Here is a 57,671-nt window from a genome sequence, read left to right as displayed (position 1 = left end):
ATTGTCCTGATTGCGTCAATTGTCATGATCGTGAACCTCTTGGTTGATTTCATGTATGGTTTGATCAATCCAAGAATTTTGCATCGGAGGTAATCATGAGCCAAGTTCAAAATACGGCTGGTCAGATTGAAGCCGAAAAACAAATAAGCCCTCTTAAACAACAGTTTAAAGAATTCTGGTTTTATTTCTCAGAAAATAAAGGCGCTGTTGCCGGGCTTTTCTTCTTCTTGTTCGTTGTGTTTGTTGCGATTTTTGCTGATATAATCGCTCCTCATTCACCTAATCAACAGTATCGTGAATTCATTCAGTTGCCTCCATTTTGGCAAGATGGTGGTCAATTTCAGTTTTTTTTAGGAACTGACCCTGTTGGACGGGATGTGTTGTCTCGTATCATGCATGGTTCACGTTACTCATTGTTTGCAGGCTGTATTGTTATTGTCATCAGCTTGACCGCGGGTGTTTTATTAGGACTATCTGCGGGGTTCTTCCGAGGATTTTATGAAGTCGTTGTTATGCGGGTAATGGATGTGATCCTTTCCATCCCGAGCCTGTTAATGGCGTTGGTTCTTGTTGCTATGCTTGGGCCAAGTTTGCAAAATGCTATGATAGCTATTTCAATTACTTACCTTCCTCATTACGTTCGTTTAGCTCGTGCTTCCACTGTTGCAGAAGCTGCGCGAGATTATGTGATGGCAAGTAAAGTTGCGGGTGCTGGCAAAATGAGATTGATGCTAGTTGCAATTTTGCCAAACTGTATGGCTCCGTTGATTGTTCAGGCCTCGTTGAGTTTTTCTACAGCTATTTTGGATACGGCTGCTCTGGGGTTTTTGGGGCAAGGAGCTCAAGCACCAACCGCCGAATGGGGAACAATGTTAGCTGATGCAAGAGAATTTATCTTGAGTGCGTGGTGGATTGTTACATTTCCTGGCCTAGCTATTTTGCTGACTGTTTTGGCTATCAACCTGATGGGTGATGGTCTGCGTGATGCCCTTGATCCTAAGATGAAGAGGTCTTGATCCCATGAGTTTATTGGATATTAAAAATCTCTCTGTCGAGTTCCAGACAGCGCATGGATTATTTCGCGCGGTTGATGGTGTTGATCTTGAAATTGATCAAGGAGAAATGGTTGCGATTGTAGGTGAATCCGGATCAGGTAAATCCGTTTCTATGTTGGCCTTGATGGGGTTGCTTCCCTGGACGGCAAACATCACCGCAGATTGCATGCTTTTTGATGGAATTGATTTGTTGTCAATTTCTAAGAAAGAGCGCCGTCAAATCATTGGTAAAGATATATCCATGATTTTTCAGGAGCCAATGACCAGCTTGAACCCATGCTTTACCGTCGGTTATCAGATCATGGAAGTGATCAAAGAGCACTTGGGCGGTACCAAGAAAGAGTTGGAAAAAAGAGCAATTGAGCTTTTGGGCTTGGTTGGTATTCCTGCACCGGAAACCAGATTGCGCGCTTTTCCCCATCAGATGTCTGGTGGTATGAACCAGCGTGTGATGATCGCGATGATGATTGCCTGTAACCCACGCTTGTTGATCGCGGATGAACCGACAACAGCTTTGGATGTAACAATTCAGGCTCAAATTCTTGAGCTTCTGGGTGAGTTGCAAAAAGAAAAAGGCATGGCTTTGGTTCTTATCACCCATGACATGGGTGTTGTTGCCGAGACTGCCGAAGTTGTGAATGTTCAATATGCTGGTCAACAGGTTGAGCGTCAGGATGTTGTTGGTCTCTTTGATAAGCCACAGCATCCTTATACCTACGCCTTGCTGAATGCTTTACCCGAACGTGCGACAAGTAAGCGTTTACCGTCAATTCCTGGGGTAGTTCCCGGGCTACTAGATAGACCAACAGGATGTCTTTTTAATCCACGTTGTCAGTTTGCAACGGACAAGTGCAGAAAAGAAGCACCGGATCACTCGAGTAAGGTTTTGTGCCATTATCCATTGGTTGATGGTAAGCCAACAAACAACCATCCCGGTGTTTCTGCTTCGGATGTCTCTGTTTCAGGGGGAACTGCATAATGGGTTCTGAAACTGTATTAAAAGCCGATAACCTCAAGCGTTATTACGAAGTTAAAGGTGGTATGTTCTCCAAGGGTGGTACTGTTAAGGCACTTGATGGGGCAACTTTTCAGCTGGAAGCTGGTAAAACGTTGGCCGTCGTTGGTGAGTCAGGCTGTGGTAAGTCAACACTGGCACGTTTGGTTACCCTGATTGAAAAACCAACACAGGGTGAACTGCTTCTTGGCGGGATGGATATTGCATCTGCCCACAGCAAAGAAGATATGATTACGCTGCGCCAGATGGTTCAGATTGTTTTTCAGGATCCCTATGGTTCTTTGAATCCGCGCCAGAAAATCAGCGATATTCTGGCCGAGCCTTTGAAAATTAACACAAAGATGTCAGCTTCTGAAAGACGCGAAGAAGTACTTTCTATGATGTCACGTGTTGGTCTTCGTCCAGAACAGGCTGATCGTTACCCGCATATGTTCTCTGGCGGTCAGCGTCAGCGTATTGCTGTTGCTCGTGCCCTGATGTTGCGTCCGAAAATCGTTATCCTGGATGAGCCTGTTTCTGCGTTGGATGTTTCCATTCAGGCACAGGTGCTGAACTTGTTGACTGATCTTCAGGAAGAAATGGATCTTGCTTATCTGTTCATTTCCCATGATCTGTCAGTTGTTAAACACATCGCAGATGATGTTTTGGTGATGTATCTTGGGCAGCCTGTAGAACATGGAACTCGGGACGAAATCTTCAGTAATCCGCAGCATCCTTATACACGCGCGTTGCTGTCAGCAACACCTGTTGCTGATCCGAACAGAAAGAAAGACCGTATCAAGTTGGTCGGGGAGCTTCCGTCTCCATTAAACCCACCATCTGGCTGCTCTTTCCATCCGCGTTGCCCGCTTGCGAATGATCGTTGTAAGGCTGAGCGTCCAGTACTGGCATCAACCAGCAGTGCTCTTGTATCTTGCCACGCTGTGGAAGAGGGGCGAAGCTAGCGTCGCTTAAGCTTTCGTGTAATTGAAAATGCGCTCAACTTTGTTGGGCGCATTTTTTTATGCAGAGCTCTTCTTTATTGTATTTAAAATGACATAATTCTCTTTTTGGTTGAAAGTTATTTATGTAATTTCGTTTAAATGGTGTTCTGTTTATGGTACTTACTTAGCCGTTGAGTTTGGTTGGGGGGAAGTATGTTTGCAGAAGATAGCTGCTGTTCGACAGAATCATTATGGGCGCGCGCCGAAGAAGTTGTTCGGGAAGATTATCTGGAGTTGAATATGCTCATGCAAAAGCTTGGGAGCTCAAAACCGATTCTGACATGGGACCCATGCCCAGAAAATCTTCCGGGGGAACAGCTGGAAGATTTCTTCTTTTGGTGGAACAAGGCACGGGGAAAAGGTTTTGCAGCTTCACCCGATGCTGTCGATCCCCTGAAGTTGCGTTCAATATTGGGGTATCTGGCCGTTTTGGACGTGATAGATGATGGCGAGGATTTTAGATATCGCCTGTATGGATCTGCCATCATGAATGAACCAGGCAAAGATCTTACCGGACTACTGCTTTCTGATATCTGGACACCTCTCAGAACCTTTTTTGCGGTGACCTATCGCGCGGTTGTTCAGCGAAAAGAGCCCCTTTATACGCAACATGTGCCGCATCATTCATTAAAAATGCAAACTTGGGATCGTCTGATATTACCCTTAAGTGATCACGATAAAGTTGAACGTCTGATTGTCGCAATCGTACCTAATTATTCTGATGATGTTTCTACGGCAGGTGATCAGTAAGTCTTTCAATCGCAAGCATTGGTGTCCGCTTAATTTTGCTCTATTCAGGAAAAAAGAGGCTGTAAGCATTAAATTTTTTGGGCTTTTTCTATACTGATTTATGAAACGATTTACTGTGGTGGTGTTTCATATTTTTTGAACTTACGCCCCGCAATTTCCAGAAGCTCTCTGATAACCCAGCTTTGCTTTCTGTCTTCTTTGAAGTAAGCAGAATATTTGTAGGATATAGTAGGTTCAAAGGGTCTGATATTTACACCTGTAGCTGCCCAGATCGGAGCCGAGAAGGGTTCCAGAACGCCGCTGCACAGGCCTTTGTTAACAAGTGAGTAGGCATTGGCAGAATGCTGGGTGCTGAACTGTGTAACAGGGTTTATCCGTTTGTAGAGGTCGGTATGCTGATGAAAGGCCAGAACATCGTCACTGTCCAGTGCTATGAGCTTCTCACCGATTAAATCCTCTTCATGAATAACCTTCTTCTCACATAAGGGATGTTGAGGAGGAAGCGCGCAGATATAGTCAACTTTGGCCAGAATGACCTGTTCAACACCAGGTTGCTCCCCCATCTGATTACCAAAAGCAATGTCGAGATCTTCATCCATAAGCATATTGAAATAGCTTTTAACATCCGTCGTGTTAAGGGTGACGTTTATATCGGGATGATTTGCTGTGAACTCTTCGATGATCTCGGGCACAACGCTGATAGAGATAGCGCCAAGTGAGATAATTCGTATTTCTTGTTGTCTATCCCGTGAAATGTCTTCTGCCGCAGTTTTAAGTTTTGAGAAGGCGTCAAAGACTTCATCAAGTTTACGATAAAAAGCCATTCCTTCGGGGGTTGGCACAACACGGCCCTTGCGGCGATGCAGAAGATTTAATTGGAGCGAATATTCCAAATCAGCTAGGAGCCTGCTGATTGTTGGCTGTGTTGTCTTTAGGCTTTTTGCCGCGGAAGAAATGGTGCCGTTCAAAATTGTTGCCCGGAAAGCTTCTAGTTGTCGCATGCGCATGAGTAAATATCCATTATGCTTTTTTTGTATATCTATATACATCATTATGCATTGATTCAATTCCTGGATCATGGCCTTCTTATTCATCTGCACAGGCAAGTTACGAGATGACATCATGTGTCGACGTTGATGACCCAGTAATTTGTTTGTGCGCACAAGTCATATTGCCCCGGGAAAGAGATGTTGGTCTCAACATAATTGTCGGGAAGAGAAATAGATGTATTTTTTATTTGCGGCTTATTTTTGAATTATTCGAAGAAGCCGTTTAAGGGAGTTGCCTGTGGCTGCATATTACTCGGCAAAAGAAATGTTAACCAAATTGGTTTCGTTCGATACTGTGTCTCGAAACAGTAATATTCCTCTCATAGAATTTGTCGAAGAGTATTTAAGCTCTCACGGTATTACATCGAAGCGTGTTCCAAATAATGATGGCTCCAAAACCAATCTATGGGCGACGATTGGCCCCCAAACAGATGGCGGCGTGATTTTATCCGGGCATACAGATGTTGTGCCTGTCGAAGGGCAACCTTGGGATACCGATCCTTTTGATGTTGTTGAAAAAGATGGTCTTCTCTATGGGCGTGGGACCGCTGATATGAAGGCTTTCTCGGCAATTGCTCTGTCGCTGGTGCCTGATATGATCAAGGCTAAAATGAACCGTCCGATACATCTTGCTCTTTCATATGACGAGGAGGTCGGATGTCTTGGCGCGCCGTCAATGATCGAAGATATAGCGCGAAAGGTAAAGGCGGAAGCTGTAATCGTCGGTGAACCCACAATGATGAAGGTGGTATCGGGGCATAAAGGTGCTTTGGGTTTGATAACTCGGGTTCGGGGATTTGAAGTTCATTCCAGCCTTGTTCATACTGGTGTTTCTGCTGTGCTGGTTGCTGCAAAGCTCGTTGTCTGGCACGAGAAACAAATGTTGGAAAACAAGGCGCGGACAGAAAACCTACCCGAGAATATCTTGTTTGATCCTGCTTACACCACTTTGCACTGTGGTGTAATCGAAGGGGGTACAGCCAGTAATATAACGGCAAAAGATTGTACCTTTACAACGGATATTCGTACTTTGCCACAGGAAGATGCAATGGTTTATCTGGATGCTTATCGTACCTATGCCGAAGAACTGGAAGCAGAGATGAAGCGTGTTGCTCCATCTGCGCGAATTGAAGTTGAAGTAACAGGGAATGTGCCTGGGTGTCGCCGCGAAGCTGATGGATCAGCCGAGAGACTGGTTCGGCAGATAACAGGTGATAATGCTGAACACGTTGTTTCTTACGGAACTGAAGCCGGACAGTTCCAGGATGGTGGGTATTCGACAATTGTCTGTGGCCCAGGGGATATTGCACAGGCGCACGCCGCCAATGAATATCTATCCGTTGAACAGTTAAATGCCGGGGTTGATTTTCAACGACGTTTGATTGAACGTCTAGCAAGTTAAAATTTTGAATCTAAATAGAATAAAATAAATACGTACAGTAGAGATACCCAATTAAGGAATAACAATGCCGATTATAAACAGGTTTGCAGAGCTTCATGATGAAATCACAGGGTGGCGTCGTGAGATCCACTCTAACCCTGAACTTCTGTTTGATGTTGAAGAGACTGCAAGTTTTGTAACTGAAAAACTCAAAGAATTTGGACTGGATGAAGTTGTTACTGGCATTGGCCGTACCGGCGTTGTGGGTATCATCAAGGGAAATCAAACCGGATCTGGTAAGGTTATTGGCTTGCGGGCCGACATGGATGCTTTGCCAATCCATGAAGAAACAGGCGTTGAGTATGCGTCCAAAGTAGATGGCAAAATGCATGCCTGTGGTCATGACGGACACACGGCGATGTTGCTGGGGGCTGCTAAATATCTTTCCGAGACCAGGAATTTTGACGGATCTGTTGCGGTTATCTTTCAGCCTGCCGAAGAAGGTGGCGGTGGTGGTCGTGAAATGGTCGATGATGGCATGATGGACCGTTTTGATATTCAGGAAGTGTATGGCCTACATAACTGGCCGGGCGTTCCTGTTGGAAGCTTTGGAACTCGTCCGGGTGCGCTGATGGCAGCGACAGATATCTTTACTATTGATATTCAAGCTTCTGGTGGACATGCGGCGAAACCTCATGAAACCATCGATCCAATTGTTATTGCCAGCCACATTATTCTGGCTTTGCAGTCGATTGCTTCGCGTAATGTTGATCCGATTGAATCCGTGGTTGTTTCCGTAACAACCTGTAATGCTGGAACGGCCTTTAACGTCATTCCGGATACGGCAAGCCTGAACGGTACTGTCCGTACATTGAGCGAGTCTGTTCGTGATTTGACAGAAAAACGAATTCAGGAAGTTGTTGAGTACACAGCAAAGGCACATGGTGCGACCGCTGTTCTGGACTATAAACGCAATTATCCTGTTGTGATGAACCACGAAAAGGAAACTGCTTTCGCTGTGGATATTGCATCAGGCATTTCAGGTGAAGATAAAGTTGATACGGACGCTAATCCGACCATGGGCGGTGAAGATTTTGCTTTTATGCTCAATGCGCGTCCGGGATCCTTTATTTTCTTGGGAAATGGAGATACAGCCCCAGTCCATCATCCCAAATACAACTTTAACGACGAAATAATTCCCATTGGATGTTCTTATTGGGCTAAACTTGTCGAAACAGCGATGCCAATAAATCGTTAATAAAATATAGAAAAATAAAAAGTTTAAAAAAGTAGTGTAATTAAAACAGGTAAAGTTAGTGATACAGGGAGTATAAGAATGAAGATTAAAATAATGCTCGCAGCAAGTGCATGCGCACTTGCCCTTAGTGCGGGGACCGTAAATGCCGAAACCTTCAAATGGTCTTTCCAAGGCGATGTTCAGTCGCTTGATCCTCATGGATTGAACGAGACCTTTACCCTTGGTTACCTAGGTAATGTTTATGAAGGTTTGACCCACTATAATCGGAATATGGAAATTGAACCTGGTTTGGCTGTTAGCTGGGAAAACACAGATCCCACAACTTGGATCTTCAAGCTTCGAGAGGGTGTTAAGTTCCACGATGGTGGTGACTTTAATGCTGATGACGTTATCTTCTCTTGGAAGCGTACGTTAACTCCGGGTTCTGACATGAAGGGCTACGGTGCGCGTATCAAAGACATCAAGAAGATCGATGACTTTACAATTGAAGTTAAAACTCCAGCTCCAAACCCGATTTTACCTCGCGAGCTCAGTGCTTACTATATGATGGATAAAGAGTGGTCCGAGAAGCATGGTGCAACTGAAGCGACCAGCCCGAAAGCTGCTGATTCAACTGCAACTTATTCTGCTCAAAACGCGAATGGTACCGGACCTTTTATTCTTGTTGAGCGTCAGCCTGATGTTCGTTCTACTTTCAAGCGCTTTGACGGTTACTGGAAAGAGATTCCAACAAACGTTACTGAAGTTAACTTTACTCCAATTTCACAGGGGGCAACTCAAGTTGCTGCGCTGCTCTCTGGTGAGTTGGATTTAGTTTATCCTGTACCAGTTCAGGATTGGAAACGTTTGGAAGATGCGGAAGGTGTTCGTCCTCTGACAGGTCCAGAAGCGCGTACTATTTTCCTAGGGATGGATCAATGGCGTGATGAGTTGCTCTATTCCAATATCAAGGGCAAAAACCCGCTAAAGGACAAGCGTGTTCGTGCTGCGTTGGCCCATGCTATTGACTTGAATGCAATTGACAAAAAGATTATGCGTGATGCGGCTATTCCGGCTGGTTTGTTGATTGCGCCACAAATTAACGGTTTTAATGCTGACCTCAATACGCCGTTTTCATATGATCCTGAAAAATCCAAACAGCTTTTGAGTGAGGCAGGTTATCCAGATGGTTTTGAACTTGGTATGGATTGCCCGAACGATCGCTATGTAAATGATGAAAAAATCTGTCAGGCTGTTGTTGGTCTTCTTGCACGCGTTGGCATCAAGGTTGATCTGAATGCTCAACCAAAGTCCAAGTACTTTGCTAAAGTGAGTCCTCAGAATGGTAATGACACTTCTTTTTACCTCCTTGGTTGGACACCAAGCTCAATGGACGTTCACAACGTCCTCTTCAACTTGATGTCTTCTTACAATACCGAGAAGAATACAGGCCAGTTCAACTATGGTCATTATTCAAACCCACGTATCGACGAGATTGCGGGCATGGTTGAAAAAGAGACAGATCAAGCCAAGCGTCAGAAGATGGTTGACGAAGCTTTCTCTCTTTTGAAAGAAGATGTTGGTTATTTGCCACTTCACCAGCAGCCACTCACTTGGGGCGTTCGTGATGGTATTGAGCTTTCACAACGTGCGGATAACGTTCTCGATCTTCGCTATGTTGTGATCGGCAAATAACCCTAGGGGTTGATTGTATAAGGGGGCCTCGGTTTAAGAGGCCCCCGTTTTTACTGGTTCGATTATTCTGAACCAAGTTAAGCAGGGGACGTTATGTTCAAGTTTGTATCGATGCGACTTCTTCAGTCGATTGTCGTGATGTTGGTCGTTGGCTTGATTGCCTTCGCACTATTCCGCTTTGTCGGTGATCCCATTAATAATATGGTTGGTCAGGATACAACGCTCGAAGAGCGGGAAGCCTTGACTGAGTCATTGGGGTTGAATGACCCGTTCATTGTTCAGTATGGACGTTTTGTCTCAAACGCTGTTCAGGGCGATTTTGGTATGTCATATCGTCTGCGTCAGCCAGTGAGCGGACTGATTGCGGAACGTTTTCCTGCTACCTTGGAACTCTCACTGGTTTCTGCTGTTTTGGCCTTGGTGTTGGGAGTCCCCATGGGGATCTATACAGCATTGAAGCCTAAATCGTTATTTAGTCGAAGTTTTATGACGATATCCCTGATGGGGGTATCTTTGCCGACTTTTCTTATAGGTATTTTGTTAATTCTATTCTTTGGTGTGACCTTGCGGTGGCTGCCGACCTTTGGGCGTGGCGAAGTTGTCGAGCTGGGTTGGTGGAGCACAGGTTTCCTGACGGCCAGCGGTCTGAAGTCGATCATCCTGCCAGCCATTACACTAGCGGTTTTCCAGATGACTTTGATTGTGCGTTTGGTTCGTGCCGAAATGCTTGAGGTCTTGCGTACTGATTATATCAAGTTTGCTCACGCTCGTGGCCTAAGCCCGAGACTGATCAACTTCTCTATTGCCTTGCGTAATACCCTTGTACCCGTGATTACGATTATTGGTTTGCAAGTGGGGTCTATTATTGCCTTTGCGATTATTACCGAGAGCGTGTTCCAGTGGCCGGGCATGGGGCTGTTGTTTATTCAGGCTGTATCCGAAGTGGATATTCCGGTTATGGCGGCATACCTGTTATTGATTGCCTTTGTTTTTGTTGTGATCAACTTGATCGTCGACATTCTCTATTTTGTTGTTGATCCCCGTTTGCGAGTACAGAACTAATGAGTGATATTTCAAGCGAAGCACCATCATTTATCACGCGCTTCCGTGAAAGTGATCTCTGGTACAATTTCAAGAGATCACCGGGCGCAATGATTGCCGCCTTTCTGACTTTTGTGATTGTCTTTGGCGCTGTTTTTGCCAATTTTGTTGCCCCGCATAACCCTTTTGATCTCGCAACGGTTGACCTTTTCGACGGCTTGTTACCACCAGCATGGGAAGCTGATGGCAAAGCCACTTATCTTTTGGGGACGGATGATCAGGGGCGGGATGTTTTCTCGACCATTCTTTACGGCTCACGAATTTCCCTTATCGTGGGTTTTGCCTCGGTTGGTTTCGCGGCAGTTCTTGGGATCACGGTTGGGTTGATTTCTGGTTACGCGGGCGGGATGGTTGATTCATTCCTGATGCGTGTTGCCGATGTTCAACTGTCATTTCCTGCCATTTTGATTGCTCTTCTCATCGATGGTATTGCCCGTGGTATTATGCCACGTGATGTTCATGATGAACTCGCGGTTTATGTTTTGGTCGTCGCGATTGGCCTGAGCTTCTGGGTGCAGTATGCCCGTACCGTTCGTAGCTCTGTTATGGTTGAGCGCAACAAAGAATATGTTCAAGCAGGACAAGTTATCGGCTTACCAGACTGGATTATTCTTATTCGTCACATTCTGCCGAATGTTATGGGACCTGTTCTGGTTATTGCGACCATTCAGTTGGCGCTTGCGGTTATTACCGAGGCAACGCTTTCCTTCCTGGGTGTTGGTGTTCCGCCGACGTCTCCGTCTTTGGGAACGCTTATTCGTATCGGGAATGACTATCTTTTCTCTGGTGAATGGTGGATAACCATCTTCCCAGGCGTTGCCTTGGTGGTTCTCGTTCTTTCCGTTAACATTCTGGGTGACTGGCTTCGTGATGCCCTGAACCCTAAACTGCGCTGATAGGGAGTGATGTCATGAGTAAAGAATTACTGGATATCAAAGATCTCGTTGTTGAGTTCCCCTCTCGCCATGGTGATGTTACTGCGGCTAAGGATGTAAATCTGAGCGTTTCTGCAGGAGAAATTCTTGGTGTTGTCGGCGAGTCCGGCGCGGGTAAATCGACCATTGGTAATGCTGTGGTTGGGTTGTTGGAACGTCCCGGACGTGTTGGCGGCGGGGAAGTGTTCCTCGAAGGGGAACAGATCATTGGAAAATCCCAGGCGGAAATGCGGAAGATAAGGGGTAAAAGGGTTGGCATGATCTTTCAAGATCCATTGACGTCCCTGAACCCGCTTGAAACCATTGCATCTCAGTTGATGGGAACGATCCAGACACATCTGGATTTATCCGATGCCGAGGCACGTGAACGAGCAATCGACCTTTTGGATCAGGTCGGTATTCCGGATCCATCTGCGCGGGTTGATCACTATCCGCATCAGTTCTCTGGCGGTATGCGTCAACGTGTTGTTATTGCTTTGGCCCTGTGTGCTGAGCCGGATGTTATTCTGGCGGATGAACCAACAACCGCGCTTGATGTATCCATTCAGGCCCAGATCCTTGATTTGCTTAAAAAGCTGGTTCGGGAAAAAGGCGTTGGTATGATCATCATTACCCACGATATGGGGGTGATTGCCGAGGTCGCAGATCGTGTTGCTGTGATGTACCGTGGTGTGGTCGTGGAAACGGGGCCGACAGCTAAAATTCTTGGCAACCCGGATCATCCCTATTCCCGGAGTTTGATTTCTGCTGTTCCGCGTCCGGATGTACGGCTGCACCGCTTCCCTGTTGTGGAAAGTATTGAAGCTGCAGGTGAGTGTAAAGAGCTTGATCTGAACACTCACTGGCTGGGCAAAGCCCGTGACTTTGGCAAAAGCGATGGCCCTTTGCTCAAGGTCGATAATCTTGAGATGATCTTTAAGTCGGGCGGCATGTTTGGTGGCGGCAAAAGTGAAGTCCGTGCTGTTGATAACGTCAGCTTTGATATCCGCGATGGTGAATGCTTTGGAATTGTCGGGGAATCAGGATCAGGAAAATCGACGATCGCGCGTTTGGTGACGTCTATTTATAAGGTTGCTGGTGGATCAATCAATTTCGCGGGCACTGATCTGACCAAAATCAAAAAACGTCGTGAGCTTAATGTGCACCGTCGTCAGATGCAGATGATTTTCCAGGATCCTTTTTCATCCGTGAATTCGCGGATGAAGGTCCGGGATATTATTGCAGAGCCTATTCGTTTCCATAAGTTGACAAGTTCTGACACAGAAACCCGTCAGATTGTTGATGATCTTCTTGATCATGTTGGTCTAGGTGCCAAAGCGGCGGTTAAGTTCCCGCACGAATTCTCTGGTGGCCAACGTCAACGAATTTCCATCGCCCGTGCATTGGCAACGCGCCCGCGCTTCCTGATTTGTGACGAGCCGACATCCGCTTTGGATGTGTCTATTCAGGCCCAGATCCTCAATCTGCTAAAAGACTTACAGGAAGAACTCGGTCTGACCATGATGTTCATCAGCCACGATCTTCCGGTGATCCGCCAGATGTGTGATCGGGTTGGTGTCATGTCCAAAGGCAAGATGGTTGAGATTGCCGATACGGAAGAGTTGTTCAAAGCGCCGCAGCACGAATACAGCAAGCATCTGATCAGTCTGATGCCAAGTTATTCCGGCCTTATGGACCGTGATGCAGGACAAGCCGAAGCAAGTTAAAGCTTATTGACAAAAGATATAAAAAAAGGGCTTTGGATGTTTCCAAAGCCCTTTTTCTTTTTGGGAGCAGGTTAAGCCAAAACGAGGGGCTAAGCGTAAACTGCCTGAGAAACAGATCCGTGGATATGTGAAACAAGTTCCGGCTCCAATTTCAGGCGTGCAGAGAGCATACTCAAATATCCCTGTTCGGCGGGATCATCCACTTCGATTGCCATCAGGGACGCCACATAAAGCTCCACGGCCTGTTCCTTGTTCTGGGCCAGAGCAACCAGACTGTCGATATCCAGTGGTCTGCGCAGCTGATCCATAAGGAAGGCTTTTTCATCATTTGAGAGGCCAAGTTCATCGATCTTGGCAAAGATAGCATCCTGTTCCGCGCTATCAATCTGACCATCGGCTTTTGCCGCTGCAATCATGGCAGAGACCAGTGCGGCGCCAAAGCTGTTTGCTGTTTCTGTTTCAGCTTCTACAGCAAAGGCTGAATCCTTGGGGACGGGCGGTACAATAGCGGCCTGTTGTGGTGCCTGATGCGCTGTGTATTGTTGTGGGGGCGTATGTGTGCTGTGGCCCTGGGCATGACCTTGTGCATGTCCCTGTGTATGTCCAGGCACTTGTCCTTGGCCCATTCCTTGTTGAGGGGCAGCATTCTTGTTGCCTTGCCAATCGCTGTAAGCTTTGTATGCGAGACCGGCAACAAGAGCGAGACCACCATACTGGACGGTTTTCTTTGCCATCTTGCGACCCTTCTTGGACCCCATCATATAGCCCGCGAGACCACCCGCGACCGCACCACCAGCCAGACCACCCGCATTGTTGGAAAGGTATTCCTTGCCCTTTTGCATGGCAGAACCACCGCCTGTTCCCCCAGTGTTACCTCCAGCGGCGCCAAGTACTTCGTTGATTAGTTTCGATGCGTTAAACATGCTGTCCCATCATAGAAATTAGAGTTTTTAGTAAACCACGTACTTTCTTTTCCTATCTCATATGGGAGATCTTTTACGGGTTTCAATTCCCCTAATAGAAACAGTCCAGATTCAAAGTATTGTTTATAATCAAAGCCAGAGACCAAAGGTTGCGGGAGAAGGCGCTGCTTCAGCTATTAGCGTTATTTTCCCTGAACATGATCCCTTAGGCTCTTGGTCATTTTGCTGGAATCACCCCATGTTGATAACCAGATGACAGCATCAGTTGCGAGGGTAATTGAACATGTCAACAATCGCGCCCATGATGAATTGACCGTGATGTTGTCTTCGGCGTGCTGTAGATGAGAGAGCTCTTCTGCCTGAATATCTTTTATCAAAGAATAGAGCGCCGGATCTTTGTCCTTTAAAAAGAACAGTTGATCCTCCAGATGGTGGTGGACTGCTTTTTCGACCGCTGCTGTGCATATCCAAATACCCTGACGTCCGAAGAGTGATGTGACAAAATCGAGAACCAAGCCACCATTCCCCCAAAGTCCCATAATGCGACAAGGACGAGAATTGCGTTCAGGCATCGCGGATCTAAAAAGCGCACAGTGATTGATTTCGTGTTCGAGTGTTTCCATTAGAAAGGCCACAATTTCAGGGTAAAGCAATCGCGCAACCCATATTTGTGCACGATAGATCCTGATTGCTCCATATTCCCCTGCGTGGTTAACCTTCACAATGCGAGAGATTGTAACTTTATCAGCTTGATTCATATTTTTGAGGGATATGGTTTATAAATGAGCTTTTCATTCAAGCACAGCTTTGGCGCGAAGAAAACACAATATAATAGTTGTTGAGGTCCTTCGTCGGTTTCAAACCTTTCGTCTAAAGGAAGGGTGGCTAATTGTTCGGGAGAATGTTTTCTAAATTACGCGCTTGGGTTGATCTGTCATGAACCTGTTGCACTTTTGTGGTACGTTGCGGATGTCAATGGCGTGATCGGGGAGAAAAACAATGGGTGTTCGTGTTGGAAATGTAGAGTTTTATGTGGGGCCGGAAGGTTTAGGCGCACCAGATGAGCTAGAGACTGTGATTGTCGGTTTTATCGACGGCGCACAAAAGCGTCTGGATATCGCGGTGCAGGAACTAGAAAACGAGACCATTGCCAAAGCGATTATTCGCGCCCGGCAACGCAAGGTCCGGATCAGAATGGTCATCGAACAAAGCTATCTCAAAGCCGCGACGGCGCGGGTTGATCCCTGGGCTATGGGCGGCAAGCATGAAGTAAACAGACAGGTACACGATGCAATTCTGCGGGCCAAGATTGATGTGAAGGTTGATTACAACTCGAAGATTTTTCATCAAAAATTCATTGTGCGAGACGGCGGTTCTGTTTTGACCGGCTCGACCAATTTCACGCCGACAGGTACCCACAACAACCTGAATCATTTGATTATTATCCACGATAAGAAGATCGCCAAGATCTACAGTCGGGAGTTTGCGGAAATACAGCGCGGGCATTTTGGCAAACGGAACGAAGGTCACGATCAGGCGCCAATGGACACTGTTGTTTCCGATGTACCTATCCGGGTTCTTTTTGCACCGGACCACAGCCCGGAAATGGAAATTATGAAACAGATGCTCAAGGCGCGCGAGCGTATTGATTTTGCGATCTTTACCTTTTCAAAGTCATCGGGAATTGATGATACCATGTTGCGACTGCTTGATCTCGATATGCCGATACAGGGTGTTTTTGACGGTGGGCAGGGCAGTCAGGATTGGGCGCCCGTAGATGATCTCAAGGCCAAGGGGGCTGATCTGTTCTTTGTGCACAAAAGCGGGCAGCTTGGCAAATTACATCACAAGTTGATGGTACTGGATAGACAGGTGGTGATCGGCGGGTCCTTTAACTACACGGGGCCAGCCAATAATCTGAATGATGAAAACATTATGATATTGGGGGATCTGGAAACCACGTCACCAACCCAGAAAGAGGCGCAAAAGAAAATCGCCAGCTTTGCCCTCGCGGAGATTGAACGCATTATCCGAGATCATGGGCGGCCTGTAAGTTAGGGCCTGTTGTTTAAGCCCTGAAATCCAACCTTGTTTTCGAAAGTTTGTTTTCAGAACACATTGCCCAAAGAGAAAAGGGAGCTTTCGCTCCCTCTCACATCCTTCCTCGTATCGGCTACAGCAGGCATCGCTTAAAACATTCGCTTGAGCGTACCTTTTTTGTCGATGAACTGGTGTTTTATAGCGGCTCCAGCGTGAAGCAGGGCTACGACGATCAGGCCATAAGCAGTGTAGTAATGCAGGCTGATGGCAAGGTCTCGGGTTGCATCGGTAATTGCCGTTAGCGACGGAATGTCGAAAAGCCCGAAGAAGGTAAAGCCGCTTCCCGATGACGTCGAAATGGCATAGCCGGTCAGGGGAATGACAAACATGGAAAGCAGCAAGATGATGTGCACCACCTTTGCGCCGACCTTTTCCATCGGCTTAAGCGATTTCTGAAGTCCGGGCGAGGGGGAAATCATTTTCCAGATCGCAAAGACAGAGGCAAGAACCAGTACACAGATGCCAATGGCACGGTGCAGTTCCAGACCCGCATGATACCAGGCATCATAATAGCTGAGCCCGACCATCCACCAGCCAAGACCGATCAGGCCGATAATGGAAAAAGCTATGAGCGAGTGCAGCAACTTGCTGACCAGCCCATAGCTATCTGTTGAATTGCGTATCATCACTGATAAGCGCTTTGGTTATTTCTTTTTGATGGCTTCAACAAAAAGATCGATCTGAACCTCTTCTGCCGCAGGGCCGAGGTTAAAGTCCATGCCGAAATCTTTGCGTTTCAGGGTATAGCTGCCTTCGAAACCGGCGCGATAACCACCCCATGGGTCATCACCTTCACCGATTTTGGTAACGTCAAAAGAAATGTTTTTGGTCACACCGTGCAGGGTCAGGTCACCGGAAAGCTTACCGCCGTTGGCATCGCCACTGTATCCTGTGCTGACAAAGGTTGCCGTCGGGTATTTTTCCACATCAAAGAAGTCCGGGCTGCGCAGGTGTTTGTCGCGCTCGGCATGGTTGGTATCCAGACTTGTTGTGTCGATGGTCAGGTTAACTTTCTGATCTGCACCGCCAGCGGCATCAAAATCGACGGTGCCGGAAATTTTGTTGAAGGTACCGGATAGCCAGCTAAAACCAAGATGCTTGGTTTTGAAATTGATAAAAGAGTGTGTCGGGTCAATATCGTATTTGGCAGCATTTGCCATTGAAACAGACAGCGACATCGCCAAAGCCGCAAGGCCGACTGGAAGAGCTTTAATAGACAGCTTGAAAGACATGTAAGATTCCCCGTGAAAAGATGCTCTGTAATTAAAGGTAAAGTGAATTCTATCATTCAATCTACAAATTGGGATGTAACTATTGTGTGAGCAAACTTCAAGACGGGCACAAAGAAGATCGCATCTTTGGCGGCATAAGATTGATTTTTTAAGGAAAATAAGGGCCTGTTACTTCGCCGGGGTAAAGGTCACACCGTATTTTGCGCTCAGTTCTTCATAAACCCCATGTGTGTGCATCCACCTGATTTGCTCATCAAAACGGTCACGAATTTCTGTCAGATCTTTTTTCTTGGTAAAGGCGATATGGGCTTCGACAGAATCAATGATGTAGGGAATTTGCTCTACCTTGTCTTCCAGTCCGAATTTCTTGATGTTGCCCTCTGTATAGGATTGAAAGCCAACCAAGAGATCAAAGCGCCGGGCAACCAGCTTTTTCAGGTTGTGTTCTACATTCGATGACTCATCTGTCTTCAAGCCCCAGTTTGCCCGCAACTTATCAAATATACGACCATAGCTGTAGCCCTGAATAACGCCAAAACTACAGTGCGCAATCTCGTGCCAGTTGCCATCAAATGTTATCGGGCTATCTGTACGCTTATAGAGAACAATGGTTTCGTGCAGCAGGACTTCGCGAGAAAAGTCCATATGTTTGTGCCGTTCCGGGTTCCAGAAAGGTTTGAGCAGGGCATCATATTCCCCGGCATAGGTGCCGTTAATCGCCCGCTTCCACGGCAATAGCCGAAATTCGACCTCGACACCCATCCGGTCCATACCCCGTTGCACAAGGTCAAGCACCATCCCCGTCGATTGCCCATCGGCCCCGAAATAGGAATTCACTTCCTGCTCGACCGATGCAATCACCAACCGTTCCGTCGCGCTAACCGTTCCAAAGGCACAAACTTGCGCCGCCAGAACCAGCGGGATCATAAACTTCAAAGCTCTGTTCATCAGGATCTGTCTTCCCCAAGATATCCATGAAATGACATGCTGTTAGAAAGACGATTGTGACGGAGAAATCTTAATATTTGGTGATTGATCCACTAACAATTAGCCAAAGAGGGGCATATGCCACAGTTCAAAATTCATTCGCACTCACGCGGCTTGATCTGTGAATTGTAGAATGGGCCCCTGCCATAGCACGAAACTGGCTGTCAAAAAGGACTCTTTAGCCTTTTAGTGTTCTGTATGACCCGTAGCAGGCAAAATATCAGTGGTGTCGATAGCAAAAAGGCTATTGTTTGGTCAGTTAAGTTAAGTACGTTTGCTTCGTACAGAAACTCAGGTGGCGGCATGAGTCAAGTTATCCGTTTGTAAGTCAAAGAAGTACCTATCGGTGGTCTAATTAATCTTTGATCAGCGAGCTAAGGAAAAAGCATCCGATGTGCCCGATTATCTGTTTTTCCGTGGGACAGAATAGGTGTTATTTTGTTGATATTTATAGATATTTTTGTGTGAATTGGATCCGGGACCAGGATTCGAACCTGGACTGAAGGAGTCAGAGTCCTTAGTTCTACCGTTAAACTATCCCGGATCAGGGTTCAGCGCTTAAAAGTTCTGGCAGATCGTATTGATCCCTGAGCGTTTGCTCTAAGCCAGATGTGCTGATAACGGTGACTTGCGGGGCTTCATATAGTCCCTTGGTACAGATCTTACAACACATTTTTACGTCCTGTGATGTTTTTTTGCTTTTGGGGCATTTTTCGGGCTTTAATGGTGAATAGATGGTTGATCTTTGCCCCTTTGAATTCGTAAGAAGGGGATATCGGATTGTTGTCCGGTTGGATCAGGAGCAGAATTTTTGACGGTTACTTCGCAGGCCCGTAAAAAAAACCTTTATAAAAAGGCGACAAAACGGACGGATAATAATGTTTACGCCGCAATAGATTTGGGGACCAATAACTGTCGCCTGTTGGTTGCGCGTTCCAGCCGTAAAAACTTTCGCGTTCTTGATACCTTTTCTCGCATTGTCCGTTTGGGCGAAGGGTTGAGTCAGACAGGAAATCTGTCGGAAGAGGCCATGCGCCGTACGCTTTCCGCGCTCAAGATCTGTACCAGTAAACTCAAACGCCGTGGTGTGACAAAACTGCGTTGTGTCGCGACCGAGGCCTGTCGCCGCGCGGCAAACGGAGATGATTTCATCAAACGGGTGAAGAAGGAAACCGGGCTAGATCTGGAAATTATCGATAACTCGGAAGAGGCATCGCTGGCCATTATGGGGTGTGCGCCTCTGCTTGATCCAGATCTTCCCGAGGCCCTGATCTTTGATATCGGTGGTGGTAGTACAGAGGTAAGCTGGATTCGTCAGGATAGCAAAGAGTCTTCGTCCGATACGACACCAGAGACGGCGTCTAAATCGGGTATGCCCAAACCAATTGTGCCCAATCCCATTATGGAAGACTGGTATTCCGTTTCCAAAGGCGTTGTGACGCTGGCTGAAAAATACGGCGGGCGTGATATTTCATCGGAAACCTATGAACAGATGGTTCAGGAAATCTATGATGACTTCCTGATCTTTGAGCAAAAGCACGGTTTTGCTCAACGAGTTCGGGATGGCAAGTTACAGTTGCTGGGTACATCCGGTACGGTAACGACGCTGGTGGGGGTCTATAAGAAGCTGCCGCGCTATGACCGCAACCGGGTTGATGGCACTTTGATCAACTGTGATACTGCCATTGGTCTCTGTCATAAGATCGCGGGCATGACCTATGCACAACGAGTGGCAAACCCTTGTATTGGGAGCCAGCGCGCTGACCTTGTGGTCGCTGGTTGTGCCATCTTCGAAGCCTTAGCCAAGCTATGGCCCGTCGCGCAACTGCGCGTCGCCGATAGAGGCTTGCGCGAAGGTATTCTCTACAAGTTGATCAACGAAGATTAAATCGGGTTCTAACCGCCTGTTTCACAATATATCGCGTTTCCCTGATCTTTTGATCACAGAAAGATCACAGATTGTTCAATGGTTTATTGAAGTAATCGTGATTAGCCAACCTATATAGTTGTTTGCTTAGTGCATTCGTATAGGGGTGGTGTCGTCGTTGTCTAAGCAATGTTACGTCAAAGTAACAATCTAAAATTGATGATCAATAGCAGGGATATAATAATGAAAACCACACTTTTATTCTTATCCGCATCGGCGGTTCTTTTCCCGGTACTTGCCAATGCAGCAGGCTCGTCCTCTGGTGATGTCAGTCATGTAGCCGATAGCGTGATTGTTGAGCAAAGAGAAACCTTGGCTGCGAGTACATCCGGTAAGGGGTTTGGGCCTCAATCTCCACGGGATATCGATGCGATGGCCGGTAATAATCCTCGAATTTTTGCCACGGCGCCCGCATCATCAGAAATGAATTTGTGTAATATTCATTTTCATAAAAATGCTGAACACAAAGGTGGCGAGTTTACCACGTATGCAGGCAACGGTGATGGTCATGGATATCAAAGTGGGTATAGATATTCCGGACAGTTAAGCGATGCTGAACTGGCATCGTATGACAAGGACGTTGGCGAAGGGGAACATGGTGGACTGTTTGTTGGGGATACGATAGAGGTTCACTATGTTTATTCAACGGCCCAAGTGGAGCCCGGTGCTACTCTTGGCGCATGTTTGAGTGATGCAATCGGTAATCCTCAACTTCGTGTCGAAGCACAAGTGATGGTGCTTGTTAATGACAGGAATGCGCTGAACTTTGTGGAGCTGGCAAAACACGGGGTTAAAAATGGTACACAGCAAGCCCTTAACATTCCCTCAAATACCGGCACACCAGTCTTGTATGCAGGATCGACAACAGGACCGAGCTATAATGAAAAAGGATCCCCGTTTCAGGTAACCTGGAATGTCCGCCCAAAAGTAACCAAGGTTGACATTCAATCAGTTGATGAATGGCTTCAGGACAATGTTTATAAAGAAGATCATGCACATGGTGTTAGAAACCTTATTATTAATCCGGATCTTCTGTCTCCGATTGGTAATTGATGATCGATTACAGATTGTAAAATTTTAGAGTCTAGCTCTAGAATCAATGATATTTATCAAGCCAGCTGTATTGTTCAGCTGGCTTATTTATTTGTCTCTGGGGATTTTCTGTCTGTCGGTACCTATAGTTTGAAATTTAATGTCAGGTGTAAAATTTCTGGCGAACCTCAAGCTGTATCACTAGACTGGAATCAAAGAGATTTGAGATTTTATCAATCCTGATGTATAGCCCTGCTATGGAACTCTATGCCAATAAAGTTTGGTGTATATTATACTATGTCTTTTGACCCCTAGGTCACGTGTCAGAAAGTGACTGTCAGAAAGTGCCAGTTAGAAAGAGAAAGAATGAGCTCTTCAGGTAAATCCAAAAAAGGCGGCTCTCGCCCCAGCAGCAATCCTTCGGGACGCGGCCTCAAGGTACGTGTGAAAACTGCGGCTCGGCGCTCGAACTCTTCTGCGCGCTGGCTGAACCGTCAACTCAATGATCCCTATGTCCAGGAAGCCAAAAAGCGCGGTTATCGGGGACGGGCAGCCTTTAAGATTGCTCAGATCGACGACAAATTTAAAATTTTCAAAAAAAATTCCCGCATTGTCGATTTGGGATGTGCTCCAGGGGGCTGGTGTCAGATCGCTGTTGAACGCTGTGGACCCGGAGCGCATATCGTGGGCATGGATCTTCAGGAGGTCGAACCGATTGCCGGGGTTGTTCTGCTGCAGGGCGACTTTATGGATGATGATGCGCCTGCGCGTCTTAAAGCTGAACTGAACGGGCCTGCCGATATTGTTCTGTCGGATATGGCGGCGGCGGCGACGGGCCACCCTCAGACGGATCACCTGCGGATTATGGGCTTGATGGAAACCGCCCTAATGTTTGCTGAGGAAGTTCTGGTTCCCGGCGGAAGTTTTATCGGCAAGGTCTTGCAGGGCGGGGCGCAGGCCGAGTTGTTGAAGTTAGTGAAAACCAAATTTAAAAGCGTGCGCCATTTCAAACCAGATTCCAGTCGCAAGGATTCTTCTGAAATGTTCCTTGTTGCGACAGGCTTTAAAGAAAATTAAGGCCATTATCGCGGCATAACGAAAGCACATAAAAGTCCTGAATAATTGAAAATTCAGGGCTTTTTGTCGTTCTGTTTTATGAGTAACAAGACCTACATATAAATTAAATGAAACAGTCATCTTTTAATCACTTGGCATTAAGTCGCTTCTGTGTAGAATGCGGCGTCAATCGGATTTAGCCACTATGGTGTGGCACCCATACGGGAAACCAGGTTTCCCCGCGTCCAAGGGATAGATTGACATGCACATCCGCGAAGCTCTCACATTTGATGACGTTCTGCTCCAGCCTGCAGAATCCTCTGTTCTTCCCGCACAGGCAGATACGCGCACAATGCTGACTGCCTCTCTCGAACTGAATATCCCGTTGCTTTCTTCCGCGATGGATACGGTGACCGAAAGCCGTCTGGCGATTGCTATGGCCCAGTTCGGTGGTATCGGGGTTATTCACAAGAACCTTTCTATCGAAGAACAGGCTAGTGAAGTTCGCAAGGTCAAAAAGTTTGAATCAGGTATGGTTGCTGATCCGCTGACATTCCCGCCCAGTGCGACCTTGGCTGATATTCTTCGTCTTCAGGAAAGCGTTAGCTTTTCCTGCTTCCCGGTTGTCGAAGATAAAACGGGCAAGCTTGTGGGCATTATCACCAACCGTGACATGCGCTTTGCCCAGGATCCGAACCAACCGATTTCTGAACTGATGACCAGCGAAAACCTTATTACGGTTAAAGAGGGCATTACAGGCGACGAAGCAAAACGTCTGTTGCACCAACACCGTATCGAGAAACTGTTGGTGGTTGATGATAACTATCGCTGTATCGGCCTGATCACTGTTAAGGATATTGATAAAGCGGCCAAACACCCGATTGCCTGTAAAGATGAACATGGTCGCTTGCGCGCAGCGGCGGCAACAGGCGTTGGCGAAGAAGGCTTTTCCCGTGCAGAAGCATTGATTGATGCGGGTGTTGATCTTTTGGTTATTGATACGGCCCACGGTCATTCTCGCGGGGTTATTAATGCGGTTGAGCTGATCAAGAAAACCTATCCGACAACACAGATCGTGGCAGGTAACGTTGCCACAGCCGAAGCAACACGCGCCCTGATCGGGGCTGGCGCTGATGCAGTGAAGGTCGGGATTGGACCGGGGTCTATCTGTACAACCCGTATTGTTGCCGGTGTTGGTGTGCCTCAGCTAACGGCGATCATGGATGCGGTCGAAGTTGCGAACAAAAGCAATGTCGGCATTATTGCTGACGGTGGTATCAAGAATTCTGGCGATATTGCCAAGGCAATTGCTGCTGGTGCACGCGCTGTTATGGTTGGCTCGCTTCTTGGCGGCACAGATGAAAGCCCGGGGGAAGTTTTCCTTTATCAGGGGCGTTCTTATAAATCCTATCGCGGTATGGGATCTGTCGGTGCCATGGCGCGCGGATCTGCGGATCGTTACTTCCAGGATGATGTGAAAGACAATCTGAAACTGGTTCCCGAAGGCATCGAAGGCCGCGTACCATACAAAGGTCAGGCAAGTGCTATCGTTCACCAACTTGTAGGTGGCTTGAAAGCATCTATGGGATATACTGGATCTCCAACCATTGATCACATGCGTGAAAATTGCGTTTTCTGTAAAATTACAAACGCTGGCCTGCGCGAAAGCCACGTTCACGATGTGACGATTACCCGCGAAGCCCCGAATTATCGCAGCGGCGGTTAAGAATTCAAAGGATTAGATCGCAGTAATCAAGGTTTGGTTTCTGCTTCCTAATCGACTATTTTAAAGGGCGGCCTCCTGTACCGGGTGTCGCCCTTTTTATTCCCAGCTATAAACGCGAGACCTGTTGTGAGACCTTCTGGACGTATTCAAACTTCAATCGAACTTCTGACCGAAGTTATGGACTCATCCCTGCCCATGGATCGGGTGGTCAACAACTATCTACGGGCGCGACGCTTTATTGGCTCCAAAGATCGCAAGGATATCTCTGCACGGGTCTATGGGGTAATCAGATCCAAATGTCGGCTTGATTGGTGGACAATCAAATCAGGTCTTGGGGATGGGTGCCGATCACTGGTTCTATCCTACGCGACATTGGTCGAAGGTCTTAAAGCTTCTGAACTGGATGAAATCTGCAACGGCGGGGAGTATAGCCCCCGGGCCCTCAGCGAATTTGAAAACGAAGCTTTGGCAACGCTACAGGGACAAGAACTGAACCATCCGGATATGCCCGCAGCGGTTCAGGGGGAACTACCGGACTGGCTCTACGCTTTGTTTGAGAAACAGTTTGGTATCGAAAGTGCCAAGACAGAAGCTGCTGGTTTGCAACATCAGGCGAGCCTTGATCTGCGCGCGAACTTGCTAAAGGGCGAACGGGATCAGGCAATTGCGCTACTGGGTAAAGATAATGTCGAAGGGGTGGTGACAGAATTTTCACCTTGGGGCATTCGGGTTCAGGGGCGCACAGCCCTTGGAAATTGCAAGGCCTTTCGCGATGGTCTGGTCGAAGTTCAGGACGAAGGATCACAGCTGATCGCCTTATTGTGTGATGTGACGCCGGGACAGTCTGTGCTTGATCTCTGCGCAGGTGCCGGGGGGAAGTCTCTTGCCTTGGGCGCCCTGCTGAAAAACGATGGCGAGTTGGTGGCCATGGATATCGATCCCCGCCGACTTCAGCGGGCAGAGCCTCGGGTTGAAAAGGCCGGGATTGAAAACATCCGCTATGCGACACTGAACAAAGATAATCTGAAGAAGATGTCTGCTAAAGGCGCAAGTGATAAAGGTTTTGATCGTGTCTTGGTTGATGCGCCCTGTTCGGGAAGCGGCACATGGCGGCGGCAACCAGACGCACGTTTGCGGATCACGTCAGACAAGTTCGCAAACTACAAGGAAATGCAAACCAAAGTACTGGAGCAGGGGGCTTCCTGTGTCAAAGTTGGTGGCCGATTGATCTACGCGACTTGCTCTCTTCTGGATGAGGAAAACACAGATCAGATTGATAGCTTCCTTGCAAAGCATCCGAACTATCAACGCGTGCCTGTCAGCAAAATCTGGGAAGCGCAAGGCATGGTACCCTGTGCCTTTATCGACGAAACGATGAAGGTGTCCCCCGCGCAACACAGTCTGGACGGCTTCTTCTGCGCGGTGTTGGAAAGACAGAGCTAAGGTTCTTAAGGTCTTTAAATATCTATGCAGTTGATATTAAATTCCTGAAGCAGAGTGGATAGTTAGTACACGGCGCGTCTACATGATAGACCAGTCATGTAACAATAAAAATCAAGATGATCTCATTAATATTTCAGTGGTTTTTCTTTTGCCTAACCGAACACTTTTTTGTTGCCTTCAACCTTTAGATGATTGAACTTGCTTATCTAATACGTCAATACACAAGGCATTGTCATGACATTGGATATTCGAGGTAGTTTAAAGAACACCAAAGTTAGTCACTCTCCATTTGTGGTGATTGATGAACTTCTGTCCAATGCTATTGACTCGTACCTTATTCTCAATAATGCAAGTGTGAATCCACCAGATTTTCAAGCATCATTCGAAATAGAATTCAAGAGTGTGGGGGGGACGGATGATGCGTTCGATCTGAAAATTCTTTGTTGTGACAATGGCTCGGGTTTTGGTGACGATGAAAAAAAAGCCTTCATTACCAAAGACACATCATACAAAGATGATCTAGATATCCAAGGGATAGGACAATGCAAAGGTTCTGGACGTATTCAATATCTTCATTTTTTTGAGAATATGAATATTGATAGCGTGTTTGCGTCAGAAGACGGATTACAGGCACGTACATTGACAGTAAATGCAGATACGAAAGAAATCGGCCATGATACCTTTGAAACACAAAGCACAACGAGAACTCATACGGGGACCACTGTCACACTTGATGTATTAAAAGATAGAGTCTTTCAAACTCATTTCCTGAATAGCGATATACGTGAAGTCTTTAGTGCAATGTCACTGAAAAACCACGTTATCGTAAGCTTTTTGCAGCGATTGATAAGCCTGCAAACTTTCCTTGGTGATTTCTCTATCAAGTTCCGTTCAACGCATGATGACCAGTCGTTTGACTCTGAGATTATACGTGCTGATTTGCCTGACGTGACTGAAAAAGTTCCTGTCGTGGTCAGCTACGGCGAACCTTTTGATGGTGGTGGGGAACAGAGGCAAATGTTCACTATCAATCACTATAAGCTCGAACAGAATAAGTTCAACATCGGCAAGAATACCATCGCGTTATGTGCTAAAAACTCCATCGTCAAGGATATTACGCCTGAGTACTTGAAGACCAAGACATACGAGAATCGCGCACAGGATGGTTACTTTCACATCATTTTGATAGATAGCGAATTCCTTGATGAAACAGTAAACGAACAACGTGATGATTTCGATATTAGCCCAAAATCTGACAAGGATACCCTATTCTATGCCCACGCAATCTCTTATGAGGAAATCGTTGAGGGGTTGAGTGATAGTATTGCGAAGATGATCACTCCTCCGACATGGGATAAAGACGAGTTACGTCAGGATATAAATGAGAAATTTGGCATCACGTCAGGTATGATTGTAAATGCTAATGTAAAAATTCAGTACGGTGACACAGACGAGAAAGTCGTCAATCGTGTTCTATCGTCATATCAAAAGAAGGTCGTACAGGACACTGCTGATCTCATTGATATGAAGGAAGCAATTCAGAATGCTGACCCTGGTAAAGATGATTTCAGAGAGATGGTTCAAGAAATCTCTTGGAAATATGCTTCTACATTGAAGAATATGGATGTTCTAAATTTATCCCAGCTGGTAGTTCGTCGTTCTGCGATCGTGGAAGTCCTTCGACTTGCCGTTAAAAAAGAACTTCTCATTCAGGATGTTCCTGAGGGGCAACGTAGAAGAGATGAAAGCATTATTCATAACATCTTCTTTCCAATGCAAAAAGATAGTATAGAAGTTACTGACCATGATGTATGGGTACTAAGCGAAGAATATCAATACTTCGATTATATCGCTTCAGACAAACAACTATCTCAATATCGTTGGAAGGATGATGAATATCTTTTTGATGAAGATATCGACGAAGAAATCCAAGCTTTGATGAACAAAATATCTTCAGATAATGAAGCCAAAAGGCCTGACATCGCTATCTTCAGTCATGAAGGGGTAGCCGTGATTATCGAACTCAAAGCTCCAGACGTAAGCATGGACAATCATGTCGGTGATTTGATGGAATACGCCCAGATCATCCTTGCTAAGTCTAAGGGTAACATCAAAAAAATATATGGTTATCTTATCGGTGGGACGGTTAACCCAATCCGTCTTCAGAACTACACTGCCTTTGCAAACGGAAAAGGCTGGTTCAACTCAGCCCCAATTACTGAACACACCACCCAAACACATTTAGGCGAACTTTATTCTGAAATCTTATTCTACGAAGACGTTGTTGATCGCGCGGAAAAACGTTTAGAAGCCTTTAAAGAGCGGCTGAATTTAGATTTCTAAAATTATGGGTTTAACATGCATTGTTAGGATAAAAGGACCAGTTTTCGAGGATTGTCAGTGAGATCTAAAAATCTTCATTGTCATCTGGAAAAAATTGAAGGTGTTCAATAATTCTACTGCGTTGCTTGTAAAAGCTTGTTAGGACTAGATCCTGTTTTCCCGATTTTGTTTTTCGGCTTCCTTCTTCCAACAAGGTCACCAGAATGGATTTCTTTTCTCCCGAGCTTCTTGCTCTGATGTTTGCTGCGGGTCTTTTTGCGGGCTTTGTTGATGCCATTGCCGGGGGCGGGGGCTTGATTACACTGCCGGTCCTTTTGACCGTCGGGTTGTCACCGGTTCAGGCAATTGCGACAAACAAGCTACAGGGATCGTTCGGAACTTTTTCTGCAACGCTTAATTTTATCCGCAAAGGTCATCTGGATATCAAGGCGTGGATACTGCCGATTGTCCTGACCTTTATCGGGGCGGCATCCGGTGTGCTTGTCCTACGATCGGTTGATAGCAGCTTTCTGGTCAATGCCATTCCCTTTTTGCTGATTGCAATCGCCATCTATTTCTTGTTTCAGCGCAAGCTGGGGGATGAAGATCGGCATCAGAGGATCAGCCGTAATGTCTTTGCTTTCTTCTTTGGCACGGGCATTGGCTTCTATGACGGCTTTTTTGGTCCTGGAACGGGATCGTTCTTCACCTTGGCAATCGTGACTTTGCTTGGCTACAACATCCTGAAAGCCACAGCACACGCGAAGCTGTTGAACTTCACCAGTAACTTTGCCTCGCTGTTGTTCTTTATTCTGGGTGACAGTTTGGTGTGGTCTGTTGGTTTGATCATGGCCTGTGGATCTGTGATTGGTGGATATCTTGGCGCACAGATGACTATGAAGCACGGTGCGCGGATTATTCGCCCGCTTTTGGTCGTGACGTCGATTCTCATGACCGTAAAGCTGATCCACTCAAACCCTGATCACATTCTTGGGCGCTGGATAGTTTCGTTTTTGGATGTTTTTCTTTCGTAGCTCAAAAAATGACGGTGAAAAGAGAAACGCCTTCTTTATGACTTGCTATAAAAAGAGCGCAAAACAGGCAAAAGAGCCGTTTCTACCTTTGACATTTGTCGCGCTTTACGGCAGGTAAGGGGCGTGAAACTGAACGCGCCCTGGATACCTTTGATTGGATTTGCCAATAATGGTGTCGGGCTTATAGCGGAGCATGAGTTCCATCCATGACTGATCGTATTCTCATTATTGATTTCGGGTCTCAGGTTACCCAGCTGATTGCACGTCGTGTACGTGAAAGCGGTGTCTATTCCGAAATTCATCCCTTTAACGCCGTTGATGATGCGCTTTTGGAAAGTTATGCACCAAAAGGAATTATTCTTTCTGGCGGTCCAGCCTCTGTAACCTGGGACGATGCCCCATCTGCACCGAACAAGGTGTTTGAAATGGGTATTCCTGTTCTGGGCATCTGCTATGGACAGCAGACCATGATGGAACAGCTCGGCGGTAAAGTTGAAACATCAGACCATCAGGAATTTGGTCGCGCCATCGTCGATATCAAAGAAGACTGTGCCTTGTTCCACGGTGTTTGGAATGTCGGAACACAAGAACAGGTCTGGATGAGCCACGGCGACCGTGTTGGCAAGCTGGCACCGGGTTTCCGTGTAGTCGCAACGTCCGAAGGTGCGCCTTATGCGGCTGTCGCAAACGACGAAAAGCGTTTCTATGCTGTTCAATTCCACCCGGAAGTGGTGCACACACCGCATGGTGCGCAGCTGTTAAAGAATTTCACCCATGGCGTTGCCGGTTGTTCTGGTGACTGGACCATGGCCGCCTTTAAGGATCAGGAAATTGCCAAAATCCGTGAACAGGTTGGAGACGGCAAAGTAATCTGTGGTCTTTCCGGTGGTGTTGATAGCTCTGTTGTTGCTGTTCTGCTGCACGAAGCGATTGGCGAGCAACTGACCTGTGTGTTTGTTGATACCGGCTTTATGCGTATGGGCGAAGCTGAACAGGTCGTTACTTTGTTCCGTGATCATTACAACATCGAACTGATCCATGTTGATGCTTCAGATAAGTTTTTTGCGGCTCTCGGGGATGAATTTGATCCTGAGAAAAAACGTAAAACTATCGGCGGTCTCTTTATCGATATCTTCGAAGAAGAAGCCAACAAGATTGGCGGTGCTGACTTCCTTGCACAGGGAACGCTATACCCGGACGTGATTGAATCCGTTTCCTTTACCGGTGGCCCGAGTGTAACGATTAAATCGCACCACAATGTGGGCGGTTTGCCCGCGCGTATGAACATGAAGCTCGTTGAACCGTTAAGAGAACTGTTCAAGGATGAGGTACGTAACCTTGGACGTGAACTCGGGTTACCTGATACTTTTGTTGATCGTCATCCCTTCCCAGGACCTGGTCTCGCGATCCGTATTCCCGGACAGCCGCTCACGCCAGAGAAATGCGATATTCTCCGCAAAGCGGATGCGATTTATCTTGATGAAATCCGCAAAGCTGGCCTTTACGATGAAATTTGGCAGGCTTTTGCTGTTTTGCTTCCGGTCAGAACCGTTGGCGTTATGGGTGATGCAAGAACCTACGATTTTGTCTGCGCCCTGCGTGCCGTTACCTCGACTGACGGTATGACCGCTGACTATTATCACTTTGATCACGAGTTTCTTGGACGTGTTTCCAACCGGATCATCAATGAAGTTCGTGGGATCAATCGGGTGGTCTATGACTGCACGTCAAAACCACCAGGGACTATCGAGTGGGAATAATCCTATAGGATTAATCTCGTGATGCGAGTTTATGTTAAGGGCGAAACCAAGTGTTTCGCCTTTTTCATATTTAGCCGGTTTCATATTAAGGATGTGTATCAGCGAAGTCTGAGTTTAAACACTTTCGGGGGAGCTACAGGAACAGCCACAACCTTTTTGTCCTTCTTCTTTTGCAATCTCATCGGCTTTGCAACAGGCCTTAGTATTATGAACAGGCGTTCCGCCGCAGCATTGCTGATTTTCTGGTGTTGTTACTTTTGATGTTTCTGTTTTTCTTTCCATTGAATGTTCTCCGAATATTTTAAGGAACAGATATCGTGTTAAGAGGCCCTGAGCCGCAGAAATCGTGTCACAGATAGAATGTTAGGAGTTCCTGTTAATTCTTAACTGCACGTCAACGAAGTATTGATTTCGCAGTCCGCATTACCCTGTGATGAGTCGATGCAACACTCACAAACCAGATAATCGATCAATTGTTTTACAGAGGCATAGTTAGCCCGACAGATTAGCGTGGTGGCCTGTCTTTCCTGTGTGATCAGGTCTGCAATCATTAGGGTCTTAAGGTGGTGCGACAGGGTTGATCCCGGTATTGCCATTTTCTCCTGTAGCGCGCCGACAGATAACCCTTCTTTACCGGCACGAATGAGTGCCCGATATATATCCAACCTTTTTGGTTTGCCCAAAGCTTCCATTTGTGACGCGGCGGTTTCTACATTCATCGTGAACCTCTTTAGATTAAGTTTTTTCACATTAAACTATATTTCTAGAATTATCAAAATATATATTCATATACTATTTGCACCTAGATGTTCAAAACCGTTACAAACGCGAGACGATGTTTTCGCTCTGCGGGTTACTAAATGAAAGAAAATAAAATGGAAGAGTTAAGCGAACGTATCAATGTTCTCGAAGGTTATATCGCGGAACAGGATAAAACCATTCAGGAGCTTAGTGATGTTATGGCAGAACAGTGGCACGTAATTGAAAGGCTTTCCAAGCGGCTTGAACGTTCAGAGCGGGTTATTGAGCAAATCGCCAATGGTCAAGGTGATAACCCTGGAACAGTTGGTCTTATTCCTTGATGATGATTTTTAGTGTAAGGAATAATCAAGAACTTGGCTTATCCTGAAAAATTTTCTGTCAAATGTGGGTGCGTATAGTAGTTATCCCATTCCTCTGAATGAGTAAGTTTAAAACCATGTTTTTTGTAAAAATTGTTTGCTCTACTTTCCTTTAAGGCACAGAGCTTTACAGGTAATTTTTGTTCAGAGGCTCTATCAATTATTTGCTCTATAATTGCTGATCCCACACCGTTATTTTGTATCGCGGGGTTTATATAGAAATGGTCAAGCCAATAATGATCGTCTTTGGCTAAAAGAACGTAAAATCCAATAACTTCTGCATCTTTTAAAACAAGTGTTGTTTGCTCCGGTATGAATTTTTTGGTGAAGCGTTCTCGGGCGCGTATAGGATCGAAACGCCCGACATTTTCCAAACTCTCTTTCATTGCAGCGATACGAATTGAAATGAGTTTTTCCAAGTCTGTTAAGACAGCGGTTTTGAAAGAGAGTGTCATTAGAAGGTCTTACTACTGAGTGATTAGGTATGGTGAGTTTTAGGAAATTTCCTGTATCACACGGTTACGTCCCTGATCTTTTGCTCTGTAGAGTGCTTCATCCGCACGCTGGATAAGACCTTCGAGTGATTCACCTTTAACATATTTCGAAACACCGATTGAAAGGGTAATTCGTCCAAACTCTTGTCCGGTCTTTTTATTACGCAAAACTTGTTTAGCAATTTTTTCCCGGATCTGGTTTGCAAGACTAGTTGCATCGTGAAGGCTGGTATTGGGCAGGATGCAGGTGAATTCTTCCCCTCCATATCGAGCGGGTGTGTCCTGTCCTTTAACTGCTCTTTTCAATTGCCCTGCGACAACCCTGAGAACTTCATCACCAACTCTGTGACCATAGGTGTCGTTAAACTTTTTAAAATGATCAATGTCCATCAAAAGCAAACAAAGGTCTGTTTTATCTTCTTCTGACTTTTCTGCTTCCTTGATCAGACTTGTGTCAAAGAGTTTTCGGTTTCCAATTTGGGTGAGAGCATCTGTTAAAGATTCTGTTCTGACTTTTTCAAGGTTTTCTTGTAGCGTATCAATTTCACTGGATGATTTTTGTAACTGACTTTGAAGGACTTTGTTTTTTTCTGTGATGGCGGTGGTTTCCCGCACGATTTCTTTCACAAAGTGCTGTAAAGACGAGGCGTTATCTTCCCCGGCCATATCATCAGCAATACTGGTAATTTTCTCGCCATAGTTGGCATTGTCACTACCAGCTTCACTGATCTGTAGAATGACTTGTTGCAAAGTTTCCTGAATTTTTGCGCCTGCTTCTTGCAAATGATCACCATGGGTAGCACCAGTTAAATAAAACTGTTTGTACAATTCATTACAGATTTCAATTGTGAAAGGCTCGTCTTCTTGAATAATTTTGTCGATGGCAATTTTAAGATCAGAATTTTTTCCACTGACGTAATCGTACCAGATGGTGTAGTTCGGCGGTGTAGAGGGAATTCCTCTCTGCCCCATGATAGTGATAGCTTGCTCTGCGTAAGCCTGAGCATTTGTGAAACTATCGGCAATCAACATTTGCAGTGTTTCCTTAAAACTTAACATATTGATTAAATATAATTTATAGGCTTGGCATATAACCAACCCAGCTTATTTAAATTTACCTGACACGTCTTGGTTACAAAATTATTTTTATGTCTTGTAGTATTTATAGAAGCTCAGGCGTTAATCAGTGGCTAACAGGATGAAGAATATTATTATTAAAAACATCTAAGGCTTCGGATAGATTACGGGTTCGTTTGAGTTTCTTATGACCGTTGAAAACCGTGTATTCTTCATAGCGGTTTTTATGGCCCATTGATTTGACGACGGCAAACAGCGGTGTTTCGTGGGCGTGTCGGAAAATGGAGAAAATTGCACAGTCGCCCAGCATATCTATCGCATAGTCCCGCCACTCTCCTTTGGCGACGCGTTGACTGTAAACGGATAGCAATTGTCCGAGTTCATGTTTGTTGAATGTTATTTGGTGAGAGGTTTTCTTCCCCTTATTTAGGTAATAAACAGCGGTCATTCAGCACCTGTACGCAATGAATATCCATGCTTAAATGGTGGCCTATTTTTTTATAAAGATCCACTTATTATTGAATTTTTTTTAGAAATATTTGGCATAAGTCGAGGTTCTTAGGGATTAATTTTCTGAAGCTACGTTCGATGGCGGAAACTGAGTACTGTGATAAACAGTGGTTTGTGAGCTGGCTTCTTCATAGGGACTTTCATAACAGGTTACGCCGCCGATATTACGATAGCAGTAGAGGTTTTCATACCCAGAATTGGCAAGCCCATTTTCCAATTGTTCATCTCTGCAATAGGCTTCGCCCTTTGATGTGTATACAATGGAACAGTCTTTAGCCATTGCCCAGCTAAAGAAATGATCTGTAATCGTTTTATCTGTATGAACAAGCGTTCCCACACTGGCTGCTGCTGTTACAGGGTCCGTTAAGCTACATCCACCCAATGATGTTACGGCGGTAAAACTTATCAGTAGTGCACTCAAAAAACGCTTCATAATTCTGCCTAGATTAAAACCGATTATCGGGTCGGTGAGGTGTTTCTATATAAAGCTTAAGGTATTTTAGTAAATAAATTATTAGTAAGTTTTACAGTGATCTTATAAGCGAACCCTATTATTTGATGATTGACGATTGTTGTCAGGGTAAAGTTTCTATATAAAGTTCAACGAATTTCGAGTGATGCCCGTTTGATAACAAGCTTTAGGAGCTTTTTACATTTCAAATGGTGTTTCACCAAAACGAGGGATACCTAATTCGTGGCTGATATTTTTCAGGAAGTTGAAGAAGATCTGAAACGTGAACGCGTTGAAGTTCTTTGGAAAAAATATGGTAAGTGGGCAATTGGTGCTGCTGTTCTTGTCGTTGCTGCAACTGCTGGCTTTCAAGGGTGGGAAAGTTATAAAAGCACTGTCCAGGCCGAGAAATCAGCAACCTTTGCGTCGGCTTTGGAATTAACCCAGGTTGGCAAGGTTGATGAAGCAACGGCAAGATTAACGTCATTGGCAGAAGATGATGATGGATATGGTACACTTGCTCGCTTTGAACGGGCACGTCTGCTTGTTGAATCTGGGGATACAGCTGCTGCGGTTCAGATTTGGGACGAAGTTGCGGCAAGTAATCCGCCGTTGACACCTTTGAAAGATGTTGCTGCTTTATTGGCTGCGATGCATCTTGTCGAGAGCGGTGATATTGCTGATGTAAAACAACGTCTGGCAAGCTTGGCTGTCGCGAACGGAGCGTTTCGCTATAGTGCTATTGAGTTGCAGGCAATCGTTGCTTTGCGCGAAGGCGATAATTCGGCGGCTAAGACACTTTTTCAGCAACTCGTGGATGAAGCTGATACACCGAATGGGATCAAAAGCCGGTCTAGTCAAATACTAGAAAGCTTGGCGGAGTAAGATATATGGGGATGGGGATGCGTAAAGGCCTGTTGATACTTGGGCTCGGCTTTGTTCTTACCGGCTGTAGTTTGGCTGATAAATGGTTTGGAGAGGATGAAGCTCCTCCTTTGCCTGGCGCGCGTATTTCCATTCAATCTGTTGATAAAGGGCTTCAAGCGGATCCATCAATAAGTGATCAGCGCATCGTTTTGCCGCAGCCTTTTAAGAATACCTATTGGACACATAATGGCGGAAACCCAGCCCATGCAATGTTTCACCTTTCTTTAGGAGATATCCCAAGAGAGAGCTGGAGTGATGATATTGGTGAAGAAAGCGATGGAGATGAGTTAATCCTCGCTCAGCCGATTGTTGTTGAATCTGTTCTTTTTACGATGGATTCTCGTTCTACCGTCAAAGCATATGATCGCTTGACTGGCCGTGTTTATTGGGAAAAAGATCTGGATCCCAATGATGAAGATGATGGTTTTTTCGGAGGCGGTATCGCTTATGGAGATGGTCGGATTTTCGTATCAACAGGGTTCGCACGAGTTTTTGCATTAGATGTTCGTTCTGGTGATGTGATCTGGTCCCAAAATGCTCCTGCCCCAATCAGGGCGGCCCCAACAGTCAATGGCGGACGTGTCTTTATCGTAACACTAGATAATCAGACTCTTGCCCTTGCCGCTGATGATGGGCGTCGTTTATGGAGCCATGTGGGGCTACAATCTGAAACAAGTCTTCTTGGTGGTGCTAGTCCTGCAATTGCGGGACGTAAGCTGATTGTTCCTTATTCTTCTGGCGAGATTGTTGCCATTGATGTTATCGAAGGTGAAGAAGATTGGAATTTGAACCTATCTTCTGTCAAAAAGACCGACCCTTTGACCGACCTTGCGCATATCAAAGCCATGCCTGTTATCGACAGGGATCGGGTAATTGCCATTAGCCATTCTGGCCGAATGGTTGCGATTGATCTCAAGGAAGGTGTTCGCCTCTGGGATACAGATATCGGCGGGGTCCAGATGCCCTGGGTTGCGGGTGAATTTATATATGTATTGACCAATGACTCACAGATCGCCGCTGTTAGAAGGCAGGATGGGCGTATTCGCTGGATACAATCTTTGCCTCGTTTTACAGATCCTGAAGATCGTAAAGGATTGGTCGCCTGGCAAGGTCCTGTGTTGGCAAGTGATCGTTTGATCGTTGCTGGATCGCATGGTGAAGCAATTTCCTTGTCCCCTTATACTGGCGATATTCTGGGATATCTTGAACTTCCGGATGGGGCGGCAATGCCGCCAGTCGTTGTAGGGAATAGTTTATATTTCCTGACGGCCGAAGCCGAAATTATCGCGATGCAATAAAGCCTTTTGAGGCTATGCCGCGAGTAGAAAGACAAAAAAATGACTTTTACAGTCGCTATAGTAGGTCGTCCGAATGTTGGTAAATCTACGCTTTTTAACCGACTTGTTGGAAAGCGTCTTGCCCTTGTTGACGACCAGCCTGGAGTAACACGTGACCGGAGAGAGGGTGATGCCTACCTTTTCGATTGCAGGTTTAAAATTATTGATACGGCAGGGTTGGAAGAAGCCTTTGATGGTAGTTTGGAAGCACGTATGCGCAGACAAACTGAACGTGCTGTCGAAGAAGCTGATCTTGTTATTATGGTTATTGATGCCCGTGTAGGTGTTATGCCAATTGATGAGCACTTTGCGAAATATCTGCGCAGAGGAAAAACTCCCATCGCATTGATGGCAAACAAGTGTGAAGGAAAAGTTGGTGAAGTGGGGCTTTTAGAAGCTTATTCTTTGGGACTTGGCGAGCCTATTCCGTTTTCAGCAGAGCATGGTTTGGGCAGCAGTGATCTGTATGATGTCATCAAAGAACATATGACACGGGCTGTGGAAGCAAGTGCATCATCGGAAATATTTGAGACGTCAGAAGCTAACCATGAGAATGAAGTTGAACTCGACGATCAAGGTGATTTCGATGACGTTGACCTTTCAGAAGATGATTTTGAAGATGATGAAGACAATCGTGGACCGCTTCAGCTTGCCATTGTTGGTCGTCCGAATGTTGGTAAATCAACGCTGATCAATAAGCTGATTGATGAAGATAGATTGCTGACGGGGCCAGAAGCTGGGATCACACGAGATGCGATCTCTATTGAATGGGAATACCGGGGAAAACATCTTAAGCTTGTTGATACAGCAGGGCTGCGTCGTCGATCAAAAATTGAAGACAAAGTAGAGAAGCTTTCTGCTTCAGATACTATTCGTGCGCTGAAGTATGCCCAGGTTGTTGCGTTGGTTCTGGATGCTGATGGTGTTCTTGAAAAGCAAGATCTTACAATTGCAAGAACTGTGATTGACGAAGGTCGTGCCCTCGTTATCGTTGTGAATAAATGGGATACCTGCAAAGACAAAGACGCAGTTATGCAACGCGTGAAAGACCGCCTGCAAACTTCTTTGCCACAAGTCAAAGGTATTCCTGTTGTGACAATATCTGCTCTTAAAGGGCATAAGCTTAACAAAATGCTGGATACTGTCTTTGATATTTACGATGTTTGGAATATTCGTCTACCAACAGCTGGGTTAAACAGGTGGCTTGCTGAGTTGATTGAACGGCATCCTCCGCCTGCCCCGGGTGGACGTCGCATTAAATTGAAATACATTACACAAGCCAGAACAAGACCACCTACTTTTGCGATCTCTTGCTCCTTACCAGAAGATCTGCCTGCATCATATACAAGGTTCCTGGAGAACAATCTCCGTGAGACCTTTGACATGCCTGGGGTTCCCCTTCGTATGCATATGAAGAAGGGTGATAATCCTTATGCGGGTAAGAAAAAGAAGAACTAACGTTGACAGTACGTAGTTTCGATCAATAAAAAAGGCTCCGTATTGGAGCCTTTTTTATTAGGGAAATTTTTATATTTAAGCACTACCGATGGATTGATTTAGAAGAGTATCACCTTCTACACGGGGGACTACTCTGGATGCTGGAAAAGTGATTGTTGCAACTGTGCCCTTGTTGATTTCACTGTCTAATCCGAGTTGGCCGTCGTGTTGTTCCATTAGTGACTTAACAAGTGGTAATCCCAAACCTGTTCCTTCGAAAGCACGTGTCATTGGTGTATCCGCGCGAATAAAAGGCTCTAAAATTCTTTCCAGCTCGTGTTTAGGAATACCGATCCCGGTATCTTTAATGAGAATACTTAGACTATTGTCATTATTTTCCAGCGCCTTGAGCGTAACTTCTCCACCCTGTGGAGTGAACTTTACGGCGTTTGATAACAGGTTAAGAAGGATCTGCTTTATTGCTCTTAAATCGGCGCGAACAAAAGGCAGGTTATCCGGAATATCCAGCGTAACAGGCACAAATTCAGAGGAGCTTTGTCCGACAACCAGTTTGTGGGCTGCGCGGGCTGTTTGCGTTATATCAACCGTTTCATCCTGTAACTCAAATGCACCGGCCTCAATTTTTGAAAGATCGAGAATATCATTGATCAAATCGAGCAGGTGGGTTCCCGATGAATGGATATCTTGGCAATAGGATTTGTAGTGCGTGGAACCTAGAGGTCCCATCAATTCGCCCTTCATAATTTCCGAAAACCCGAGAATAGCATTCAGCGGTGTTCTGAGTTCGTGGCTCATGTTTGCCAGGAATTGAGATTTTGCTGTATTTGCCTGGTCTGCAATTTCTTTAGCACGACGGATCTCTCGCTCTTGATTTTTCAAAGGCGTAATATCTGTGGCAAGAACAACAATTTCCCGTGCGGGTGTTCGACGGTGATTAAATTGAAGCCAAGTACCGTTACTTAAATGTAAAATCATACGCTCTTGCAAGGATTCATGACTTGCACAGGTCGCTTTGATGAACTCTTCTTCTCTACCTTCTGTGCCTACAAAATCACCAGCATAAACAAGTTCACGTACCTGATCTTCGAAACGGGAGCCAAGTGTTATGATTCTTGCGCGCTTTGCTGAAATGTTTCGGTAATTACTGTTACAAAGTACCAGTTTATCTTCTTGATCATAAAGAGCAAAGCCTTCTGACATCGTCTCAATCGCCTGTGTCAGTTGAGCTTCAGATCGCTTGGCGCGAAGTTCTGATGCCTTTACTGCAGCTTCGTAAGCCGATTGTTTTTGTAATAGATCATTATAGGCAGTCACGACGGCACCAAGCTCGTCATTTGAAGTCCAGTTAACCGCAACTCGATTCTTATGCTGTTTCTCGGTTTGGATTGATTCCAGTAAGAGTTTAAGTGGGACGCCAATATAAGAATTCGCACCTAGAAAAGTCAGGGCAGATAAAACGAGTATGGTAACAACCATAACCAATCCATCAAAGATCAATCGCTCTTTGATCTCTGCAGAAATCAATGCATCGTGGAACAAGACTTTTACAGTTCCAATTGTTTCCAGACGATCAAAAGAATTATGTTTGATTTCTGTTTCTCTTGAAAGCGCGGCATCAACAATCTGAGCATCTTCACTTGTTAGTTCAGCAAGGATGAGACCATCGGTGTCATAGACCTGGGCAGAGTGGAATTCTGGGTTTCTCGATAGAGCAAGCAAAATAGCTTGTATAGAGTCCAGATCGTAATTCCACACAGGGGTCGATAAGGCGGTTCCCTGAATGTCGACCATTTTATCCAGACGCGTTCCAAGCTCGGAATTCAGTTTGTGAATATTCCGACTTTCAAGGACCGTGAAAAGGAGCAGTAAGCTGATGCTGATCAACGGAATATAGATCGATAGCAGCTTCCCGCAAATGGAGTTGCGTATATTTAAATTCAAACGGCGCTCCACACCCAAACGTATCAATACTTTACTAATAATTTTGCCAACTAGTTTAATGTAACTCAACCAGCTTTTCTTTAGCAAAGACCTTCCCGTAACCTAGCACTATCCTCTTAAGCAAAAATGAATGGATACTGCTTCATGATAGTCACTTATACAGAACAAAAGATTGTTACGGGAGTTTTTTCAACCAATAGAGACAATTTGTCATTAATTATCTCGTATTCCAAGTTTTTGTTTTCATATGCCGCTTTTTGTTTCTGGTAATGATGGAAAATTCAATAGTTGCTATTTAGTACAGAGAAATATGTTGTTGAGTTAAATATTTTTCTAAAAAAATGTTATTTTTAAAGTCTGGTTAATCTCACGTTAATAGCGATTTGTTATCAGTGTGGCTTAAGTCTAACGGGAGCACGAGTTAAATGAATCCAAACAAGGGCGCTATTGAGCAAAGTATAGATAAGATTTTTGATGAAATCGCTCAACTTAGTATTGAAATTGAAAATGTAGGACAGGTTGCCCAACAAATTGACGCTATTGCCCGTCAGACAAACCTTTTGGCTTTGAACGCTACGATTGAGGCCGCTCGTGCTGGTGATGCAGGGAAAGGTTTTGCCGTAGTAGCAGGGGAAGTGAAGCAACTGGCAGGACAAACCAGTCAGGCTACAACTGAAATTGGTGGTATTGTTCAATCACTTTCTTCTCATGTTGAGCAACTGAAAACCATAAGCACGAAAGCGCGAGATGGATTGCCATCGAATGAAATCTCTTCGGATATGGGAATGGGAGCTTAGAGTTAAGTAACACCTTAGCTTGATGCCGAAATAGATGAAGTGCTGCTATAATCAGATAGCGATTGCCTTTATCTTAATTTCTTGAAACATTGGGGGTGAATTAAAACTCCCAATGGAACCTTTTTATGCTGTCAGATAAGCCACAGCTCCATCAATACATACTTCTTGTTATGCTCGGAGCGATATGGGGGAGCTCTTTTTTCCTAATTAAGGTTACTCTGGAAAGTATTTCCCCGGTTACACTTACAGCTTTTCGTCTTTTCTTTGCGTTTCTTGTTTTGACGAGCTTGATGTTCGTTTTGGGGAAACGTTTCCCCAAGGATGCCAAAACTTGGCGATATTATATTCTGATAGGTATTACGGGTAATATTCTACCATTCGTTCTTATTTCTTGGGGGGAACTGCATATTGATTCTGGCCTGGCTGCCATTTTAATGGCTGTTATTCCTCTGACTGCTTTATTGATCGCCCATCTTTGGACTGAAGATGAAAAAATGTCTCTCCCAAAATTTATGGGCACAGTTATTGGGTTTGGCGGTGTTATTCTTCTTATGGGACCAGAAGCTTTGAATGGTTTGGGAGATTCTGTTTTGGGGCAGCTTGCAGTTGCCTTCGCCAGCTTTTGTTACGGAGCAAGCTCTGTTTTTGCCCGAAAGGTTGGGCTTGTTAAACTGGATCCGATTGTGAATGGATCAGCAATATTGCTTTGTGCATCTGTAATGGCTTTACCAATGGCCTTTATTGTTGAAGACCCGATGTCTCTTGAGCCGACCATGGTAAGTATTGGGGCTCTTTTTATGCTTTCCATACTATCAACTGCGGTAGCTTATATTATCTTATATTATCTTTTAGGTGCTGTTGGGGCGAGCTTTACGGCTTTGAATAATTATCTGGTGCCAGTTTTTGGAATGATTTGGGGATACTTGTTTTTGTCCGAAAGCTATGAACAGGAAGCATTTATTGCTTTGGCTGTAATTTTGCTGGGGATCATTATTACGCAGGTAAAAGGAAAATCGGCCAAGAGGTTAATGAATAGATTTGCCGTAAGTAAAAAAGCGGGAGAAGAAGTTTGAAAATTATAAAATTCAGTTGGCATTGGGCCTTGATACTGTCTGCCGTTGGTTCACTTGTCGGATGCGCAAATGAACCTATTAAAGTTGAAGCCTCTCGGCCTGTGGTTAAAGCTGTTTCCAAGGGGGCGCAAATTTACGGGAAGAACAAATATACTCCTTGGGGATTTGGGGTTTGTTACGGTCAAAGCCTCAACGATCCGGCACAGGTTCTTGCTTTTGCGAAAGAAACATGCGGTGATGGGCGTATAGAGCTTAGAGGGGAAGATCTTCTTTGGAATGGGTGCCCGATGTTTCAAGGCGCACGGGCTTCTTTTGTTTGCTATCCTCGAGGTCCAAGGCCCAGCCCTGTTGGCGGATAGATTTTTTAACATGTTTGCCAATTGATAATGAATGATTAATCCGGGGAGTGAGCTTTATTGCCACTCGTCCAAGACATTGACGTCAGGTTCATCGTTTTTATGTTCAAGCTTTAAATCTTCGAACTCTTGCTTGTCGAGTAGACGCCTCATCGCCCAAACTGCCATCGCCCTTACATAGGGTGATGTATCTTTCAAAAGCGGCATGATGCGTTTTGCGATAGATTTGTCACCAGAGTTGCCGATACCGATCAGGACGTTCCTTATGAATCGATCTCGTCCGATACGTTTCACTGGGGAGCCAGAGAAAACCTGACGAAAAGTTGCATCATCAAGCTCGGCAAGATCAGCCAATCGTGGTGCGGTTAACTCAATCCTTGGAAAAACATGTTCTTCGCTGGTTACTTCTGCGAACTTGTTCCAGGGACAAATAGCTATACAGTCATCACATCCATAAATGCGATTGCCCATTGGGGCGCGAAACTCTTCGGCGATATGTCCGTGATATTCAATTGTTAGATAAGAAATACAGCGTTTTGCATCCAGAACGTAGGGGGAGGGAAAGGCGTCTGTTGGGCAGATAGATAAGCATTTGTTACAGCTACCGCAGTGATCTTCCTCGTGACGATCTGTTTTTAGGTCCAGATCTGTGTAAATTTCCCCCAGGAAGAGCCAAGATCCGTATTCTCTGGAAACCAGATGAGTATTTTTGCCTTGCCAGCCAATACCGGATTGGGCCGCGGCAACTTTTTCAAGTACGGGGGCAGTATCGACGAAAACTTTGACCTGACATTCCAAGTTTTCAACCATCCATCTAGCCAGAGCTTTCAGGCGTTTTTTTATAAAATCGTGATAATCTTTGTTCCTTGCATAGACAGAAATATTACCACGATCATCAAACTGGAGATTTGCAAGGGCGGGCTCTGCCGGGCCATAATTGACTCCCAGAACAATAATGCTTTTGGCATCTTCCCACATTGCAGTTGGATCTTCGCGCCACTCTATTCTGTTTTCCATCCATTCCATGTCGCCATGGTATCCCAGATCTAGAAAGGTGCGGAGGTTTTGTTGGTTTTTCTCGTTAATTTTAGCAGGCGAAAATCCAACAGTATCAAATTTGAGCTCAAGAGCTTTTTGACGAATTGCTAAAGCAGGGTCGAGCAGGGAAGTCGAGCTTTTATTTGATTTTTTGCTCATCTTCTTCCTTCCCTTCTCCTGTATGTCCCGATCTGATTAAAATAGTATACAGCAGTTGCTAATTTAATCTAATGCTGGGATATCACCGCCATCCTGCTGCTTGTGAAATTCTTCCTGAAAAGCCTCAAAAGTTCCTGCTGCGATGGCGTCTCTCATGCCAGCCATAAGTTCTTGGTAATAAGCAAGGTTGTGAATGGTCAGCAGAATGGGGCCGAGCATTTCTTTTGCTACGAAGAGATGACGGAGGTAAGCACGGCTAAATTGGGTACAGCATGCACATTTACACTGGTCGTCAACTGGGCGATGGTCATCCTGGTGTCGCTTATTCCGCATATTCAATGCGCCGCGACGAGTAAAGGCCTGTGCATTGCGACCAGAACGGGTTGGCAGCACACAGTCAAACATATCAATGCCCCGGGCAACTGCACCAACCAGATCTGCTGGTTTTCCTACCCCCATCAGGTATCGCGGCTTGTCTTCAGGCAGATGGGGCATTGTATGATCGAGAACTTCGAACATGACTTTTTGACCTTCACCAACGGCAAGCCCGCCGACAGCATAACCTTCAAACCCGATATCTATGAGCGCTTCTGTTGATTCCTTGCGCAAATCTTCATAGGTTGACCCTTGCACAATACCAAAGAGGCCATACCCATCCCTGTCAATAAAAGCTTTGCGACAGCGTTCTGCCCAACGCATGGAACGACGCATGGAAAGAGCCGCTTCTTCGTGTGTCGCAGGATAGGGCGTACATTCGTCCAGAACCATTGTGATGTTGGAATCCAACAGATGTTGAATCTCCATCGATCTTTCTGGTGTCAGATTGTGTTTACTGCCGTCAATGTGAGACTGAAATTTAACGCCTTCTTCTGTGATCTTTCGAAGGCCGGAAAGTGACATAACCTGATAACCACCTGAATCAGTAAGGATCGGATGCGGCCAATTCATGAATTTGTGTAGTCCGCCATGACGATCAACCAGCTCGGCTGTCGGGCGCAGCATAAGATGATAGGTGTTGCCAAGAACAACTTCTGCGCCAGTAGTGCGCAACTGATCCGGGGTCAGGCCTTTAACTGTTCCTGCTGTTCCGACAGTCATAAATGCCGGGGTTTGAAAGGTACCGTGGGCAGTCGTCACTTCACCCCTGCGTGCTAGACCGTCTTTTGCCTGCAGTTCGTATCCAAATTTTGTATCGGATTTTGGCGTATTACTCATAGGTGGTCCTCACGCTGTAGAAGACTACAGTCTCCGTAGGAATAAAAACGATAGCCATTATCTATGGCGTATTGATAGGCATTGCGCATACGGTCAAGGCCTGCAAAGGCTGAAACCAGCATGAAAAGTGTCGATCTCGGTAAATGAAAGTTTGTGAGCAATAGATCAACAATTTTAAATTTATAGCCGGGTGTAATGAAAATATCTGTCTCTCCATCAAAGGGATGCAGTATCCCATTTTGATCAGCGGCACTTTCCAGCAATCTTAGGGCTGTTGTTCCGACGGCAATAATGCGCCCACCGTTTTCGCGTATTTTGTTAATATGATCGGTGGTTTTTTGGTTCAGATAACCGATTTCACTGTGCATCTTGTGATCGCGAAGATCATCAACCTTCACTGGAAGGAAAGTACCAGCACCCACGTGGAGAGTAAGCGTAATATGTTCAATGCCTTTGGCATCGAGAGCAGACATTAATCGGTCTGTATAGTGCAAACTTGCTGTGGGTGCCGCAACGGCACCACGATATTTGGCAAAACGAGTCTGATAATCCTCGGCATCCTGTTTGTCTGATCCTTTTTCCCGTTGAATATAGGGGGGGAGAGGCATTTTACCATGTTCTTCCAAGTGAGGATATAATTCTTCGGGCGTAAGATCAAAGCACAGCAGGACTTCACCGCCATCCAATTTGTTTTCTACTTTTGCGGTGAAACCATCAGCAAAACGAACAACATCATCCGGTTTTAGTTTTTTCGCAGGCTTGGCGAATGTCCACCACCGCGCACCACCATCTGTTGAAGGAGGCTCTTGTTTATGAAGTGTAACTTCAATACCAGCTTCACCACGTTTGCCTTTCAGGCGGGCAGGAATGACTTTGGTGTCATTAAAAACGAGTAGATCGCCGGGTTGTATAAGGTCAGGTAGATCAAGCATTCTATGATCTGTCAGATTGTTCCCAACAGAGAGAAGCTTCGCCATATCACGAGGATTTTCCGGGCGTTGAGCAATCACGTTACGAGGTAATTCAAAGTCAAAGAGATCAGTTTTCATTTATCTATTCCTGTGGCCCTTTGAGTATTTTTAACAATACCAGAGCAAATCGAGCCGATAGGTAGCAGAAGAAAACCAAATACGCAAAGGGATGAGCATCGATAACAGCTATGATTTAAAGGAATATGTAACAAGAAAAGAGTAAGAACGAGCCGTCCTTACCTGGTTTTTTCAACGGGCTCTTTTACGTTATATCTAAGGCCGTATCCAACACGTTCTTTGGAAACACCTTCAACGTAGTGGTAAGGGCGTTTTTCAATACCAGAAAAATTTCGTCCGCGCATCAGAATCATCACACCGGGTTCTGCTGTATAACGACGGGCGTTATTTTTCTCTCGATCGTCACAGATATAAAAGCCTGCTTCTCCTGATAATGTTAAAATGGCAATCACAGCTTCGAAACAAAGAAGATCTCGATGTGGCGTGATGCCTTTCGATCCTTCTTTGTAAATAAGCGCAGCCTTATCGTTAAAGGAAAAGGGAAGGGCGTACGGAGCTGGCTGAAACAGAGCAAAAGCTTGATTTATTTGCTCTTCCAAAGCCGTTTGGTAATCATCGAGAATGCTAGGTTGATCAAAATTCATTGCAATTTGAAAATCTTGCTCAACTTCTTTCCCTTTAGGGCCGACGACAGGCGTACAGGCCCGGAAAGGCAACTCAGTAACTGCGTTGAGCATCTTTTGGCAGCCTTCATGATCAACTAAAGGAAAGGCTGCCACACCTTCTTTGGGGAGAAGCTTCATTGCCTGAGCAAGTGAATGAGGAGAGGTTAAGAAGTGTTGTGTAAAATCAGACATAGGAATGCTCTGTAATCAAAAATGAATTTGAATACACTATAGTATGATTTTATTTTGGTGGATGCGACAGATTGCGGCACTTCTCTGTGTAATATCAAGGTTAGTGCTGGATCTTGATGACTGTACAGTCAAAGAAAAGCTGTCTATAGATAGTGCTCGTTTTTCCGCCTGTTAAAAGAAATGTTAAATGTATGAATAGTCACCTATTACGACTGTTTTTTTTCGCTGTCCCCATCGTCAGTGTTTTTAGTTCTAATGCTCTGGTACCGTTGGTTGTTCTTGTCGGTGTCTTAACAGCAATTTTTAGTTATTTAGAAAACAATATATTTCCTTCATTTACAGGAAAACAAATTTGTTTGTTTAGTGCGTTTTTTGGTTGGATTTCTATTGCATCTCTATGGTCGATTAATCCGATTGAAGCATTAAAGCTTGATTTACGCTTAGTGGGAGTGACTATCGCAGGCCTGTTGTTACTAAACGCTGTTGAGGCACAGGGTCAGGAAACAAAACGCCGCATTGCCAAAGCACTCCTGGTCGGCGTCATTCTTGCGTGCATATTCTTGCTTGTTGAGTCTCTTTTGAATGCGCCGATTACCAAAACGATAAAAGGAAAAGAGCTTGATGCGACGATGAACCTATCACGATTTAACAGGGGAGCATCATTCCTTGGTATATCTTTATGGCTCGTCTTTGTAATTTATTCAAAGAAATTCTCTTTTATATGGAAGCTATTATTTCCTATTTTGCCGCTTGCCCTGCTTTATTTTGCGCCGAGCGAAAGTTCGCTTCTGGCTGTTGTACTAGCTGCGGTATGGTATTTAGCCTTCTGTACGTTTCCCAAGGTCGGCTTTAGAGTGCTTCCGGTAGTTCTGATTATATCTGTGCTTTCTATGCCCTTGGTAACACGTTATGTGGAACCGCTTTATGATGCTCAATCATCACAATCTATTCCTTTTTCAGCGAAGCATCGGTTTTTTATTTGGGATTTTGTGAGCAGTCAGATATTGGAAAATCCGATTAGAGGGTGGGGGTTTGATTCTGCCAGGGATTATCCAAACAATGGTGTAGAGAACTATGTGCATGTTAATGCAAAAGGGGATCAGCGTGCTTTAGAAGGGCGAATTATCTCGCTTCATCCGCATAATTTCGCGCTGCAAGTATGGTTAGAGCTTGGGCTTATTGGTGCAATTTTGGTCTCTATAATCATCTGGATGGTATTTGGATACCTAAAATCACGACAGCTTGCTGAGAGAATAGAAATTCAGGCAATGCTTGTTTCGACCTTTATTGTTGCCTTGCTGGGGTATGGCATCTGGCAAAATCGCTGGTTTGTTATGTTCTTTATCTTTGCTGCGATGCTCCCGTTGATTCAGAAAAAAGAAGATAAGGAGATAATAGGTGAGGTTGATGAATATGGGGCCTAATTCGGTAAGATTTTTTATTGCCTATGCTGCTCTATGGGGCGCGATTTGTGTGGCTGTAAGTGCTTATAGCGCTCATGGTTTCGATGGAGATGAAACGCGTATGTTGTGGGCAGAGACTGGCAGCTTCTATGGTTTGGTTCATACTATTGGAGTTCTTGTTCTTGTTGGATTTAGCCTATTACAGCAAAATCATTCAAAGCTTCCTGTGATCGCTTGTTCTTGTTTCTCTCTTGGACTTCTGTTTTTTACGGGGGGGCTTTATATTAAGGCTCTTGCTGATATTTCTCTTGGTGGCCCCTTTATTCCTGTCGGCGGCAGTTTATATATTTTGGGATGGCTTATAACTGCGCTTTATGGCGTGAAATTTGTGGGAAGAGAAAATGTCTGATCACTTTCTTGATGCAACAGGATTAAAATGCCCTATCCCGGTGTTACGTGCGCGCAAGGCAATGAAACCGTTGGCTATCAACGATGTGCTGGAAATTCATGCAACGGATCCCAGTGCCGAACTTGATTTCAAGAGTTTTTGTGAGACAACCGGGTACGAACTGATTTCTTTTCAAGAGCAGGGTGATGTACTGGTTATGCAGATCAGGAAACAATAATGTTCTCTGTCCTAAGTATGTTGTTTTACTCAGGACAGAGAATTAAAACTATTCTTCTCTAAGATCTATAAATTGGCCGTTCACAGTACAATCGACTGAGGCCAAATCGACAAAAGTGTCGGTGATTTCTTCTGGTGTTCTTAGCGTCATTGGATCTTCGCCAGGAAAAGCTTTTTCCCGCATTGTTGTTCTGATCGGCCCAGGTGAAATCAGGTTGGCTTTGACGTTGGTTTTCTCAATCTCACAGGCATAAGATTGCACTAATGTATTCAGTGCAGCCTTAGAGGCTTTATAAAGGCCCCAATATGCTTTCGCTGTTGATCCTGTGGTGACAAAAATCGCACGGCCAGCCTCTGACTTTTTCAACAAGGGATCAAGGCTTCTGATCAGGCGGTAATTTGCGGTCACATTGATATCGAATGTTTCCTGCCAAATCTTTGGTTTAATATGCCCGACCGGGGACAAAGGGCCAAGCGATCCTGCATTTCCAACAAGAATATCAAGCTTGCCATAGCGATCATAGAGAGATGCTCCAAGTTGATCGAGACCATCCATGTTTTTCAGGTCATGAGGAATAAGAACGGGATTTTTACCACCTTCCGAGCGAATTTCGTCATCTACTTCTTCAAGAGCACCAACCGTTCTTGCCATAAGGAGGAGCTGAGCCCCTTCCTTTGCATAGCGTTTGGCGACTGCACGCCCAATACCGCGGGAAGCGCCAGTAATAAGCGCAAGGCGGCCCTCAAGCCGTCCATTAGTTACTTCACTCATAAAAAGGTCCTACCCGGCTTTCTTTGGTTTCATAAAACGCGGTACATCGACAACATGATCTTCGTAGTCATCAATTTGTGTTGGGTAGTGTCCGGTAAAGGGAGCATCGCAGTATTGAGGAGCATCCGGATTACGGCCTTCTTGCCCCATTGCCTTGTACATACCGTCAATTGACAGGAAGGCAAGGCTATCAACACCGATGTGAGCAGCCATTTCATCCAGATCCATCTGGGCTGCCAGCAGCTCTTTGGACTGAGAAATATCAATGCCGTAGAAGTAAGGATAGCCGATTGGGGGTGAGGCTATACGCATATGTACTTCTTTTGCGCCTGCAGCTTTGACCATCTCGACAATCTTGATAGAGGTTGTGCCGCGAACCAATGAATCATCGACCAGAATAACCCGTTTACCTTCAAGAACCGCTTTGTTGGCATTGTGCTTAAGCTTTACCCCAAGATTTCGGATTTGTTGTCCTGGCTCAATAAAGGTACGCCCGACATAGTGATTGCGAATGATGCCCAGCTCAAAGGGAACGCCGGATTCTTGCGAGTAACCTATTGCGGCTGGAACACCTGAATCAGGTACTGGAACTACGACATCTGATTCGACATGACTTTCCAGTGCCAGTTCTTTGCCGATGTTTTTACGAGCTTCATAAACACTGACACCATCAATGAATGAGTCTGGACGCGCAAAATATATATATTCAAAAATACAGGTCTGCTGACGGGTTGGCGGAAAGGGGCGTAAGGATTGAATGCCGTCATCAGTAATGACAATCATCTCTCCGGGATCAACGTCCCTGATAAAGTCGGCACCGATAATGTCCAAGGCGCAGGTCTCGGATGCGACGACATAACCGCCGTCGAGTTCACCAAGAACCAGTGGTCTGATCCCGTGGGGATCTCGCACGGCGATAACACCTTCCTTTGTCATACAAAGAAGCGCGTATGCACCTTCAATACGCTGTATGGCATCTGTGACTTTACCAACAATGGTGTCCTGAATAGAGGTCGCGACGAGGTGCAAAATAACCTCGGTATCCATTGTTGATTGGAAGATTGATCCGCGCATGACCAGTTGATCACGAATTTTTTGTGAATTGGTCAGATTGCCATTATGACAAAGTGCAAAGCCACCATCGTGTAGTTCAGCGAAAAGAGGCTGTACATTTCTCAGGGCTGTTTCGCCTGTGGTGGAATAGCGCGTGTGACCGATGGATACGTGCCCTTTCAGGCGCTCGATAACTTCCTGTGATGAAAAGTTATCCCCAACCAAGCCCAGGGCACGGTGATTATAAAATTCATTACCGTCGTAGCTGATGATACCAGCAGCTTCCTGCCCACGATGTTGCAAGGCGTGCAAACCAAGGGTAACCAGAGCAGCAGCTCCTTCATGCCCGTGAACAGCATAAACGCCGCATTCTTCGTGGAGTTTATCATCATCATGAAAATCTTCGAGTGTCATGGCTTTCGCTTTCCTGAACTCAGTAATAAATCCGTTATTCGCTGCCACTTACGGCATCGATGGTTTTTTGCATTTGAGAGCGCATCTCGTCGTTATAGCCTGATGAATCTTCGCTATCTGACGAAGATTGTGATTCCGGGCTAATTAAACGCTGATAAGTCTGTGTCGCGTTATAAGTCTGTCGTGCCGCTTCAGCTTGTTTTAATACCTGTTTGATCGTCTCATTATGAAATTTTTCAGGTAAAGCTTTTACTAATATAGCTGAAGCCTGTTGAATTGAGGCGCGGGTTTTCGCACGTTCAACGTCTTCGGGCCAACCTTCTTTTTCAGGCATGAGGAATACAAAAAGCGCAATCCAGGTGATGCTGACTATAATACCGCCACGTACTAGGCCGAATAAAAATCCGAGAGATCTGTCCAAAGGACCAAAAGTGCTTTCCCTTACATGGCGGCAAATAGCCCTGATCATCACCATGAAAAGTCCAAGTGTAATCACGAAAAGAGCAAAGCCGGTAACGATTTCAGCAACAAAAGGGATGTTTATAAATTGTTGCACATAGGGGAGCAGAGGATGGAAAGTCCACAGTGTGACAAAGCCTGCCCCAATCCATGATGCGACCGATAGGACTTCGTGCACGAATCCTCGAAACAGAGCAAAAAGACCTGAGACGACAATGATGCCTATAACAGCGACATCGAAGAGCGAGATGGGTAAGTTTTCCATCAATACCTAACAATTTTGCCGGTTAGCCACCTGCAGCCTTCTTAACTGATTTAGCTGCAAACAGCGCAACCAGATCCTGCAGATGTTCAATCTGCCTTGTATCTAACCCCGAAGCAGCTTTATTACAATTCTTCTTTGCACGGATTGGCGGAATTATTGCATTTTTAAAACCAAGCTTTGTCGCTTCTTTCAATCTGCCTTCAGATTGATTGACGGCTCTGATTTCACCCGACAGTCCAATTTCCCCAAATACTACAGTATCTTCCGGAACTGGAATGTCCATTGCCGCCGATATTAATGCTGCAGCTACAGCCATATCTGCGGCTGGTTCACCGATACGTAATCCACCTGCAACATTCAGGTAAACTTCATTTCCTGCCAAGACGAGACCACATCTCGCTTCAAGGACGGCCAAAATCATTGCCAGACGACCAGAGTCCCAGCCTACGACTGCGCGTCTTGGGTTCGCTTGTTGCGATGGCGAGACGAGGGCCTGTATTTCCACAAGAACAGGGCGTGTGCCCTCTAGCCCAGCAAAGACCGCTGCACCGGTAACATTCCCGCGCCGTTCTGCAAGAAAAAGGGCCGAGGGGTTGGAAACTTGTTCCAATCCCTGTTCTGACATTTCAAAGACGCCGATTTCATCGGTTGGACCGAAGCGGTTTTTTACAGCACGTAAGATCCTGAAATGATGTCCGCGTTCTCCTTCGAAGGTCAGAACGGTATCAACCATGTGCTCCAGAACTTTCGGTCCGGCAATCACGCCTTCTTTTGTAACATGCCCAACCAGTAAAACACTGAAGCCTCTGGCTTTGGCAAGTTGGATCAACTCCTGAGCTGAAGCGCGAACTTGTGACACTGTACCGGGGGCAGAATCCAGACTGTCGACAAACATCGTTTGGATGGAATCGATGACAACGACTTGCGGGGCATCGTGTTCATCAAGTGTGGTCGCGATATCGCGGACAGAAGTAGCCGAGGCAAGTAAGAAATCATCGCCCTTTAAGCCGAGACGTCGGGCGCGCAACCGAACTTGATCGATGGCCTCCTCGCCAGAAATATAGACACATTTAACACCGGCATTCGTTGTCAGTGCCGCCAATATCTGGGTCAGGAGCGTGGATTTACCGATTCCCGGATCTCCGCCAATTAAAACAGCAGAACCGGGGACTAATCCCCCGCCGCAAACTCGATCAAATTCCTGATTTTTGCTCACCATTCTGGGGACAGGTTTACTTGTTCCTTCAAGGCTCACAAATTCAATCTGTTTGCCTTTACGAACGTTTTTTTTACCAAGTCCACCAGGAACTGGGGAAGAGGATCCGGCTTCTTCTGTGATGGAGTTCCATTCGCCGCACGAATCACATTTCCCTGACCACTTGGCGTAGTCAGCGCCGCAGGATTGACAGACATAGCGAATTACAGGGCGGGCCAAAATAATCTCCTGAATTTAGAGTGTCGCCTAAATAGTCTTATTCAGTCCAGATAGACCTGAAACAATATCAACCTGCAGCACGATCACTATTAGTAAAACTGATTTTTATCGGACCATCCAATAGTCCGTTAATAAATTGATGAACGTAAGGGTTATCTGTTTTTTCCAGCTCATCCGTGGGGCCGACCCAGGTGATTTTGCCGTCATAAAGCATGGCAATCCGGTCTGAAATCCGCTTGGCTGAGTCCATGTCGTGGGTAATTGTTAAGCCTGTTGCGCCAAGCTCTTTTACTGATTTGACGATCAGTTGGTCAATTACATCCCCCATAACGGGATCAAGGCCTGTTGTGGGCTCATCAAAGAAAAGAGTTTCGGGTGTTGTGGCAATCGCGCGGGCCAAGCCGACTCTCTTTTTCATGCCACTTGATAGCTCGGCTGGAAATTTTGCGGCAAAGCGTTCACCCAGTCCGACAGCGGAAAGTTTTTCAAGTGCGATCTGGTGCGCTTCCTTTTTGGGAACGCCATGAGCTTGTGTTAAGCCAAAAGCAACGTTGTCCAAAATGGAAAGAGAATCAAACAGCGCTGCGTATTGGAATAGCATACCAAATTTGCGGCGTACCTGTTCCATGTCATCACTACCAAGGCCAACAATCTCTTGCTCGTTAATTTCGATACTGCCAGCGTCAGGCCGTAAGAGACCGAGCATGCATTTCAATAAAACAGATTTTCCTGTTCCTGAACCGCCGATAACAACAAGGGATTCGCCGGCATAAACATCCAGGTCCAAATTGTTCAGAATGACCTTGGGACCAAAGGCTTTGGTCAAACCTCTAATTTTTATTCTGATGTCTTTGCCAGTTGTATTTGGGTCGATTGTATCTGTTTTGTTGTTCATATTGAGAAAAACAACTCAGTGATGATGTAATTGAAGACAAGAATCAGAATTGAGGCGGATACAACGGCATTTGTTGTCGCAGCCCCGACTCCTTGTGCGCCTCCTCTTGAATGAAAGCCGTGGTAACAACCCATCAAGGTAATCAGAAATCCAAAAACAGCAGCCTTGACCAACCCAGAAATCACATCAAGGTTTTCCATGAAATCGATGGTGTTCTTGATATAGGTAGCAGGGTTAAATCCAAGTTTATGGACGGAAACCAGATATCCCCCGAAAACACCGATTGTATCAGCTACAAGCACGAGGAGAGGGAGTGTTAAAACCCCTGCAATCACACGAGGAACGATAAGGTATTTAAAGGGGTTTGTTGCCAAGGTGTAGAGGGCGTCAATTTGTTCTGTAACCCGCATTGTACCGATTTCGGCAGCCATGGCGGCGCCAACACGACCCGCAACCATTAAGCCAGCCAATACGGGGCCAAGCTCACGGGTGATCGAGACAATAACAACGTTAGGAATGGCGCTTTCAGCCGAGAAACGCGCGAAGCCCGTATAGCTTTGTAATGCGAGCACCATGCCAGTAAAAATTGCGGTCAAGCCTACAACAGGCAAAGAGTAATATCCAACCTCAATCATCTGTTTGAGAATGAGTTTGGGATAAAAGGGAGGGCGAAAACAATGTGATATCGCTGTCCCGGCAAAAATGGAAAGGCGCCCAACAATCTCAAAAAAACGTAGAGTAAGATTACCAAGAGGTTGTAAAATAGGCATGCAGTTTACCGTTTGTAGGTGTTGTTTTAGAGAGTGATCGATTGAGATGTAATGAAAAACAGTGCATTTGGGCATTGATGCCCAGTACGAATTTTCCTTCCCCCTTAAGGATCTGTCCATTTATGTTGGTGAGATAGCGTTACTCCGATGCTTTATGATTGAAAAGTATAGAACACGCATCACCATTGGGTAGGCACAATACCCAAGGCGATCTTTTGCGTCAATCAAGGTCGCGGCAAAGCCTTGGGTTATTTACTTTAATTTGTGTGGTTAGTAACTTTCCGGTAACTGATCTTCCTCTGCCAAGTCAGAGAATTTTGTAAACTCACCGTTAAAGTGGAGCTCGACAGAGCCGATTGGACCGTGCCGTTGTTTCCCGACAATCATCTCTGCCTTGTTGCGAGCCGCATCTAGGCGAGCTTCATGATTGGCGAGTTTTTCGTGGAACTTATCGGTTGAATCATCCGCACCTTGTCCTGGCTTTTCACGGGCAATGTAATATTCGTCGCGATAAAGGAAAACCACGACATCTGCATCCTGCTCAATTGAACCGGATTCGCGTAGATCTGATAATTGCGGGCGTTTGTCTTCACGTTGTTCTGTTTGACGGGATAGCTGGGAAAGAGCGATGACAGGTACGTTCATCTCTTTTGCAATCCCTTTTAGTCCACGGGAAATTTCTGAAACCTCTTGAACACGACTGTCGCTTTTTCCGCCGGGGGCGCCGGACATCAACTGAAGGTAATCGACGATAATAATATCCAGTCCATGTTGTCTTTTAAGACGTCTTACCCTGTTGCGAAGGCCTGGAATCGTTAGGTTCGGAGTGTCATCAATAAAGAGTTTGTAGTTCGAAAGGGCTCGACTGACTTGAAATACGTGCTCGAACTGATCTTCGGTTAGCTCTCCTTTACGCATCAGATGTGATGGCGTTTCCGCCGCAGAGGACAAGATCCTGCTGGCCAACTGATCAGCTGACATCTCGAGAGAAAAGAAAGCAACAGACATCGGAATGTCAACTTCATCACCTTCGGCATTGTGACCAGGTTTTGTCGCTTGTGCGATATTAAAAGCGATGTTTGTCACAAAGGCTGTTTTACCCATGGATGGACGAGCGGCAAGAATAATCAAATCAGAATGATGGAAGCCACCAAGAAGCTTATCAACATCACGAAGGCCACTTGAAACGCCTGAAATACCATCGCCCTGTTTCATCGCGACATCAATGTAGTTCATCGAGACGGCAAGAGCATCGGCAAACGATGTGAAACCACCCTCGGTTTGGCCTTCTTCTGCCAAACGATAGAGCTTTTGCTCTGCCCCTTCGATTTGCTGGGTCGCAGAAAGTTCTAGCTCGTGCGTGTGGGCGTGATTAACGACCTCTTCGCCGAGGTCAATTAGCTCTCTACGGATGTAGAGATCATGTATGATCTTGCCGTATTCAGAGGCATTGATGATTGTAACAACATTGCTCTGAAGTTCAGCCAAATAGCTGGTACCCCCAAGCTCTTCGAGATTGCCGTTACTGGCAAAAAAGTTCTTGAGTGTCGTGGCGTTTGCCAACTGTCCCCGTTCAATCAGTGTTTTACAGGCGTGATAAATCTCAGCATGAGCAGGGTCTGCAAAATGGATGGGAAGAAGAAAGTCCGAGATTCTTTCAAAGGCTTTGTTGTTTGACAGAACAGCGCCTAACAGAGCTTGCTCTACCTCGTAATTATGAGGAGGGGAGCGGAGTTCTGGTCCGTCATCAAAGGGGATGTCTGAAACATCAAAGGGTGGAATCGCGTGATCTTCCATGGCCTCGAATCTAGAAAATTATTACCAACAAACGTCTGATTACATCGGTTTCTTTTTCCCGGTCTGGGGCAAAGAAAGAGCGCAGAGGAATGTAGCTCTTTAGGGGAGAGAAGTACAGGTTGGAAATGAAAACGGCACCTCGAAAGGTGCCGTCTCATGAAACTCAAAAGTGAGAAAAGAAGACTTACGCTTCTGTTTCTTCTTCTGTGCTTTCTTCTTCAACTGCTTCTGCAACAGCTTCACGTTCTTCAGCAGCTTCCTCGTTAGAAACAGCGCCGCCAGAGCTAAGCTGTAGCTCAGCTTCTTCAGCAGAACGTGCAGTGTTAACAACAATGTTAACGGAAACTTCTGGGTGCAGAACAACTTTAACGTCGTGCAGGCCAAGAGTTTTGATAACTTTGTCGAGAACAACCTGGGAGCGGGCAATAGTAATGCCAGCTTCAGTAACTGCTTCAGCGATATCACGAGTGTTTACAGAACCGTAAAGCTGCCCGGAATCACCAGCCTGACGAATCAGGGAAACAGTAAGACCTTCAAGCTTGCCAGAAACCTGTTGGGCTTCATCGCGACGCTTGAGGTTATCTGCTTCCAACTGAGCACGCTGGTTTTCGAAGTGTTCAAGATTTGATTTTGTTGCGCGCATAGCTTTCTGCTTTGGAAGCAGGAAGTTACGAGCATAACCAGGTTTCACGGTGACAACATCACCCATTTGACCAAGTTTTTCGATGCGTTCTAGAAGGACGACTTGCATGATAAAATCTCCTTCTTACCCGATCAAGTATGGCAATAGAGCAAGGAAGCGAGCACGTTTGATAGCTTTTGCAAGCTCGCGCTGTTTCTTTGCAGATACTGCAGTTATACGACTTGGTACAATTTTACCGCGCTCTGAGATGAAACGCTGCAGAAGACGTGTGTCTTTGTAATCGATCTTTGGAGCATTTGCACCAACGAACGGGCAGCTTTTACGGCGACGGTTAAACGGGCGACGTGAACCAACGCCCTGGCTAACGATTTGAACGGCCATGGTTTCTCTTCCTTAGCTAGCTGTTGCTTCACGAGGGGCACGATCGCCACCCTCACGAGGAGGACGACCACCACGATCACCACCGCGGCCACCACGATCACCGCCGCGGTCATCACGACCACCACGACCACCACGACCACCGCGCTCATCACGGCTGCCACGGTTTTGCATGACTACAGAAGGTTCTTCTTCAAGTACGTCAACTTTGATAGTCAGTGTACGAAGAACATCGTCGTTCAAGCGCATAACGCGTTCCATTTCCTGGACCGCTGCAGAAGGAGCATCGATGTTAAGAAGAACGTAATGACCTTTGCGATTTTTCTTAACGCGATAGGCCATGTTACGGAGACCCCAGTATTCGGTCTTAGCAACAGAACCACCATTTTCGGTGATAATAGCAGTAAACTGCTCAGTGAGTGTATCGACCTGAGAGGACGAGATGTCCTGACGAGCGATATATACACATTCATAAAAAGCCATAGTTACTCCTCACGGCTTTGTGGGTAGAGG

The 57,671-nt window shown here is 45.7% G+C and carries 56 protein-coding genes, 1 tRNA gene and 1 pseudogene (1 of these 58 running past the window's edge); 30 read left to right on the top strand and 28 right to left on the bottom strand.

The features are described from left to right. The 5 genes from WH96_RS13910 to WH96_RS13890 form a co-directional block, all read left to right on the top strand. Positions 1-93, top strand: partial view of an ABC transporter permease subunit gene (locus tag WH96_RS13910; RefSeq protein ID WP_047764798.1) — the 3' portion only. 924 nt of this gene lie to the left of the window's left edge; 93 of the gene's 1,017 nt are visible here — the last part of the coding sequence; the start codon falls outside the window, past its left edge; it ends in the stop codon at positions 91-93. A gap of 2 nt (positions 94-95) precedes the next feature. After that, on the top strand, positions 96-1,016 hold the full coding sequence (locus WH96_RS13905; protein WP_047764797.1) for an ABC transporter permease subunit: 921 nt from the start codon (positions 96-98) through the stop codon (positions 1,014-1,016). A gap of 4 nt (positions 1,017-1,020) precedes the next feature. Further along, positions 1,021-2,034, top strand: coding sequence for an ABC transporter ATP-binding protein (locus WH96_RS13900; protein WP_047764796.1), 1,014 nt, complete (start codon positions 1,021-1,023; stop codon positions 2,032-2,034). After that, positions 2,034-3,014 carry a peptide ABC transporter ATP-binding protein gene (locus WH96_RS13895; protein ID WP_047764795.1) on the top strand — a complete coding sequence of 327 codons (981 nt, stop codon included), beginning with the start codon at positions 2,034-2,036 and terminating at the stop codon, positions 3,012-3,014. The genes WH96_RS13900 and WH96_RS13895 overlap by 1 nt, the downstream gene beginning before the upstream one ends. Before the next feature lie 192 nt (positions 3,015-3,206). Continuing rightward, positions 3,207-3,803, top strand: coding sequence for a PAS domain-containing protein (locus WH96_RS13890; protein ID WP_047764794.1), 597 nt, complete (start codon positions 3,207-3,209; stop codon positions 3,801-3,803). Between the two features lie 110 nt (positions 3,804-3,913). Here the strand turns inward: WH96_RS13890 and WH96_RS13885 are convergent, their stop codons facing one another. Next, entirely contained in the window at positions 3,914-4,810 is an 897-nt protein-coding gene (locus tag WH96_RS13885) for a LysR family transcriptional regulator (protein WP_162200158.1), read from the bottom strand. 280 nt (positions 4,811-5,090) lie between these two features. On the opposite strand from WH96_RS13885, the gene argE reads away from it, so the two are divergent. From argE to WH96_RS13855, 6 genes are all read left to right on the top strand, one after another. Then, complete coding sequence (argE, locus tag WH96_RS13880; protein WP_082130491.1) at positions 5,091-6,254, top strand: acetylornithine deacetylase; 1,164 nt, start codon at positions 5,091-5,093, stop codon at positions 6,252-6,254. 64 nt (positions 6,255-6,318) lie between these two features. Beyond that, positions 6,319-7,491, top strand: coding sequence for a M20 aminoacylase family protein (locus tag WH96_RS13875; protein ID WP_047764792.1), 1,173 nt, complete (start codon positions 6,319-6,321; stop codon positions 7,489-7,491). 78 nt (positions 7,492-7,569) lie between these two features. Then, positions 7,570-9,165 carry an ABC transporter substrate-binding protein gene (locus WH96_RS13870; protein ID WP_047764791.1) on the top strand — a complete coding sequence of 532 codons (1,596 nt, stop codon included), beginning with the start codon at positions 7,570-7,572 and terminating at the stop codon, positions 9,163-9,165. A gap of 93 nt (positions 9,166-9,258) precedes the next feature. Beyond that, complete coding sequence (locus tag WH96_RS13865; protein ID WP_047764790.1) at positions 9,259-10,227, top strand: ABC transporter permease; 969 nt, start codon at positions 9,259-9,261, stop codon at positions 10,225-10,227. Beyond that, the gene (locus WH96_RS13860) at positions 10,227-11,162 is read left to right on the top strand and encodes an ABC transporter permease (protein WP_047764789.1); all 936 of its coding nucleotides are present in this window, start codon (positions 10,227-10,229) and stop codon (positions 11,160-11,162) included. Before WH96_RS13865 ends, WH96_RS13860 begins: the two co-directional genes overlap by 1 nt. Positions 11,163-11,176: 14 nt before the next feature. Continuing rightward, positions 11,177-12,907: a dipeptide ABC transporter ATP-binding protein gene (locus tag WH96_RS13855; protein WP_047764788.1), complete on the top strand. Its 1,731-nt coding sequence runs from the start codon at positions 11,177-11,179 to the stop codon at positions 12,905-12,907. Positions 12,908-12,996: 89 nt separating this feature from the next. Here WH96_RS13855 and WH96_RS13850 read toward each other — a convergent pair whose 3' ends face one another. Beyond that, positions 12,997-13,830: a tellurite resistance TerB family protein gene (locus WH96_RS13850; RefSeq protein ID WP_047764787.1), complete on the bottom strand. Its 834-nt coding sequence runs from the start codon at positions 13,828-13,830 to the stop codon at positions 12,997-12,999. 182 nt (positions 13,831-14,012) lie between these two features. Next, a complete protein-coding gene (locus tag WH96_RS13845) occupies positions 14,013-14,588 on the bottom strand; it encodes a demethoxyubiquinone hydroxylase family protein (protein WP_047764786.1) in 576 nt (191 codons plus the stop codon). 241 nt (positions 14,589-14,829) lie between these two features. On the opposite strand from WH96_RS13845, the gene WH96_RS13840 reads away from it, so the two are divergent. Then, positions 14,830-15,888: a phospholipase D-like domain-containing protein gene (locus WH96_RS13840; RefSeq protein ID WP_047764785.1), complete on the top strand. Its 1,059-nt coding sequence runs from the start codon at positions 14,830-14,832 to the stop codon at positions 15,886-15,888. Between the two features lie 131 nt (positions 15,889-16,019). Here the strand turns inward: WH96_RS13840 and WH96_RS13835 are convergent, their stop codons facing one another. The 4 genes from WH96_RS13835 to WH96_RS13820 all read right to left on the bottom strand — a co-directional run bounded on the left by WH96_RS13835 (position 16,020) and on the right by WH96_RS13820 (position 18,693). Then, entirely contained in the window at positions 16,020-16,556 is a 537-nt protein-coding gene (locus WH96_RS13835) for a cytochrome b (RefSeq protein WP_053005916.1), read from the bottom strand. Between the two features lie 18 nt (positions 16,557-16,574). Then, positions 16,575-17,162 carry a YceI family protein gene (locus tag WH96_RS13830; RefSeq protein ID WP_156176810.1) on the bottom strand — a complete coding sequence of 196 codons (588 nt, stop codon included), beginning with the start codon at positions 17,160-17,162 and terminating at the stop codon, positions 16,575-16,577. Positions 17,163-17,330: 168 nt separating this feature from the next. Next, positions 17,331-18,110 (bottom strand): substrate-binding periplasmic protein, encoded by a 780-nt coding sequence (locus WH96_RS13825; protein WP_047764783.1) that lies wholly within the window; start codon positions 18,108-18,110, stop codon positions 17,331-17,333. A 509-nt stretch (positions 18,111-18,619) separates the two neighbouring features. Beyond that, a tRNA-Gln gene (locus tag WH96_RS13820) sits at positions 18,620-18,693 on the bottom strand. Between the two features lie 267 nt (positions 18,694-18,960). On the opposite strand from WH96_RS13820, the gene WH96_RS13815 reads away from it, so the two are divergent. The 8 genes from WH96_RS13815 to guaA all read left to right on the top strand — a co-directional run bounded on the left by WH96_RS13815 (position 18,961) and on the right by guaA (position 30,449). Further along, a complete protein-coding gene (locus WH96_RS13815) occupies positions 18,961-20,037 on the top strand; it encodes a Ppx/GppA phosphatase family protein (protein ID WP_047764782.1) in 1,077 nt (358 codons plus the stop codon). Between the two features lie 222 nt (positions 20,038-20,259). Further along, complete coding sequence (locus WH96_RS13810) at positions 20,260-21,129, top strand: delta-class carbonic anhydrase (protein ID WP_047764781.1); 870 nt, start codon at positions 20,260-20,262, stop codon at positions 21,127-21,129. Between the two features lie 345 nt (positions 21,130-21,474). Beyond that, positions 21,475-22,185 (top strand): RlmE family RNA methyltransferase, encoded by a 711-nt coding sequence (locus WH96_RS13805; RefSeq protein WP_047764780.1) that lies wholly within the window; start codon positions 21,475-21,477, stop codon positions 22,183-22,185. 241 nt (positions 22,186-22,426) lie between these two features. Then, entirely contained in the window at positions 22,427-23,890 is a 1,464-nt protein-coding gene (gene guaB, locus WH96_RS13800; RefSeq protein WP_047764779.1) for an IMP dehydrogenase, read from the top strand. Positions 23,891-24,016: 126 nt separating this feature from the next. Then, a complete protein-coding gene (locus tag WH96_RS13795; protein ID WP_047764778.1) occupies positions 24,017-25,333 on the top strand; it encodes an RsmB/NOP family class I SAM-dependent RNA methyltransferase in 1,317 nt (438 codons plus the stop codon). Between the two features lie 234 nt (positions 25,334-25,567). Further along, positions 25,568-27,676: a hypothetical protein gene (locus WH96_RS13790; protein WP_047764777.1), complete on the top strand. Its 2,109-nt coding sequence runs from the start codon at positions 25,568-25,570 to the stop codon at positions 27,674-27,676. A 203-nt stretch (positions 27,677-27,879) separates the two neighbouring features. Then, on the top strand, positions 27,880-28,689 hold the full coding sequence (locus tag WH96_RS13785; protein ID WP_047764776.1) for a TSUP family transporter: 810 nt from the start codon (positions 27,880-27,882) through the stop codon (positions 28,687-28,689). 206 nt (positions 28,690-28,895) lie between these two features. Continuing rightward, complete coding sequence (gene guaA / locus WH96_RS13780; protein WP_047764775.1) at positions 28,896-30,449, top strand: glutamine-hydrolyzing GMP synthase; 1,554 nt, start codon at positions 28,896-28,898, stop codon at positions 30,447-30,449. 114 nt (positions 30,450-30,563) lie between these two features. Here guaA and WH96_RS21990 read toward each other — a convergent pair whose 3' ends face one another. After that, positions 30,564-30,731, bottom strand: coding sequence for a hypothetical protein (locus tag WH96_RS21990; protein ID WP_156176809.1), 168 nt, complete (start codon positions 30,729-30,731; stop codon positions 30,564-30,566). A 101-nt stretch (positions 30,732-30,832) separates the two neighbouring features. Beyond that, on the bottom strand, positions 30,833-31,168 hold the full coding sequence (locus tag WH96_RS13775) for an ArsR/SmtB family transcription factor (protein ID WP_047764774.1): 336 nt from the start codon (positions 31,166-31,168) through the stop codon (positions 30,833-30,835). 141 nt (positions 31,169-31,309) lie between these two features. Here WH96_RS13775 and WH96_RS13770 point away from each other — a divergent pair, with 141 nt between their 5' ends. Continuing rightward, entirely contained in the window at positions 31,310-31,531 is a 222-nt protein-coding gene (locus WH96_RS13770; RefSeq protein WP_047764773.1) for a SlyX family protein, read from the top strand. A gap of 38 nt (positions 31,532-31,569) precedes the next feature. Here the strand turns inward: WH96_RS13770 and WH96_RS13765 are convergent, their stop codons facing one another. The 4 genes from WH96_RS13765 to WH96_RS13750 all read right to left on the bottom strand — a co-directional run bounded on the left by WH96_RS13765 (position 31,570) and on the right by WH96_RS13750 (position 34,084). Continuing rightward, on the bottom strand, positions 31,570-31,989 hold the full coding sequence (locus WH96_RS13765) for a GNAT family N-acetyltransferase (RefSeq protein WP_204248200.1): 420 nt from the start codon (positions 31,987-31,989) through the stop codon (positions 31,570-31,572). A 75-nt stretch (positions 31,990-32,064) separates the two neighbouring features. Then, positions 32,065-33,096: a GGDEF domain-containing protein gene (locus tag WH96_RS13760; protein ID WP_047764771.1), complete on the bottom strand. Its 1,032-nt coding sequence runs from the start codon at positions 33,094-33,096 to the stop codon at positions 32,065-32,067. Between the two features lie 151 nt (positions 33,097-33,247). Further along, positions 33,248-33,589, bottom strand: a complete 342-nt coding sequence (locus WH96_RS13755) for a DUF2794 domain-containing protein (protein ID WP_047764770.1) — start codon at positions 33,587-33,589, stop codon at positions 33,248-33,250. A 117-nt stretch (positions 33,590-33,706) separates the two neighbouring features. Beyond that, positions 33,707-34,084: a hypothetical protein gene (locus WH96_RS13750; RefSeq protein WP_053005915.1), complete on the bottom strand. Its 378-nt coding sequence runs from the start codon at positions 34,082-34,084 to the stop codon at positions 33,707-33,709. 261 nt (positions 34,085-34,345) lie between these two features. On the opposite strand from WH96_RS13750, the gene WH96_RS13745 reads away from it, so the two are divergent. The 3 genes from WH96_RS13745 to der are packed head-to-tail and all read left to right on the top strand — an operon-like array spanning position 34,346 to position 37,824. Then, positions 34,346-34,987, top strand: a complete 642-nt coding sequence (locus tag WH96_RS13745; protein ID WP_047764769.1) for a tetratricopeptide repeat protein — start codon at positions 34,346-34,348, stop codon at positions 34,985-34,987. A gap of 17 nt (positions 34,988-35,004) precedes the next feature. Further along, positions 35,005-36,327 (top strand): outer membrane protein assembly factor BamB family protein, encoded by a 1,323-nt coding sequence (locus WH96_RS13740; protein WP_218045056.1) that lies wholly within the window; start codon positions 35,005-35,007, stop codon positions 36,325-36,327. Positions 36,328-36,366: 39 nt separating this feature from the next. Further along, positions 36,367-37,824, top strand: coding sequence for a ribosome biogenesis GTPase Der (gene der / locus WH96_RS13735; RefSeq protein WP_047764767.1), 1,458 nt, complete (start codon positions 36,367-36,369; stop codon positions 37,822-37,824). Between the two features lie 75 nt (positions 37,825-37,899). On the opposite strand, the gene WH96_RS21425 is transcribed toward der, so the two are convergent. Further along, positions 37,900-39,765, bottom strand: a complete 1,866-nt coding sequence (locus WH96_RS21425; RefSeq protein ID WP_156176808.1) for a sensor histidine kinase — start codon at positions 39,763-39,765, stop codon at positions 37,900-37,902. Positions 39,766-40,274: 509 nt separating this feature from the next. Between WH96_RS21425 and WH96_RS22770 the strand changes: the two are divergent. The 3 genes and pseudogenes from WH96_RS22770 to WH96_RS13715 form a co-directional block, all read left to right on the top strand. After that, positions 40,275-40,446, top strand: a pseudogene (locus WH96_RS22770) (methyl-accepting chemotaxis protein); the annotation flags it as partial. 241 nt (positions 40,447-40,687) lie between these two features. Further along, positions 40,688-41,635 (top strand): DMT family transporter, encoded by a 948-nt coding sequence (locus WH96_RS13720; protein WP_047764765.1) that lies wholly within the window; start codon positions 40,688-40,690, stop codon positions 41,633-41,635. Then, positions 41,632-41,994 carry a hypothetical protein gene (locus WH96_RS13715; RefSeq protein ID WP_047764764.1) on the top strand — a complete coding sequence of 121 codons (363 nt, stop codon included), beginning with the start codon at positions 41,632-41,634 and terminating at the stop codon, positions 41,992-41,994. Before WH96_RS13720 ends, WH96_RS13715 begins: the two co-directional genes overlap by 4 nt. Positions 41,995-42,048: 54 nt before the next feature. Here WH96_RS13715 and queG read toward each other — a convergent pair whose 3' ends face one another. The 4 genes from queG to WH96_RS13695 form a co-directional block, all read right to left on the bottom strand. Then, a complete protein-coding gene (gene queG / locus WH96_RS13710) occupies positions 42,049-43,188 on the bottom strand; it encodes a tRNA epoxyqueuosine(34) reductase QueG (protein ID WP_047764763.1) in 1,140 nt (379 codons plus the stop codon). 63 nt (positions 43,189-43,251) lie between these two features. Continuing rightward, positions 43,252-44,403 (bottom strand): tRNA guanosine(34) transglycosylase Tgt, encoded by a 1,152-nt coding sequence (tgt, locus tag WH96_RS13705; protein WP_047764762.1) that lies wholly within the window; start codon positions 44,401-44,403, stop codon positions 43,252-43,254. Then, the gene (gene queA / locus WH96_RS13700; RefSeq protein ID WP_047764761.1) at positions 44,400-45,452 is read right to left on the bottom strand and encodes a tRNA preQ1(34) S-adenosylmethionine ribosyltransferase-isomerase QueA; all 1,053 of its coding nucleotides are present in this window, start codon (positions 45,450-45,452) and stop codon (positions 44,400-44,402) included. The genes tgt and queA overlap by 4 nt, the downstream gene beginning before the upstream one ends. A 158-nt stretch (positions 45,453-45,610) precedes the next feature. Then, positions 45,611-46,249: a hypothetical protein gene (locus WH96_RS13695; protein WP_047764760.1), complete on the bottom strand. Its 639-nt coding sequence runs from the start codon at positions 46,247-46,249 to the stop codon at positions 45,611-45,613. A 269-nt stretch (positions 46,250-46,518) separates the two neighbouring features. Between WH96_RS13695 and WH96_RS13690 the strand changes: the two genes are divergently transcribed. The 3 genes from WH96_RS13690 to WH96_RS13685 are packed head-to-tail and all read left to right on the top strand — an operon-like array spanning position 46,519 to position 48,278. Then, positions 46,519-47,673 carry an O-antigen ligase family protein gene (locus WH96_RS13690; RefSeq protein WP_162200157.1) on the top strand — a complete coding sequence of 385 codons (1,155 nt, stop codon included), beginning with the start codon at positions 46,519-46,521 and terminating at the stop codon, positions 47,671-47,673. Beyond that, complete coding sequence (locus WH96_RS21420) at positions 47,657-48,061, top strand: DUF423 domain-containing protein (protein WP_053005913.1); 405 nt, start codon at positions 47,657-47,659, stop codon at positions 48,059-48,061. The genes WH96_RS13690 and WH96_RS21420 overlap by 17 nt, the downstream gene beginning before the upstream one ends. Beyond that, a complete protein-coding gene (locus tag WH96_RS13685) occupies positions 48,054-48,278 on the top strand; it encodes a sulfurtransferase TusA family protein (RefSeq protein WP_047764758.1) in 225 nt (74 codons plus the stop codon). The genes WH96_RS21420 and WH96_RS13685 overlap by 8 nt, the downstream gene beginning before the upstream one ends. 48 nt (positions 48,279-48,326) lie before the next feature. Here the strand turns inward: WH96_RS13685 and WH96_RS13680 are convergent, their stop codons facing one another. The 10 genes from WH96_RS13680 to rpsF all read right to left on the bottom strand — a co-directional run bounded on the left by WH96_RS13680 (position 48,327) and on the right by rpsF (position 57,641). Further along, positions 48,327-49,049 (bottom strand): SDR family NAD(P)-dependent oxidoreductase, encoded by a 723-nt coding sequence (locus WH96_RS13680; RefSeq protein ID WP_047764757.1) that lies wholly within the window; start codon positions 49,047-49,049, stop codon positions 48,327-48,329. A 9-nt stretch (positions 49,050-49,058) separates the two neighbouring features. After that, positions 49,059-50,516 carry an amidophosphoribosyltransferase gene (gene purF, locus WH96_RS13675; protein ID WP_047764756.1) on the bottom strand — a complete coding sequence of 486 codons (1,458 nt, stop codon included), beginning with the start codon at positions 50,514-50,516 and terminating at the stop codon, positions 49,059-49,061. Between the two features lie 34 nt (positions 50,517-50,550). Beyond that, positions 50,551-51,240 (bottom strand): CvpA family protein, encoded by a 690-nt coding sequence (locus WH96_RS13670; protein WP_047764755.1) that lies wholly within the window; start codon positions 51,238-51,240, stop codon positions 50,551-50,553. 22 nt (positions 51,241-51,262) lie between these two features. Beyond that, positions 51,263-52,675, bottom strand: a complete 1,413-nt coding sequence (gene radA / locus WH96_RS13665; RefSeq protein WP_047764754.1) for a DNA repair protein RadA — start codon at positions 52,673-52,675, stop codon at positions 51,263-51,265. A gap of 67 nt (positions 52,676-52,742) precedes the next feature. After that, on the bottom strand, positions 52,743-53,570 hold the full coding sequence (locus tag WH96_RS13660; protein WP_047764753.1) for an ABC transporter ATP-binding protein: 828 nt from the start codon (positions 53,568-53,570) through the stop codon (positions 52,743-52,745). Beyond that, entirely contained in the window at positions 53,567-54,340 is a 774-nt protein-coding gene (locus WH96_RS13655; protein ID WP_047764752.1) for an MlaE family ABC transporter permease, read from the bottom strand. The genes WH96_RS13660 and WH96_RS13655 overlap by 4 nt, the downstream gene beginning before the upstream one ends. A gap of 270 nt (positions 54,341-54,610) precedes the next feature. Beyond that, the gene (locus tag WH96_RS13650) at positions 54,611-56,137 is read right to left on the bottom strand and encodes a replicative DNA helicase (protein ID WP_047764751.1); all 1,527 of its coding nucleotides are present in this window, start codon (positions 56,135-56,137) and stop codon (positions 54,611-54,613) included. 184 nt (positions 56,138-56,321) lie between these two features. After that, complete coding sequence (gene rplI / locus WH96_RS13645) at positions 56,322-56,888, bottom strand: 50S ribosomal protein L9 (protein WP_047764750.1); 567 nt, start codon at positions 56,886-56,888, stop codon at positions 56,322-56,324. A 15-nt stretch (positions 56,889-56,903) separates the two neighbouring features. Further along, complete coding sequence (gene rpsR, locus WH96_RS13640; RefSeq protein ID WP_047764749.1) at positions 56,904-57,161, bottom strand: 30S ribosomal protein S18; 258 nt, start codon at positions 57,159-57,161, stop codon at positions 56,904-56,906. A 12-nt stretch (positions 57,162-57,173) separates the two neighbouring features. Further along, positions 57,174-57,641 (bottom strand): 30S ribosomal protein S6, encoded by a 468-nt coding sequence (gene rpsF, locus WH96_RS13635; protein ID WP_047764748.1) that lies wholly within the window; start codon positions 57,639-57,641, stop codon positions 57,174-57,176. Positions 57,642-57,671 lie beyond the last annotated feature (30 nt).

This window comes from Kiloniella spongiae (genome assembly GCF_001026905.1).
Lineage (GTDB): Bacteria > Pseudomonadota > Alphaproteobacteria > Kiloniellales > Kiloniellaceae > Kiloniella > Kiloniella spongiae.
The sequence above is the reverse complement of the archived record's forward strand: the minus strand, read 5'-3'. Positions and strand labels throughout refer to the sequence as shown.

What these genes read in the sequence shown, in the direction of transcription:
- WH96_RS13905 (WP_047764797.1), top strand. Translation starts at nt 96, where the DNA reads ATGAGCCAAGTTCAAAATACGGCTGGTCAGATTGAAGCCGAAAAACAA.
- WH96_RS13900 (WP_047764796.1), top strand. Translation starts at nt 1,021, where the DNA reads ATGAGTTTATTGGATATTAAAAATCTCTCTGTCGAGTTCCAGACAGCG.
- WH96_RS13895 (WP_047764795.1), top strand. Translation starts at nt 2,034, where the DNA reads ATGGGTTCTGAAACTGTATTAAAAGCCGATAACCTCAAGCGTTATTAC.
- WH96_RS13890 (WP_047764794.1), top strand. Translation starts at nt 3,207, where the DNA reads ATGTTTGCAGAAGATAGCTGCTGTTCGACAGAATCATTATGGGCGCGC.
- WH96_RS13885 (WP_162200158.1), bottom strand. Translation starts at nt 4,810, where the DNA reads ATGCGCATGCGACAACTAGAAGCTTTCCGGGCAACAATTTTGAACGGC.
- WH96_RS13875 (WP_047764792.1), top strand. Translation starts at nt 6,319, where the DNA reads ATGCCGATTATAAACAGGTTTGCAGAGCTTCATGATGAAATCACAGGG.
- WH96_RS13870 (WP_047764791.1), top strand. Translation starts at nt 7,570, where the DNA reads ATGAAGATTAAAATAATGCTCGCAGCAAGTGCATGCGCACTTGCCCTT.
- WH96_RS13865 (WP_047764790.1), top strand. Translation starts at nt 9,259, where the DNA reads ATGTTCAAGTTTGTATCGATGCGACTTCTTCAGTCGATTGTCGTGATG.
- WH96_RS13860 (WP_047764789.1), top strand. Translation starts at nt 10,227, where the DNA reads ATGAGTGATATTTCAAGCGAAGCACCATCATTTATCACGCGCTTCCGT.
- WH96_RS13855 (WP_047764788.1), top strand. Translation starts at nt 11,177, where the DNA reads ATGAGTAAAGAATTACTGGATATCAAAGATCTCGTTGTTGAGTTCCCC.
- WH96_RS13850 (WP_047764787.1), bottom strand. Translation starts at nt 13,830, where the DNA reads ATGTTTAACGCATCGAAACTAATCAACGAAGTACTTGGCGCCGCTGGA.
- WH96_RS13845 (WP_047764786.1), bottom strand. Translation starts at nt 14,588, where the DNA reads ATGAATCAAGCTGATAAAGTTACAATCTCTCGCATTGTGAAGGTTAAC.
- WH96_RS13840 (WP_047764785.1), top strand. Translation starts at nt 14,830, where the DNA reads ATGGGTGTTCGTGTTGGAAATGTAGAGTTTTATGTGGGGCCGGAAGGT.
- WH96_RS13835 (WP_053005916.1), bottom strand. Translation starts at nt 16,556, where the DNA reads ATGATACGCAATTCAACAGATAGCTATGGGCTGGTCAGCAAGTTGCTG.
- WH96_RS13830 (WP_156176810.1), bottom strand. Translation starts at nt 17,162, where the DNA reads ATGTCTTTCAAGCTGTCTATTAAAGCTCTTCCAGTCGGCCTTGCGGCT.
- WH96_RS13825 (WP_047764783.1), bottom strand. Translation starts at nt 18,110, where the DNA reads ATGAACAGAGCTTTGAAGTTTATGATCCCGCTGGTTCTGGCGGCGCAA.
- WH96_RS13810 (WP_047764781.1), top strand. Translation starts at nt 20,260, where the DNA reads ATGAAAACCACACTTTTATTCTTATCCGCATCGGCGGTTCTTTTCCCG.
- WH96_RS13805 (WP_047764780.1), top strand. Translation starts at nt 21,475, where the DNA reads ATGAGCTCTTCAGGTAAATCCAAAAAAGGCGGCTCTCGCCCCAGCAGC.
- guaB (WP_047764779.1), top strand. Translation starts at nt 22,427, where the DNA reads ATGCACATCCGCGAAGCTCTCACATTTGATGACGTTCTGCTCCAGCCT.
- WH96_RS13790 (WP_047764777.1), top strand. Translation starts at nt 25,568, where the DNA reads ATGACATTGGATATTCGAGGTAGTTTAAAGAACACCAAAGTTAGTCAC.
- WH96_RS13785 (WP_047764776.1), top strand. Translation starts at nt 27,880, where the DNA reads ATGGATTTCTTTTCTCCCGAGCTTCTTGCTCTGATGTTTGCTGCGGGT.
- guaA (WP_047764775.1), top strand. Translation starts at nt 28,896, where the DNA reads ATGACTGATCGTATTCTCATTATTGATTTCGGGTCTCAGGTTACCCAG.
- WH96_RS21990 (WP_156176809.1), bottom strand. Translation starts at nt 30,731, where the DNA reads ATGGAAAGAAAAACAGAAACATCAAAAGTAACAACACCAGAAAATCAG.
- WH96_RS13775 (WP_047764774.1), bottom strand. Translation starts at nt 31,168, where the DNA reads ATGAATGTAGAAACCGCCGCGTCACAAATGGAAGCTTTGGGCAAACCA.
- WH96_RS13770 (WP_047764773.1), top strand. Translation starts at nt 31,310, where the DNA reads ATGAAAGAAAATAAAATGGAAGAGTTAAGCGAACGTATCAATGTTCTC.
- WH96_RS13760 (WP_047764771.1), bottom strand. Translation starts at nt 33,096, where the DNA reads ATGTTGATTGCCGATAGTTTCACAAATGCTCAGGCTTACGCAGAGCAA.
- WH96_RS13755 (WP_047764770.1), bottom strand. Translation starts at nt 33,589, where the DNA reads ATGACCGCTGTTTATTACCTAAATAAGGGGAAGAAAACCTCTCACCAA.
- WH96_RS13750 (WP_053005915.1), bottom strand. Translation starts at nt 34,084, where the DNA reads ATGAAGCGTTTTTTGAGTGCACTACTGATAAGTTTTACCGCCGTAACA.
- WH96_RS13740 (WP_218045056.1), top strand. Translation starts at nt 35,005, where the DNA reads ATGCGTAAAGGCCTGTTGATACTTGGGCTCGGCTTTGTTCTTACCGGC.
- der (WP_047764767.1), top strand. Translation starts at nt 36,367, where the DNA reads ATGACTTTTACAGTCGCTATAGTAGGTCGTCCGAATGTTGGTAAATCT.
- WH96_RS13720 (WP_047764765.1), top strand. Translation starts at nt 40,688, where the DNA reads ATGCTGTCAGATAAGCCACAGCTCCATCAATACATACTTCTTGTTATG.
- queG (WP_047764763.1), bottom strand. Translation starts at nt 43,188, where the DNA reads ATGAGCAAAAAATCAAATAAAAGCTCGACTTCCCTGCTCGACCCTGCT.
- tgt (WP_047764762.1), bottom strand. Translation starts at nt 44,403, where the DNA reads ATGAGTAATACGCCAAAATCCGATACAAAATTTGGATACGAACTGCAG.
- queA (WP_047764761.1), bottom strand. Translation starts at nt 45,452, where the DNA reads ATGAAAACTGATCTCTTTGACTTTGAATTACCTCGTAACGTGATTGCT.
- WH96_RS13695 (WP_047764760.1), bottom strand. Translation starts at nt 46,249, where the DNA reads ATGTCTGATTTTACACAACACTTCTTAACCTCTCCTCATTCACTTGCT.
- WH96_RS21420 (WP_053005913.1), top strand. Translation starts at nt 47,657, where the DNA reads ATGAATATGGGGCCTAATTCGGTAAGATTTTTTATTGCCTATGCTGCT.
- WH96_RS13685 (WP_047764758.1), top strand. Translation starts at nt 48,054, where the DNA reads ATGTCTGATCACTTTCTTGATGCAACAGGATTAAAATGCCCTATCCCG.
- WH96_RS13680 (WP_047764757.1), bottom strand. Translation starts at nt 49,049, where the DNA reads ATGAGTGAAGTAACTAATGGACGGCTTGAGGGCCGCCTTGCGCTTATT.
- purF (WP_047764756.1), bottom strand. Translation starts at nt 50,516, where the DNA reads ATGACACTCGAAGATTTTCATGATGATGATAAACTCCACGAAGAATGC.
- WH96_RS13670 (WP_047764755.1), bottom strand. Translation starts at nt 51,240, where the DNA reads ATGGAAAACTTACCCATCTCGCTCTTCGATGTCGCTGTTATAGGCATC.
- WH96_RS13660 (WP_047764753.1), bottom strand. Translation starts at nt 53,570, where the DNA reads ATGAACAACAAAACAGATACAATCGACCCAAATACAACTGGCAAAGAC.
- WH96_RS13655 (WP_047764752.1), bottom strand. Translation starts at nt 54,340, where the DNA reads ATGCCTATTTTACAACCTCTTGGTAATCTTACTCTACGTTTTTTTGAG.
- WH96_RS13650 (WP_047764751.1), bottom strand. Translation starts at nt 56,137, where the DNA reads ATGGAAGATCACGCGATTCCACCCTTTGATGTTTCAGACATCCCCTTT.
- rplI (WP_047764750.1), bottom strand. Translation starts at nt 56,888, where the DNA reads ATGCAAGTCGTCCTTCTAGAACGCATCGAAAAACTTGGTCAAATGGGT.
- rpsR (WP_047764749.1), bottom strand. Translation starts at nt 57,161, where the DNA reads ATGGCCGTTCAAATCGTTAGCCAGGGCGTTGGTTCACGTCGCCCGTTT.
- rpsF (WP_047764748.1), bottom strand. Translation starts at nt 57,641, where the DNA reads ATGGCTTTTTATGAATGTGTATATATCGCTCGTCAGGACATCTCGTCC.